This is a genomic window from Rhodocyclaceae bacterium, from assembly GCA_020248265.1.
Lineage (GTDB): Bacteria > Pseudomonadota > Gammaproteobacteria > Burkholderiales > CAIKXV01 > CAIKXV01.
Genome location: JADCHX010000011.1, coordinates 1 through 56,984, shown reverse-complemented (window position 1 = coordinate 56,984; position 56,984 = coordinate 1). Strand labels below are relative to the sequence as shown.

General features: G+C 67.8%; 53 protein-coding genes, 1 tRNA gene and 2 pseudogenes (1 of these 56 running past the window's edge). 24 read left to right on the top strand and 32 right to left on the bottom strand.

The window, feature by feature from the left end:
• Positions 1-1,408: the 5' portion of an amidohydrolase family protein gene (locus tag ING98_11175; GenBank protein ID MCA3102428.1), read on the bottom strand. Its footprint begins 26 nt before the window's first position; 1,408 of the gene's 1,434 nt are visible here — the first part of the coding sequence; its start codon is at positions 1,406-1,408; its stop codon lies off the left edge, out of view.
• Between the two features lie 179 nt (positions 1,409-1,587).
• On the opposite strand from ING98_11175, the gene ING98_11170 reads away from it, so the two are divergent.
• The 3 genes from ING98_11170 to ING98_11160 all read left to right on the top strand — a co-directional run bounded on the left by ING98_11170 (position 1,588) and on the right by ING98_11160 (position 5,301).
• Positions 1,588-2,586 (top strand): tripartite tricarboxylate transporter substrate binding protein, encoded by a 999-nt coding sequence (locus ING98_11170; GenBank protein MCA3102427.1) that lies wholly within the window; start codon positions 1,588-1,590, stop codon positions 2,584-2,586.
• Between the two features lie 5 nt (positions 2,587-2,591).
• A complete protein-coding gene (locus ING98_11165) occupies positions 2,592-4,115 on the top strand; it encodes a M81 family metallopeptidase (protein MCA3102426.1) in 1,524 nt (507 codons plus the stop codon).
• Positions 4,116-4,302: 187 nt separating this feature from the next.
• Positions 4,303-5,301 (top strand): tripartite tricarboxylate transporter substrate binding protein, encoded by a 999-nt coding sequence (locus ING98_11160; protein MCA3102425.1) that lies wholly within the window; start codon positions 4,303-4,305, stop codon positions 5,299-5,301.
• A gap of 60 nt (positions 5,302-5,361) precedes the next feature.
• Here ING98_11160 and ING98_11155 read toward each other — a convergent pair whose 3' ends face one another.
• The 3 genes from ING98_11155 to ING98_11145 all read right to left on the bottom strand — a co-directional run bounded on the left by ING98_11155 (position 5,362) and on the right by ING98_11145 (position 9,057).
• Positions 5,362-6,633: a M20/M25/M40 family metallo-hydrolase gene (locus ING98_11155; GenBank protein ID MCA3102424.1), complete on the bottom strand. Its 1,272-nt coding sequence runs from the start codon at positions 6,631-6,633 to the stop codon at positions 5,362-5,364.
• A gap of 10 nt (positions 6,634-6,643) precedes the next feature.
• The gene (locus ING98_11150) at positions 6,644-7,666 is read right to left on the bottom strand and encodes a tripartite tricarboxylate transporter substrate binding protein (GenBank protein ID MCA3102423.1); all 1,023 of its coding nucleotides are present in this window, start codon (positions 7,664-7,666) and stop codon (positions 6,644-6,646) included.
• 62 nt (positions 7,667-7,728) lie between these two features.
• Positions 7,729-9,057 carry a RidA family protein gene (locus ING98_11145; GenBank protein ID MCA3102422.1) on the bottom strand — a complete coding sequence of 443 codons (1,329 nt, stop codon included), beginning with the start codon at positions 9,055-9,057 and terminating at the stop codon, positions 7,729-7,731.
• 88 nt (positions 9,058-9,145) lie between these two features.
• On the opposite strand from ING98_11145, the gene ING98_11140 reads away from it, so the two are divergent.
• From ING98_11140 to ING98_11130, 3 genes are all read left to right on the top strand, one after another.
• Positions 9,146-9,637 carry a RidA family protein gene (locus ING98_11140; protein MCA3102421.1) on the top strand — a complete coding sequence of 164 codons (492 nt, stop codon included), beginning with the start codon at positions 9,146-9,148 and terminating at the stop codon, positions 9,635-9,637.
• 67 nt (positions 9,638-9,704) lie between these two features.
• Entirely contained in the window at positions 9,705-9,992 is a 288-nt protein-coding gene (locus tag ING98_11135) for a hypothetical protein (protein ID MCA3102420.1), read from the top strand.
• A complete protein-coding gene (locus ING98_11130; GenBank protein MCA3102419.1) occupies positions 9,989-10,399 on the top strand; it encodes a hypothetical protein in 411 nt (136 codons plus the stop codon). Before ING98_11135 ends, ING98_11130 begins: the two co-directional genes overlap by 4 nt.
• Here ING98_11130 and ING98_11125 read toward each other — a convergent pair.
• The 4 genes from ING98_11125 to trxA all read right to left on the bottom strand — a co-directional run bounded on the left by ING98_11125 (position 10,394) and on the right by trxA (position 13,750).
• Positions 10,394-11,929: an aldehyde dehydrogenase family protein gene (locus ING98_11125; GenBank protein ID MCA3102418.1), complete on the bottom strand. Its 1,536-nt coding sequence runs from the start codon at positions 11,927-11,929 to the stop codon at positions 10,394-10,396. The genes ING98_11130 and ING98_11125 overlap by 6 nt on opposite strands.
• A 187-nt stretch (positions 11,930-12,116) precedes the next feature.
• Entirely contained in the window at positions 12,117-12,569 is a 453-nt protein-coding gene (locus tag ING98_11120; protein ID MCA3102417.1) for a DoxX family protein, read from the bottom strand.
• 11 nt (positions 12,570-12,580) lie between these two features.
• Entirely contained in the window at positions 12,581-13,279 is a 699-nt protein-coding gene (locus ING98_11115) for a pirin family protein (protein MCA3102416.1), read from the bottom strand.
• A gap of 72 nt (positions 13,280-13,351) precedes the next feature.
• A complete protein-coding gene (trxA, locus tag ING98_11110) occupies positions 13,352-13,750 on the bottom strand; it encodes a thioredoxin (protein MCA3102415.1) in 399 nt (132 codons plus the stop codon).
• Positions 13,751-14,009: 259 nt separating this feature from the next.
• Between trxA and ING98_11105 the strand changes: the two genes are divergently transcribed.
• Positions 14,010-17,411 (top strand): EAL domain-containing protein, encoded by a 3,402-nt coding sequence (locus tag ING98_11105; protein ID MCA3102414.1) that lies wholly within the window; start codon positions 14,010-14,012, stop codon positions 17,409-17,411.
• A 51-nt stretch (positions 17,412-17,462) separates the two neighbouring features.
• Here ING98_11105 and pabB read toward each other — a convergent pair whose 3' ends face one another.
• Positions 17,463-18,869: an aminodeoxychorismate synthase component I gene (pabB, locus tag ING98_11100; protein ID MCA3102413.1), complete on the bottom strand. Its 1,407-nt coding sequence runs from the start codon at positions 18,867-18,869 to the stop codon at positions 17,463-17,465.
• A 181-nt stretch (positions 18,870-19,050) separates the two neighbouring features.
• Between pabB and gluQRS the strand changes: the two genes are divergently transcribed.
• On the top strand, positions 19,051-19,947 hold the full coding sequence (gene gluQRS / locus ING98_11095) for a tRNA glutamyl-Q(34) synthetase GluQRS (GenBank protein MCA3102412.1): 897 nt from the start codon (positions 19,051-19,053) through the stop codon (positions 19,945-19,947).
• A 9-nt stretch (positions 19,948-19,956) separates the two neighbouring features.
• On the opposite strand, the gene ING98_11090 is transcribed toward gluQRS, so the two are convergent.
• The 4 genes and pseudogenes from ING98_11090 to rph form a co-directional block, all read right to left on the bottom strand.
• Positions 19,957-21,225, bottom strand: coding sequence for a CoA transferase (locus tag ING98_11090; protein MCA3102411.1), 1,269 nt, complete (start codon positions 21,223-21,225; stop codon positions 19,957-19,959).
• 1,062 nt (positions 21,226-22,287) lie between these two features.
• Positions 22,288-22,764: pseudogene (locus tag ING98_11085) on the bottom strand (NYN domain-containing protein).
• A gap of 49 nt (positions 22,765-22,813) precedes the next feature.
• The gene (gene rdgB, locus ING98_11080; GenBank protein MCA3102410.1) at positions 22,814-23,443 is read right to left on the bottom strand and encodes an RdgB/HAM1 family non-canonical purine NTP pyrophosphatase; all 630 of its coding nucleotides are present in this window, start codon (positions 23,441-23,443) and stop codon (positions 22,814-22,816) included.
• Entirely contained in the window at positions 23,424-24,212 is a 789-nt protein-coding gene (gene rph / locus ING98_11075; protein ID MCA3102409.1) for a ribonuclease PH, read from the bottom strand. The genes rdgB and rph overlap by 20 nt, the downstream gene beginning before the upstream one ends.
• A gap of 102 nt (positions 24,213-24,314) precedes the next feature.
• Between rph and ING98_11070 the strand changes: the two genes are divergently transcribed.
• The 5 genes from ING98_11070 to ING98_11050 all read left to right on the top strand — a co-directional run bounded on the left by ING98_11070 (position 24,315) and on the right by ING98_11050 (position 29,114).
• On the top strand, positions 24,315-25,190 hold the full coding sequence (locus ING98_11070; protein MCA3102408.1) for a YicC family protein: 876 nt from the start codon (positions 24,315-24,317) through the stop codon (positions 25,188-25,190).
• Positions 25,191-25,799 carry a guanylate kinase gene (gmk, locus tag ING98_11065; protein MCA3102407.1) on the top strand — a complete coding sequence of 203 codons (609 nt, stop codon included), beginning with the start codon at positions 25,191-25,193 and terminating at the stop codon, positions 25,797-25,799.
• Positions 25,800-25,842: 43 nt separating this feature from the next.
• The gene (locus tag ING98_11060) at positions 25,843-26,052 is read left to right on the top strand and encodes a DNA-directed RNA polymerase subunit omega (protein ID MCA3102406.1); all 210 of its coding nucleotides are present in this window, start codon (positions 25,843-25,845) and stop codon (positions 26,050-26,052) included.
• A 181-nt stretch (positions 26,053-26,233) separates the two neighbouring features.
• Positions 26,234-28,369 (top strand): bifunctional (p)ppGpp synthetase/guanosine-3',5'-bis(diphosphate) 3'-pyrophosphohydrolase, encoded by a 2,136-nt coding sequence (locus ING98_11055; protein ID MCA3102405.1) that lies wholly within the window; start codon positions 26,234-26,236, stop codon positions 28,367-28,369.
• Positions 28,370-28,373: 4 nt separating this feature from the next.
• Positions 28,374-29,114, top strand: a complete 741-nt coding sequence (locus tag ING98_11050) for a sulfite exporter TauE/SafE family protein (GenBank protein MCA3102404.1) — start codon at positions 28,374-28,376, stop codon at positions 29,112-29,114.
• A gap of 25 nt (positions 29,115-29,139) precedes the next feature.
• Here the strand turns inward: ING98_11050 and ING98_11045 are convergent, their stop codons facing one another.
• Complete coding sequence (locus ING98_11045) at positions 29,140-29,844, bottom strand: outer membrane beta-barrel protein (protein MCA3102403.1); 705 nt, start codon at positions 29,842-29,844, stop codon at positions 29,140-29,142.
• Positions 29,845-30,034: 190 nt separating this feature from the next.
• Here ING98_11045 and ING98_11040 point away from each other — a divergent pair, with 190 nt between their 5' ends.
• Together ING98_11040 and ING98_11035 are read left to right on the top strand one after the other, a co-directional pair.
• Positions 30,035-31,525: a hypothetical protein gene (locus ING98_11040; protein MCA3102402.1), complete on the top strand. Its 1,491-nt coding sequence runs from the start codon at positions 30,035-30,037 to the stop codon at positions 31,523-31,525.
• Positions 31,526-31,704: 179 nt separating this feature from the next.
• The gene (locus tag ING98_11035) at positions 31,705-32,721 is read left to right on the top strand and encodes a tripartite tricarboxylate transporter substrate binding protein (GenBank protein MCA3102401.1); all 1,017 of its coding nucleotides are present in this window, start codon (positions 31,705-31,707) and stop codon (positions 32,719-32,721) included.
• Positions 32,722-32,757: 36 nt separating this feature from the next.
• On the opposite strand, the gene ING98_11030 is transcribed toward ING98_11035, so the two are convergent.
• On the bottom strand, positions 32,758-33,798 hold the full coding sequence (locus ING98_11030; protein ID MCA3102400.1) for a hypothetical protein: 1,041 nt from the start codon (positions 33,796-33,798) through the stop codon (positions 32,758-32,760).
• 247 nt (positions 33,799-34,045) lie between these two features.
• On the opposite strand from ING98_11030, the gene ING98_11025 reads away from it, so the two are divergent.
• A complete protein-coding gene (locus ING98_11025) occupies positions 34,046-34,702 on the top strand; it encodes a hypothetical protein (GenBank protein ID MCA3102399.1) in 657 nt (218 codons plus the stop codon).
• Between the two features lie 18 nt (positions 34,703-34,720).
• Here the strand turns inward: ING98_11025 and ING98_11020 are convergent.
• From ING98_11020 to ING98_10945, 16 genes are all read right to left on the bottom strand, one after another.
• A tRNA-Lys gene (locus tag ING98_11020) sits at positions 34,721-34,796 on the bottom strand.
• Positions 34,797-34,843: 47 nt separating this feature from the next.
• Entirely contained in the window at positions 34,844-35,965 is a 1,122-nt protein-coding gene (locus ING98_11015; GenBank protein MCA3102398.1) for a YeeE/YedE family protein, read from the bottom strand.
• 62 nt (positions 35,966-36,027) lie between these two features.
• A complete protein-coding gene (gene queC, locus ING98_11010; protein ID MCA3102397.1) occupies positions 36,028-36,756 on the bottom strand; it encodes a 7-cyano-7-deazaguanine synthase QueC in 729 nt (242 codons plus the stop codon).
• Entirely contained in the window at positions 36,753-37,442 is a 690-nt protein-coding gene (gene queE, locus ING98_11005; GenBank protein ID MCA3102396.1) for a 7-carboxy-7-deazaguanine synthase QueE, read from the bottom strand. The genes queC and queE overlap by 4 nt, the downstream gene beginning before the upstream one ends.
• A 4-nt stretch (positions 37,443-37,446) precedes the next feature.
• Positions 37,447-38,433 carry a tol-pal system protein YbgF gene (ybgF, locus tag ING98_11000; protein ID MCA3102395.1) on the bottom strand — a complete coding sequence of 329 codons (987 nt, stop codon included), beginning with the start codon at positions 38,431-38,433 and terminating at the stop codon, positions 37,447-37,449.
• The gene (pal, locus tag ING98_10995) at positions 38,430-39,098 is read right to left on the bottom strand and encodes a peptidoglycan-associated lipoprotein Pal (protein ID MCA3102394.1); all 669 of its coding nucleotides are present in this window, start codon (positions 39,096-39,098) and stop codon (positions 38,430-38,432) included. Before pal ends, ybgF begins: the two co-directional genes overlap by 4 nt.
• A gap of 26 nt (positions 39,099-39,124) precedes the next feature.
• Positions 39,125-40,474, bottom strand: coding sequence for a Tol-Pal system protein TolB (gene tolB / locus ING98_10990; GenBank protein ID MCA3102393.1), 1,350 nt, complete (start codon positions 40,472-40,474; stop codon positions 39,125-39,127).
• 98 nt (positions 40,475-40,572) lie between these two features.
• Positions 40,573-41,442 carry a cell envelope integrity protein TolA gene (gene tolA, locus ING98_10985; GenBank protein ID MCA3102392.1) on the bottom strand — a complete coding sequence of 290 codons (870 nt, stop codon included), beginning with the start codon at positions 41,440-41,442 and terminating at the stop codon, positions 40,573-40,575.
• 76 nt (positions 41,443-41,518) lie between these two features.
• Positions 41,519-41,950, bottom strand: a complete 432-nt coding sequence (locus ING98_10980; GenBank protein MCA3102391.1) for a biopolymer transporter ExbD — start codon at positions 41,948-41,950, stop codon at positions 41,519-41,521.
• Positions 41,951-41,978: 28 nt separating this feature from the next.
• A complete protein-coding gene (tolQ, locus tag ING98_10975) occupies positions 41,979-42,653 on the bottom strand; it encodes a protein TolQ (protein MCA3102390.1) in 675 nt (224 codons plus the stop codon).
• Entirely contained in the window at positions 42,650-43,090 is a 441-nt protein-coding gene (locus ING98_10970; protein MCA3102389.1) for a YbgC/FadM family acyl-CoA thioesterase, read from the bottom strand. Before ING98_10970 ends, tolQ begins: the two co-directional genes overlap by 4 nt.
• A 55-nt stretch (positions 43,091-43,145) precedes the next feature.
• Complete coding sequence (gene ruvB, locus ING98_10965) at positions 43,146-44,192, bottom strand: Holliday junction branch migration DNA helicase RuvB (protein MCA3102388.1); 1,047 nt, start codon at positions 44,190-44,192, stop codon at positions 43,146-43,148.
• A 102-nt stretch (positions 44,193-44,294) separates the two neighbouring features.
• Complete coding sequence (gene ruvA, locus ING98_10960; protein MCA3102387.1) at positions 44,295-44,882, bottom strand: Holliday junction branch migration protein RuvA; 588 nt, start codon at positions 44,880-44,882, stop codon at positions 44,295-44,297.
• Positions 44,879-45,472, bottom strand: a complete 594-nt coding sequence (ruvC, locus tag ING98_10955; GenBank protein ID MCA3102386.1) for a crossover junction endodeoxyribonuclease RuvC — start codon at positions 45,470-45,472, stop codon at positions 44,879-44,881. The genes ruvA and ruvC overlap by 4 nt, the downstream gene beginning before the upstream one ends.
• A gap of 8 nt (positions 45,473-45,480) precedes the next feature.
• Positions 45,481-46,296: a DMT family transporter gene (locus ING98_10950; GenBank protein MCA3102385.1), complete on the bottom strand. Its 816-nt coding sequence runs from the start codon at positions 46,294-46,296 to the stop codon at positions 45,481-45,483.
• Between the two features lie 68 nt (positions 46,297-46,364).
• Positions 46,365-47,090, bottom strand: coding sequence for a YebC/PmpR family DNA-binding transcriptional regulator (locus ING98_10945; GenBank protein MCA3102384.1), 726 nt, complete (start codon positions 47,088-47,090; stop codon positions 46,365-46,367).
• 156 nt (positions 47,091-47,246) lie between these two features.
• Between ING98_10945 and ING98_10940 the strand changes: the two genes are divergently transcribed.
• From ING98_10940 to ING98_10905, 8 genes and pseudogenes are all read left to right on the top strand, one after another.
• Positions 47,247-48,761: a DUF853 domain-containing protein gene (locus ING98_10940; protein MCA3102383.1), complete on the top strand. Its 1,515-nt coding sequence runs from the start codon at positions 47,247-47,249 to the stop codon at positions 48,759-48,761.
• The gene (locus ING98_10935) at positions 48,761-49,708 is read left to right on the top strand and encodes a DMT family transporter (GenBank protein MCA3102382.1); all 948 of its coding nucleotides are present in this window, start codon (positions 48,761-48,763) and stop codon (positions 49,706-49,708) included. Before ING98_10940 ends, ING98_10935 begins: the two co-directional genes overlap by 1 nt.
• A 352-nt stretch (positions 49,709-50,060) precedes the next feature.
• Entirely contained in the window at positions 50,061-51,950 is a 1,890-nt protein-coding gene (locus tag ING98_10930; protein MCA3102381.1) for an HD-GYP domain-containing protein, read from the top strand.
• A 137-nt stretch (positions 51,951-52,087) separates the two neighbouring features.
• A complete protein-coding gene (locus tag ING98_10925) occupies positions 52,088-53,263 on the top strand; it encodes an EAL domain-containing protein (protein MCA3102380.1) in 1,176 nt (391 codons plus the stop codon).
• A gap of 54 nt (positions 53,264-53,317) precedes the next feature.
• Positions 53,318-54,295, top strand: a complete 978-nt coding sequence (locus ING98_10920) for a tripartite tricarboxylate transporter substrate binding protein (protein MCA3102379.1) — start codon at positions 53,318-53,320, stop codon at positions 54,293-54,295.
• Positions 54,295-55,740, top strand: a complete 1,446-nt coding sequence (gene prpD, locus ING98_10915; GenBank protein MCA3102378.1) for a 2-methylcitrate dehydratase — start codon at positions 54,295-54,297, stop codon at positions 55,738-55,740. Before ING98_10920 ends, prpD begins: the two co-directional genes overlap by 1 nt.
• Positions 55,741-55,964: 224 nt before the next feature.
• A pseudogene (locus ING98_10910) lies at positions 55,965-56,141 on the top strand (BrnT family toxin).
• On the top strand, positions 56,125-56,394 hold the full coding sequence (locus tag ING98_10905; GenBank protein ID MCA3102377.1) for a BrnA antitoxin family protein: 270 nt from the start codon (positions 56,125-56,127) through the stop codon (positions 56,392-56,394). Before ING98_10910 ends, ING98_10905 begins: the two are co-directional and overlap by 17 nt.
• A gap of 210 nt (positions 56,395-56,604) precedes the next feature.
• Here ING98_10905 and ING98_10900 read toward each other — a convergent pair whose 3' ends face one another.
• Complete coding sequence (locus ING98_10900; GenBank protein MCA3102376.1) at positions 56,605-56,970, bottom strand: hypothetical protein; 366 nt, start codon at positions 56,968-56,970, stop codon at positions 56,605-56,607.
• Positions 56,971-56,984: the final 14 nt, after the last annotated feature.

The following is a 56,984-nucleotide window of genomic DNA, read 5'->3' as shown; positions in this document are numbered from 1 at the left end:
ACCCGGCAAGCGCAATCCGTGCCTCGTCCACCACCTGCCCCGCATCGACGCCGACCAGTCGGCCGCCGCGCTTGAGGATGCGCCCGTCGACCATCACCGTGTCGACGTTCGACGGCTGCGCCGCCTCGACCAGCAGGTGCGCCGGATCGGTGAATACACCCAGGTTGACTGCGCGCGTGTCGACCATGATCAGGTCAGCCCGCTTGCCTGGCACCAGCGAACCGATGCGATCGGCCATACCCATCGAGCGCGCACCCTCGATGGTCGCCAGTTCAAGCACACGGCGCGCTGGCAGCTGGAACTCGTTCTCGGTGCGCGCGTTCTCCGCGTTCTGCGTGACCTTCATGATGCCGAACATGTCGGCATTACCCGACAGGGCGGTGGTGTCCACCGAAAGACCCAGCGGGATGCCTGCCTCGAGGAATCGGCTGGTCGGCGGCACCCCGAACCCGATGCGCAGCTCGGTATACGGCGAGATGCTCACCGATGCCCCGGCCGCGGCCAGCGCCTTCACTTCATCCGGCGTCACCCAGACCGCGTGGATCGCCTGTACGTCGGCGCCGAGCAGACCGTCCTTCGCCAATTGCGCGATGCCGCCGGCGCGCGCACGCGAATTGTTCAGGTGCACCGACACCGGCAACCCGAGCCGGCGCGCGGCAGCGACATCCTCGCGCGTGGCCTCGGCCTTGATCAGGCCGGTGCCGCCGGTGGAAACCCCGCGCCAGGCGACACCCAGCGACAGAAGTCCGCCGTTCGATTGCTGCGACCAGTCGGCACGCAGCCGTTCGAGGTCGGCGATGTCCATCGGTGCATCCACCGGATGGCCCTGCATCGTCCCGTAAGAGAAGCGCCCGCGCAGGCCCGACTGCTGCAGCCCGCGCAGCGCCTCGCGCGCATGCTGCGGCGTGCGGATGTTGTGGCACCAGTCATGAACGAACGTGATGCCGGAGAACACGGCCTCGGTACTGGCGAGCCGCGCGCTGTGGTACATGTCGGAGGCTTCGTACACCCGACCGATACCGAGCGCGGTCGGAAAGTAGCCGTACTTCTTCTCGGAACCCGACATGCTGCGCAGGATGGTGTTCCAGATGTGCCAGTGGGTCTCGACCATGCCCGGCATTACGATCATGCCGCGCGCATCGATCACCTGCGCGCCGGGCGCCTGCAGGCCGTTGCCGACCGCGACGATCGCACCGTCGCGCACATGCACATCGGCACCAGGCAGGTCGCCCGCCTTTCGGTCCATGGTCATCACATGGCCGCCACGCACCAGCCACTCGCCGCGCGAAGGCAGGCCACCGCCGGTGGAGGTCGTTGCGCAGCCGGCCACCGACAGCGCGCCGAGCGCGGCCGTGCCGCCGAGCAGGCGGCGGCGCGAAACATCGGGCTGAAACTGAGTGCGGGTCATGCGGTCTCGTGTGGCGTCCATGCGGCTCCCCCCGGATGATTGGAATGGCCTTGCTGTCCCTGGCCGCGCGCGGAACAACTTGCGACCTTCGATAGCGTAGCCGATTGACCCAGCGTACGTCCTGCCACGAGTAGCGATATGCTGTCCTACATTCCACACGCCAGTCGATGGAGTCTCCGATGGGGTCGCAGCTGCATGCTCCGCGGCACACGCCGATGTACACCGCCGTGGCCGCCGCCCTCGCACTCGCGTACGCAGCGCCAGCCATCGCACAATCCTTCCCGGTCAAACCGCTGCGGCTGATCGTGCGCGCGCCGCCCGGTGGCGGCGACGACCTGCATGCGCGGCTGCTCGCCGGTCCGCTGGCGAAGGCGTTGAACCAGCCGGTGGTCGTCGAGTATCGTCCCGGCGCGGGCGGGCTGGTCGCCTGGGAGTTCACCGCCAAGGCGCCTCCCGACGGCTACACGCTGCTGCTCGCAGCCTCCGGCCTCGCCGGCATTCGGAGCCTGCGGCCCGAGATGCCGGTCGACCCCTGGAAAGACTTCGCCTGGGTATCGAAGGTCGGCACCTTCCCGCTGGTGTTCTACGTGAACAACGCCCTGCCGGTGAAGACCCTGAAGGAGCTGATCGCGCTCGCGCGCAAGCGGCCGGGCGAACTCAACTACGGCTCCTCGGGCGTGGGCGCGACGCCGCACCTCGCGGCCGAGTACTTCCGCGGCGCGGCGAAGATCGACATCAACCACGTGCCGTTCAAGGGCTCCAGCCAGCTCTACATCGACGTGATGGCCGGCCGCGTCGAGATGGGCACCTCGGTGCTCGGCGGCACGATCTCGTTCGTTCGCGCCGGCAAGCTGCGTGCGCTGGGCGTGACCTCGGCGACCCGCTCGCCGCAGTTGCCCGACGTACCCACCGTGGCCGAGGCCGCCGGCCTGCCTGGCTTCGAGTTCACGCCGTTCTACGCGATCGTCACCCAGGGCCAGACGCCAGGGCCGATCGTGCAGCAGCTCTCGGCGGCGATCGGCAAGGCACTGAACGTACCCGAACTCCGCAACGGCCTGCTGCAGGCAGGCACCGAGCCGGGCGCGAACACGCCCGAGCAGATGCTCGCGCTGGCGAAGCATGCCGCCGGACAGATCGATCGTATCGTCAAGGCATCGGGCATCAAGGGGGGAGACTGAATACCATGGCTCGCATCGCGATCGGCGGCTTCCAGCACGAGACCAACTGCTTCGTCCCCACCCGCACCGACTTCGCCTACTTCGCCGCGCACCGCGACCGGCCGCCGCTGGTGCGAGGCCAAGACGTACTCGAGTGGCTTTCGGATACCAGCTTCGCGCTTTCCGGTTTCCTGAAGGAGATGGGGCCTGCGCACGACTATGCGCCGCTCATCTGGACCAGCGGCGGCGCCGGCGGCTATGTCACGCGGGACGCGTTCGAACGCATCTCCGGCGAGATGGTCGGCATGCTGTCGCAGGCGATGCCAGTCGATGCGATCTACCTAGACCTGCACGGCGCGGCGGTTTGCGAGGACTTCGAGGATTGCGAGGGCGAACTGTTGCGGCGGATCCGCGCATCGGTGGGCGACACGGTACCGGTCGTCTACAGCCTCGACTACCATGCGAACGTCACGCCGGAGATGGTGGCGCATGCAGATGGCGTCGAGGCCTACCGTACCTATCCGCATGTCGACCGGGTCGATACCGGCGAGCGGGCCGCCCGAGTGCTGAAGCAGGTGCTCGAGCGCGGGCGCCCGGCAGGCCGCGCGCTGCGCAAGGCGGCGTTCCTGCTGCCGCTGAACTCGCAGTGCACCATGATCGACCCATCCAAGGCGATCATCGAGCACTCGGCGCGGCTGGAGCAGGGCGATGTTCTGAGCGTCGCCTACCTCGCCGGCTTCCCGCCGGCCGACCTGTACGACTGCGGACCATCGGTCGTGGTTTACGCATGGACCCAGGCCGCTGCCGATGCGGCGGCAGATGCGCTGCTGCACGACATCGAGGCGCGCGAGGCCGAGTTCGCGCAACCGCTGCTGCTGCCAGACGAAGCAGTGCAGCAGGCGATGCGCATCGCCGAGACGGCTACGCGGCCGGTGGTGATCGCCGATACGCAGGACAATCCGGGCGCCGGCGGCACCGGTGACACCACCGGGCTGCTCGCCGCGCTGGTGCGCAACCACGCGCGCAAGGCAGTGCTCGGGTTCTTCTTCGATCCACAGTCCGCCGCGGCAGCGCATGCGGCTGGCCAGGGCGCCGATGTGACACTCGCGCTGGGCGGACGATTCGGCCCGGAAGGCAGCGATCCCTACGAGGCAACCTTCCATGTCGAACGCCTGGGCGATGGCAGGTTCACCACCACAGGCCCCTCGGTCGGTGGCCGCCAGGTCGACCTCGGCCCGATGGCCTTGCTGCGCATCGGCGGGCCCGAGGGCGTCGGTATCGTGGTCACCACGAAGCGGATGCAGGCGCACGACCAGTCACCGTTCCGGCACCTGGGCATCGAACCGTCCGAGCAGAACATCCTCGCGCTCAAGAGCACCGTGCATTTCCGCGCCGACTTCCAGCCGATCGCCGAGACCGTGCTGGTCGCCCTCGCCCCCGGCGGACACATTGTCGATACGACGCAGTACGCCTTCCGCCGGCTGCGTGCCGGCGTGCGTCTGTTCCCGCTCGGGCCGGGCTTCGTACCGCGGCCGGTGAACTCCGCCTGACCCTGGGGTCTGACCCCGGGGTCTGACCCCGGGGTCAGACCCCAACGCGTCCTGGCGAGGTAGTTGCCGGCGGTCGGCGTGAAGATCAGCTTCAGCGCTCGGTCCTTCTCCAAGGCCACCCGCTCACCCGCTCGCGGTGCCACAATGTTGGCCCGATCCATCCTGCGCCGCGCCAGTACACATGACGATGATCACGTTCACCCCCGACACCCGTCTTTCGACCGCCGCTGCCGCCCTCGCTGCGGCACTGTGCGCGCTGGCCGCCCCGTCGGATGCCTTCGCCCAGAAGTTCCCGTCCAAGCCGCTGCGCATCCTGGTCACCATCGGACCCGGGTCGGTCGGCGACATCATCTCGCGCGTGATGGCCGACCCGCTGTCGCGCCAGATGGGCCAGCCGGTGGTGGTCGACAACCGGCCCGGTGCCGGCGGCAACGTCGCGGCGGAACTCGCCGCACGCTCACCAGCCGACGGCTACACCCTGTTCCTCACCACCATCAGCACCCACGGCATCAATCCGTCGCTCTACGCGAAGCTGAACTTCGACCCGATCAAGGACTTTGCGCCGATCATCCTGCTCGCGACCAATCCGAACATGCTGGTCGTGCATCCGTCGATGCCGGTGAAGAACGTGAAGGACCTGATCGCCCTCGCCCGCAAGCGTCCCGGCGAGATCACCTTCTCGTCGGCTGGCTCGGGCACCTCGCAGCATATGGCCGGCGAGCTGTTCGCGATGATGTCCGGCACGAAGCTGGTGCACGTGCCCTACAAGAGCACGCCGGCCTCCGCCACAGCGGTGCTATCGGGCGAGACGATGATCGCATTCGCCAGCGTGCCCGTGGTGCTCGAATCGGTGAAGGCCGGCCGGCTGCGTTCCCTCGGCGTCACCTCCGCCAAACGCATGGCCGCCGTGCCCGAGATGGCCACGCTGGCCGAGACCGGCCTGCCCGGCTTCGATGTCGGCGGCTGGTTCGGCTTCTCCGCCACCGGCGGTACGCCCGAGCCGATCGTTGCGCAGTTGAACGGCGAGTTCCGCAAGGCCATCGCCGAGGCTGGCGTACGCCAGAAGCTGATGGCGCAGGGCATGGACCTGACCGAATCGTCGCCGGCGGAGTTCTCGACCTTCATCCGCAGCGAGATCGAGCGCTGGCGCAAGGTAGTGCAGGCGACCGGCGCGAAGGTCGAATAGCGCGCACGGCAGGCGCCGACCGCGGTACGCCGCTTCTGGCGTACCGCCGCGTTCAACGCTTCAGCTGCGCACCTTCCCGCACACCTCGAACGCCGTCGCCAGATACACCTTCGCGGCGGTATAGAGGTCATCGATGTTCACATGCTCGCCGACCGCATGCATCTGGCTGCCCTTGACGTCCGGATGGCTGCGTCCGCCCGGCCCGTAGCACAGCGTCGGCACGCCGTAGCTGCTCAGGTGCACTGCATCCGCGCCCGGCCGCCGGATGATGAACTGAGAGTCGGTGCCAGTGACATGGCGATGCGCCGCCATCACCACCTGGCTGATCAGCGGCGACTCGCCGATGTCGGTCGGCGGGTCGCTGACATAGGCATCCATGATCGGCTCGGCGCAATTGCGCGCCTGCGCGAACGCACGCAGCACTGGCCGCAACGACCGCTTCAGGTCGTCGGTGGTGGTACCCGGGATCGTGCGCACGTCGAGGTACAGGCTGCACTCCCACGGGTTGCGTGACACCCGCCACGGCAGGCCGCCGCGGATCGCGGCGAAGGTGACGTTCGGCCGCTCGCCCTTGTACTCGTGGCTCGCGCTGTACTGCTTCGCCCAGTCGAACAGCATCGACTGCAGCACGTGCATCTCGTTGATCGCGTTGACCACCACCGGGCGGTTCGACCAGGCCGAATGGCTCATCGTTCCCGCCACCGTGATCCGGAACCAGGTGACGCCCATGTTGGCGGTCGATACCTGCAGCGTGGTCGGCTCGCACAGCAGCCCGTAGTCGGCGGTTACACCGTGGGTGACCATGAAGCGAGTGCCGATGCCGTAGCCGGACTGCGCCTCGGAGCGGAATTCCTCGACCTGGCACTTCTCGGTCTCGCCCACCACGCCGCCGTAGAGCACGTCGCCTTCGAGCTTCACGCCGGCCTTGGCCAGCGCCTCCATCGCCACCATCGCCGAGGCGAGGCCGCTCTTCATGTTGTTCGCGCCCAGGCCCCAGATCCAGCCGTCGCGCACGATCGCCTTCGGCTTGAAGCCTTCGGCTGGCAGGTAGTCCTCGTCGCCGTCGGACGAGGTGTCCATGTGCCCGGTGAACAGCAGGTTGTCGCCGCGGCCGGTACCGGAGAGCACACCGATCGCGTTCGGGCGGCCCGGGCTCACCTCCTGCAGGTACGACCGTATGCCGGACTTCTGCAGGCGGGCCACGATGTACTCGGCCAGCGCCGCCTCGCGCCCGGTCGGGCTGCAGATGTCGACCATCTCGACCAGGGTGTCGCGGACCGCTTCCGGGGTGATCAGCGCCAGTGCGCGCGCATGGTCGGGATGATCGAACATCGTGTCCTCCTCAGCCTTCCGGCTTCATGCCGATCTGCTCGGCGAGCTTGCGGGTGCGGATGATGTAGTCACGCACGAACGCGTCGAACACCTGCGGGCTCGACGATACCGGTTCGGCGCCGAACGCGCTGAACCGCTCGAGCACCTCGGGCAGCGCCAGGATGCGCGCCATCTCTTTCGACACCCGCTCGCGGATGACCAGCGGCGTACCGGCAGGCGCGAGCACGCCGAACCAGTCTTCGCTCTCGTAGCCGGGCACGCCTGCCTGCGCCAGCGACTGCAGGCCGGGCATGTACTTGGTACCCGCGAGCGAGCTGCTGACCAGGATCTGCAGCTTGCCTTCGCGCGCCAGCGGCAGTGCATTGGGCCCGGGCGCGAAGGCGTACAGCACGCGGCCGTTCATCGCATCGTTCACCGCTTCCGGCGTGCCCTTGTAGGCGACATGGTCTGCCTTGAAGCCCGCCAGATGCGCGGTCGCCGCGGCATGCAGGTGCGCGGTGCTGCCGACACCAGCCGATCCGTATACAACGCCCTGCGGCTGCGCCTTGGCGAAGGCGACCAGGTCCTTCAGCGTCTTGAAGCCGCGCGCCGGCGACACGACCATGAAGCTCGGCGAACGCGCCGTCTGTCCGACGCCGACGAACGCCTTCAGCGGATCGTAGGGCAGCTTCGGATCGATCGCGGAACGCACGCCGAACGCACTGGGAATGGCCAGAAACGTATAGCCATCGGGCTTCTGCGTGGCCACGTACTGCGCGGCGATCACGCCGCCGGCACCGGCCCGGTTCTCGACCAGCACCGGCGAATTCCAGGCCTCGGTCATGTACTTCGCGATCACCCGGGTGATCACGTCGGTGCCGCCGCCGGCGGTCGCCGGGATGATGAAGCGGATCGGCTGCGACGGGTAACCCGCGGCCGGGTCGGCCGGCTGTGCAAGCGCAAGGCCCGGACCGGCCAGCAGTGCAGAAGCCACGGCGGCGACCAACGTGCGGCGCGGCAGGTTCGACGGACGGGACGGTGAATGACGGTTCATGGCTATCCTCGACGTTGGAGTGTCCGGGTTCGAGCAAGAAGGGTGCCGGTCGTTGCCGTTTGTCACGGCACGTACACCCACAGGTCCAGCATCACCACCGCGCCCGGCACTGCCAGCGCCGGTATCTCGATCGCCGAGAACGGCAGGTAATGGCCGGGCAGGTGCTTCTGCCACGCCCGCCAGGCCGGGTGGAAGCCGGAGAGATCGGTGTGGAACTGCTGCGCGCGCACCGTGTTGGCGAGCGAGGTGCCCGCCTTGCGGCAGATCGCCTCGGCCTGCTCGAGGATGCGGTTCATCTGCAGCTCGGCCGGGGTGCCGAACCACGGCTGGCGCGGATCGATGCGCACGTCCGGCGCCAGTGCACCACGTGCATCCACCGCCATCAGCCCGGACAGGAACAGCAGGTCGCCGGCACGCATCGCCTGCGGATGGCCGGCGAACGCGACCGGCACGCCGGCATCGATCAGCTTCTTCTTCGTGCGCCCGCCATTCTTCAGGCTGATCGTGTTGATCTCGATACGCCCGGTCTCGCAGATGAAGCCCGGGTTCGAGGTCGTGATGATGGTCGTCGCCGGGATGTCACCGCCGAACTGCTCGGCCCACACCTCGTTGAACGCCGGCACGTCGTCGATGTCGCGCAGGTAGACCTGCGCCTTGACCACGTCGGCCAGCGTGTTGCCGACCACCGCCAGCGCGGGCTTCAGCTTGCGCTCGATGGCGAAGTTCGCCTCGAGCTTGATCGGCGTGCCCTTCCACAGGTGACCGGCCGGCATGCGCGCGGCCGGGTCGAGCGGGCCTTCCTCGGTCTTCAGCGCTTCCGAGGTCTGGCCGGCGATGAACACATGGTCGCCGCAGGTGAGCACCGGGCTGTAGCCCGAGGTCGCATGCACCGGCAGGTTGGCCGGGCGATGCTGGGTCGGCGCGAAGCCGCTGTCGGTGGCCACCGCCATCAGTTGCACTTCCATGTCCTGCCCGTCGAGCAGGAACTTCTGGTGCAGGTTCGACGTACTCGGCGGCACATGGCCCCGGAAGAACTCGCGCCGCACCTCATGGTAGGCATCGACCACATGACCGCCGGTGTAGTACTGGTCGACGCGCACCACATGCGAGCGGTCGCTGCCGCCGGCCTTGAGCACCTTGGCGAAGTTGGCGAACACCTGCCGCGCCTCTTTCTTGTACTTCGGCACGCCGTGGCGCGGCGCTTCGGCATCGACCACCTCGGGTGCCATGCCGGTGACGAAGTCGGCCGTGCCCTTGTGGCCGGTGGCGAACACCCAGCGGCCGGCGCGGATGCCGGGGGCATAGCGCACGTGGCCGGGCTGGATCTCGACCGGCAGCAGCGCGGTGACCGCGCCCTGCGGCAGGCTGGGGGGAGTCTTTCGCGTAGCCATGGAAGGTCCGTTGATGATCGATGTACGATTGTATCGGGCTCGAGCCCGATGCACCGCATGCCCACGCAACGAAGCGAGGACGAACGAGATGACCCCAGCCGCCGGTACCGCAAGCGTAGAGGCACGCCTCGCCGCGATGGGCTACACCCTGCCGCCGCCCTTCGTCTTCCCGAAGAACAACCGCACCGGCTGCACCCAGGCCGGCAACATCCTCTACCTGTCCGGCCACGGCCTCGACCTGCCGAAGCTGCCCGGCGTGCGGCAGACCGGCAAGTTCGGCGTCGACATCACGATCGACGAAGGCTATGCGACCGCCCGCGCGGTGGCCCTGACCATGCTCGCGACGATCAAGGCGCACTGCGGCTCGCTCGACCATGTGAAGCGCGTGCTGCGCCTGTTCGGCATGGTCAACTGCACGCCCGACTTCCACCAGCCGCCACAGGTGATCGACGGCGCCTCGGACCTGTTCTTCGAACTGTTCGGGGCGGAGGCGGGCTGCCATGCACGGTCGGCGGTCGGGCATGTGTCGCTGCCGCGCGGGATCGCGGTGGAGATCAACGGGGAGTTCGAGGTTCGCTGAGGCGCCACGCCTTGACGTGGCTTGGCGCATTTGATATCTTTTTGATATCCATTTCAACTACACGCCCATGACTTCGCGAACAGCCTCGGACCAGATCGCATTTCGTTACCGCACCGCCGACAGCACGGCGGGAGTGACTCGCCTCACGACCAGGCGCCTGGCCGAGCAACTGGGTGTCGGAGAGACACAAGTCATCCACCTCGCCTTGCGTGAAATGGCCGTGCGGATCCTGCCGCAGTACGAGGCGGACGAGGGCCCGCTGACGCTCTCGCAGGTACGCCAGATCAAGAAGCGCGTGCCGCAAGGCAGGGCGCGCTCGGTACGGTCGAGCCTCATGGATATCGAATCTGCATGACGGGTGCGTGGTGGCCGGAGCCTGCCGCCGGCGAGATCGTCTGGTGCCATTTTCCGGACGACATCCATCCGCGTCCAAAACCCAGGCCGGCGCTCATCCTGGTGGTCTTTGACGATACTGCGCCGCAGTTCACGGTGCGCGTCGTGTACGGCACCAGTCAGACAGTGACTTCCCTGCATTCCGGCGAGTTTGCTATCCAGCGTCACTGCAACCCTGCGGCTTTCCTCGCGGCGGGTCTGAGCTACGACACGAAGTTCGACCTCCGACAGACGCTCGACCTGCCGTTCTCCGCCGAATGGTTTTCGGTACCACCCGGAGCGCCTCACGGCCAGGTGCCCAGGCTGGGAATGCTTCATCCGTCCCTCGTCAAGGCAGTGCAGGCCGCGTTCCGGGCTGTCACCTCATGACGCCTGCCCGACCTCGAACCGTATCCCCTGCGCCAGCGGCAGTTCATCCGAGTAGTTGATCGTGTTGGTCGCGCGCCGCATGTAGGCCTTCCAGGCATCGCTGCCCGACTCGCGTCCGCCGCCGGTCTCCTTCTCGCCACCGAACGCGCCGCCGATCTCCGCGCCCGACGGGCCGATGTTCACGTTGGCGATGCCGCAGTCGCTGCCCGCGGCGGACAGGAAGCGTTCGGCTTCGCGCAGGTCGGTGGTGAAGATGCTCGAGGCCAGGCCCTGGGCGACCGCGTTGTTCAGCGCGATCGCCTCGTCCAGCGTTCGATAGCGCAGCACGTACAGGATCGGCGCGAAGGTTTCCTGCTGCACGATGGACGACTGGGCGGGCATCTCGACCAGCGCCGGTGCGCGATAGCAGGCCTGCGGATGCGTCGATTGCAGCCGCGCTTCGCCGCCGATGAGCGTGCCGCCCTCGGCCACCGCCGCATCCAGCGCACGCTGCATCGCCTCGCCGGCCGCCGCGTCGATCAACGGCCCGACCAGCGTACCGGGCTCGCGCGGATCGCCCACCGCCAGTGTCGGCCACAGCGCGCGCAGTCGCGGCAGCAACCGATCGACGATGGACTCGTGCACGATCAGTCGCCGCAGCGTGGTGCAACGTTGACCCGCCGTACCCACCGCGGAGAACACGATCGCGCGCAACGCGAGGTCGAGGTCGGCCGAGGGCGCGACCACCATCGCGTTGTTGCCGCCGAGTTCCAGCAGCACGCGGCCGAAGCGCGCCGCGACCACCGGTGCCACCGCGCGGCCCATGCGCGTGCTGCCGGTGGCGGACACCAGCGCGACCCGTGGATCGGCGGCCAGCGCCTGTCCGACCGAAGCATCTCCCTGCAGCACGGTCGACAGCGCCGGCGGCGCCGCGTCGAACCCCTCGCAGGCGGCTTCGAACAGCCGCTGGCAGGCCAACGCCGTGAGCGACGTCTTCTCCGACGGCTTCCACACCACCGCGTTGCCGCACACCCAGGCCAGCGCCGCATTCCATGCCCAGACCGCGACCGGGAAGTTGAACGCCGAGATCACGCCGACCACGCCGATCGGATGCCAGGTCTCCATCATCCGGTGGCCAGGCCGCTCGGAGGCAATGGTCAGTCCATGCAGTTGCCGGGACAGCCCGACCGCGAAATCGCAGATGTCGATCATCTCCTGCACTTCGCCCAGGCCTTCCTGCAGGATCTTGCCGTTCTCCAGCGTGACCAGCCGTCCGAGGTCGTCCTTCGCGGCGCGCAGTTTCAGGCCGAAGCGGCGCACGAGTTCACCGCGCAGCGGCGGGGGCACGCTGCGCCAGGTGTCAGCGGTCAGGCTGGCCCTTGCGATCGCCTCGTCCGCGCCGGCGATGTCGGCCGGAGGCACGCAGCCGATCGGAAGGCCATCGATCGGCGAATGCGAGAGAAGATCCCCGGCGCGGGGTGGGACAGCAAACGCCGATGCCGGCACTCCCAGCCGAGCGAGGACCGCCGCCACTTCCAGTGCCGGCGCCATCGCACCTGCCCTGACGCTGCTGTCTCCCATCGTGACTGCCTCCCGTGCGACGGATTCTAGCGGCTGGCGGGCACGGTCCGACCGATCGAGGCTGTCGCCCGCGAGCGGGCGCAGCGCCTCTTTCCCATCTGGTACTTCCCGGCACTGGCGACGCGGCTGCCGAAGATGCTCTACGGCTGAACTGCGCTCAGCGCGCGGGCACCCTGCGCCCGCGCCACGCATCCAGGCTGACCGGCCCGGCACCATGCACCGCGAGCATCACCAGCCCGCCAATGAACGCGAGGTTCTTCATGATCTGATCGACATAGGCCATGCCCATGCCGCCGGGTGCGCCGATCATCGGCAACATCAGCCCCGTCACGCCGGTGAACAGCACGATCAGGGCGGCAGCGGCGAGCCGGGTACGGTAGCCGAGCACCACCATGATCCCGCCCGCCAACTCGACCAGGATGGTGAGGTACAGCGCGATCTGCGCCACCGGGAACGATTGCAGGGCGTCTGCCTGGACGCTGCCCATCAATGCACGCACCTTCAACGCCGCATAGCCGAGCAGCAGCGGCGCGAACAGCAGGCGCCCGATCAGGGTGCCGTAGCGTGCGAGAAAGCCGTTGCGCGATTCCGGACCGTTGTCGGATTTCACCGTGTCTCCGTTCATGGAAGATCGAACAACAACACCTCGGCGCCGCGACCCCGCTCGAGCACCAGTTCGCGCTCGCCCTCGGCCTTCAGTGCATCGCCGGCCGATAACGGATGCCCATTCACGCTCACCTCGCCGAGAGCGAGATGCACGTAAACCCGGCGCCCTGCGGCGATCGGTTGCCTCAGCGCCTCGTCGCCGTCGAGCAGCGTCGCGTAAACCGCTGCAGCCTGGTGGATCTTCACCGAACCTTCGCGGCCGTCGTTCGAGGCGATCAGCCGCAGCTGGCCCTGCCGGGTTTCGGGCGGGAACCGCGCCTCTTCATAGCTGGGCTCGACACCGCGCCGGTCCGGCTCGATCCAGATCTGCAGCAGGTGCGTCGGTTCATCCTGCGAGGGGTTGAACTCGCTGTGCATCACGCCGCTTCCGGCACTCATCCGCTGTACGTCGCCCGGCCGGATGGTCGAGCCATTCCCCATGCTGTCGCGGTGCGCCAGCGCTCCGCCGAGGATCCAGGTGATGATTTCCATGTCGCGATGTCCATGGCTGCCGAAACCGCGTCCTGCCTGCACCCGGTCTTCGTTGATCACGCGAAGCGGACCGAAACCCATGTGCTGCGGATCATGGTAGCCGGCAAACGAGAACGAATGCCGGGCTTCCAGCCAGCCGTGATTCGCATATCCTCGATCGGCACTCTTCCGGATCGTGATCATGCCGGTCTCCCTTGTTGGGCAGGTTTGCCGCGCGGCCGGTGCGACGAGGGCGCAGGCGACGACGGAAGTCGCTCAGGCGGGACCGGTTCCGGATCCATCGCGCTCGGCGCGCTCGGCGCGCTCGGCGATTTCGCGGTGCACTTCCGCCATGTCGAGCGTACGCGCCTGCTCGAGCAACGCATCGAGCTGCGGCGCTGGCAACGCCCCAGCTTCGCTGAACAGTATTACCTGCTCGCGAAAAACCATCAGGGTGGGGATGGAGCGGATGCCGAACTGGCCGGCGAGCGCTTGTTCGTCGTCCGAGTTGACCTTTGCGAACACGAAATCGGGGTGCCTCCCGGACGCGGCCTCGAACACCGGCGCGAACTGCCGGCACGGGCCGCACCAGGGCGCCCAGAAGTCGATGATCACACTGGCATTTTCGGTGATGATCTGTTCGAAATTCGCTTCCGTCAGTACGACCGTGGCCATCGTCACCCTTTTCTCGTCGGCACCCGCCGACACGACGATCCAGCGGGCAATTCTTAGGATAGCATGGCATATCGGGGGTATCAGGGATGCATGCAAAACAGAGGCCCTGTGCCGCAGTACACTCCGAAACAGCTGCAAACTGTGTCTGAAGTCTTCAGATTTCGCTGCGCAGGCCGTTAAAGGCACGATCCCGGAAGTCTCCGAGCCCACACCGCCCGGCGCAGCCGCCGCAGATCCCTGCCCCACCCGTTTCCCGTCCATGCATCAGCAGCGACACAGCGAAAACGAACCGCCGCAACCGGCATTCGAGCGCGCGCGGTTTCGCGCAGGCTCTATTCGCACGCGCTTCCTCGGCGTGCTTCTGCTCGCGATGCTGCCGGCGCTGCTGTATACGTTCCACGTGCATTCGCAGCAGCGTCGGCAGGCAGTCGACGTACTGCAGCAAGAGGCGGCACGGGTACTGCTGCAGGCAATGCGCGACCGTGAAGCGCAGGCAGAGAACGCCCGCCCGCTGGCATCGGCAAACGGAGCGAGCGGCGCAGCGACCCGCTCGATCGCCGATCCGCGGCTGCTCGAGCGTCTGGCGCTGAGCAGCCGGCTGCCCGCGAATGCCACCATCGCTGTATTCGATGCCGAAGGCACGCTGGCAGGCATGCATCCGGAGGTCTCCCGTACGGGGACGCGCTGGCCGCTGGCGCAGCGACTGCGCACCGCGACCAGCGACAACAGTCCTTTCACGCTGAGGGCACGGGACACCGATGGCGTGGACCGGGCATACGCCAGCCTGCCGATGGAATCGACTGCGCGCGGCGTCTATCTGGCGGTCGGCCTGCCCACCGAGGCGGCGATGCGCGCCATTGACCGGAACCTGCGTGACGATCTGTACATGCTCGCGCTGCTGACCGTGCTGTCGATGCTGGCAGCATGGGCGAGCCTGAATGTGCTGCTCCTGCGGCCGCTCGACCGGCTGAGCGAAGTCGCGCGTCAGATCGGCAGAGGCAACCTGCAGGCCCGCAGCGCGGTTCGCTCGGGCGTGTCCGAACTGCGGCAGGCCTCGGACGCGCTCGACCAGATGGCGAGCGCGCTCGAACGCCGCGACATCGAGCGGCGCGAGATCGAAGCCGACCTGCGCGAGAACGGATCGAACCTGCTGCTCGCGCAGCGCGTCGGGCGCGTCGGCAGCTGGCGGCAGGATTTCTCGAGCGGCACCATGCAATGGTCGGACGAGCTGTACCGTATCTTCGGCCTTTCGCCGGACGCCTTCACGCCGACGGCCTCGGGCTCGCCGCACTTCGCGCATCCCGACGATCGCCAGTGCGTGATCGATGAACGCGCCCGCGTGCTGCAGGAGGGTGGCGAGTTCCAGGTCGACTACCGGGTCGTGCTGCCCGACGGCCGCGAGCGGATGATCTCTTCGCGCGCGCTGCTGCAGTACGACGATGAAGGCAGGCCGCGGGCAATGATCGGCACCGTGCAGGACATCACCGAGCGCAAGCGGGCGCAGGCGGACCTTGTGGAGAGCGAGCAGCGCGAGCGCGCGAAGGCTGTCGAACTGGCGGCGGTGCTCGATGCCGTACCCGTCGCGGTCTGGATCGCGCACGACCCGGATGGCACGCGCATCACCGGAAACCGCGCGTCTTACTTGCTGCTCGATGCGGCCGCCCCCACTACCGGCACCTTCGATGAGTCGGACCTGCTCCCGGGCGATGATGCGCGGTCCTTCAAGGACCACGTCGAGATCGCTCCTTACGAGTTGCCGATGCAGGTGGCTGCCGGCCTCGGCATCGAGGTCCGCGATTTCGAGCAGCAGCTGGTGTTCAAGGACGGCCGTGTGCGCAACGTGTACGGCAACGCGACACCACTGCTCGACAAGGAAGGCAAACCGCACGGTGCGGTAGCGGCCTTCATGGACATCACCGACCTGAAGCGCACGGAAGAGGCGCTGCGCCGCGAGAAACGGCGCGTCGATGTCACGCTCGCTTCGATCGGCGACGCGGTGATCACGGCCGATGCCGAGGGCTGCGTCGAGTACCTGAACCCGGTGGCCGAGACGCTGCTCGGCGTACTGTCGGCGCAGGCGATCGGCAGACCGTTCCGCGACCTGTGCCATATCTCGCACGAAGTCCAGCGCGCACGGCCGGTCGACCTGGTCGGAGAGTGTCTGCTGCGCAACGCGCTGGTGGAACTCAATGACCAGCACGTACTCGAGCGCGTCGACGGCGCAGAGCTGTTCGTCGATGCCTCGGCCGCCCCGCTGCGCAACAACGACAGCGGCATAACCGGGGTCGTGCTGGTGCTGCATGACGTGACCCAGCAGCGGCGGATCGCGCAACAGGTCTCCTACCAGGCCACGCACGATGCGCTGACCGGGCTGATCAACCGCTTCGAGTTCGAGCGCCGGCTCACGCGCATCCTGGAAACCCTGAACGAGGAACCCGGCCCGCATGCACTGGCCTACCTCGATCTCGATCAGTTCAAGGTCGTCAACGATACCTGCGGCCATGCCGCCGGCGACCAACTGCTGCGCGAGCTCGCCGCGCGCCTGCAGGAACGGATGCGCAAGCGCGACACGCTGGCACGCCTCGGTGGCGACGAGTTCGGCCTGCTGCTCGAGGACTGCCCCGCCGACCAGGCACGCAGGATCTCCAACGCGATCGTACAGGCGGTGCGCGACTACCGGTTCACGTGGGAGGGCAAGACCTTCACCATCGGCGTGAGCGTCGGCCTGGTCGCCGTCGACCAGACCTCGGGCAGTTCGGCCTCGGTGATGTCGGCCGCCGATACCGCCTGCTATGCGGCGAAGGAGCGCGGTCGCAACCGGGTGCATGTCTTCCACCCGGACGATACGGAACTCGCGCAGCGCCAGGGCGAGATGCATTGGGTCGCGCGCCTGAGCGCGGCGATCGAGCAGAACCGACTGCTCCTGCACTCCCAGCCGATCAGAGCGCTCCAGCCGGGTGTTGCCGACGCAGCGCCCCACCTCGAGATGCTGGTGCGGCTGTTCGACGAACAGGGCAATCTCACGCCGCCCGGCGCGTTCATCCCCGCAGCCGAACGCTACAACCTCATGCCGCAGGTCGATCGCTGGGTGATCCATCGTACGATCGAGTGGCTGGCCGACGAGATCGACGTGCCCGGCGTGGTGCTGCCGGTGTGCGGCATCAACCTGTCGGGCACCTCGCTCTCGGACGAGACGCTGGTGGCCTTCGTCCGCGAAGAGCTGCGAACGACCGGCGTACCGGCGTCGGCGCTGTGCTTCGAGATCACCGAAACCTCGGCGATCGCCAACCTGAAGCAGGCAACCCACTTCATGTCGGAACTGAAGGCCTTGGGGTGCAGCTTCGCGCTGGACGACTTCGGCAGCGGCATGGCGTCGTTCGCCTACCTGAAGAACCTGAAGGTCGATTACCTGAAGATAGATGGCAGCTTCGTGAAGGACATGGTCGAAGACCCCATCGACTGCGCGATGGTCGAGGCGATCAACCGAATCGGGCAGGTGATGGGCATCCGGACCATCGCCGAGTACGTGGAAAACGACCGCATCATCGAGAAACTGCGCGACATGGGGGTCGACTACGCCCAGGGCTACGGAGTGCAGATGCCACGTCCGCTGGTCGTCCGGCCGCGTCGTGAGGTATTCACGCTCGCCATCGATGGTTGAGCGGAGGAGCCGGACGCGCGGTTGATCGCCCCCCTGCCGGCGAACCCGCGTTCAGTCGTCCGCCAGGGCCAGGAAGGCAGCGGCCTTGGCCAGCGTCTCGGCGTACTCGAGGCCGGCATCCGAGTCGGAGACGATGCCGCCCCCTGCCCAGAAATCGACCCGGCCGTCACGCAGCATCGCGGTACGGATCGCGATGTTGAGGTCTGCCGCGCCATCGAAGCCGATGTAGCCGATCGCCCCGCAGTACACCCCTCGCCGGTGCGGCTCCAGTTCCTCGATGATCTGCATCGCGCGCAGCTTCGGCGCGCCAGTGATCGAACCGCCGGGGAACGCACTGCGCACCAGGTCGAGTACGTCGCGCGCTTCGTCGAGTTCGCCGATGACCGTGCTGACCAGGTGGTGCACCGAGGCGAAGCTCTCGACCGCGAACAGCTCCGGCACCGACACGCTGCCGGTACGGCAGCAGCGGCCGAGGTCGTTGCGCAGCAGGTCGACGATCATCACGTTCTCGGCGCGATCCTTGCCGCTCGCCGACAGTTCGTCGATCGCCGCTGCGTCGGCGGCAGGGTCGGCGTAGCGCGGCCGCGTGCCCTTGATCGGCCGTGTCTCGACCCGACCCTCGCGCACCTGAAGAAAGCGCTCCGGCGATACCGAAAGCACCTGGCCGAACGGCAGGTCCAGGAAGGCGCTGCACGGACCGGACGCGCGCTCGCGCAAGCGTCGGAACAACGCGAGCGGATCGCCCCCGTAGCTCGCGCTGAATCGCTGCGCAAGGTTCACCTGGTAGACATCGCCCTCGCGAATGTAGCGCGCCACGCGATCGAAACGCTCACGATAGTCGGCTTCGGTCAGATTCGACTCGACACCTTCGATACGAACAGGGTACTGCCCGGCCAGCGGGCCGCCGATCGGGTCCTGCGAGAACAACGCGCGCAACCGGTCGATCGCATCGGCGCCGAGCACCTCCGGATCGGCGACAGCGAGCACGCTGCGCCGTGCCGCGTGGTCGGTGAGTGCAGCCCAGCGGTAGATGCCTACCGCAAGTTCCGGCCAGTGCCGGTCGTCTTCCGCAATCGCGGGCAATCGCTCGATCCGGCGCGCGAGGTCGTAGCCGAGGTAACCCAGTGCTCCGCCGGCGAAAGGCAGGTCGGCGCAGGTCGCTGCGGCACCGGTGCCGGCACGACCGATTTCCCGCCGCAGCAGCGAGAACGGATCGCCCTGCGCGAGGTCAAGTGCGGGCGCACGGGACGGATCTCCATGCCGTTCGATCTCGGTGATACCGCCCCGGGTGACCATCGTGGTCACGGGATCGGCGACCACGATGTCGAAGCGCGCCAGCGGATGCGCACGGTCGGCATGGCTGTCGAGGAGCATCGCCCAGGGCTCCCCGGCCACCGGCAGGTATAGATCGAGCGCCGAGGCGCGGTAGGGGATATCGAACTGCAGCGGCAGGTTCATCGGCGATGGGACAGACCCCCGGCGGCCGCCAGTTCACGGCAACCGGGCAGGCGATCATTATCCGGCAATCGCGCCCCCGCGCCCGGATGCAGGCCGATGACCGGCCCAGCCGTCATCGCACGGGCGGCCCGTCGAAGCGGCCGCGCTGGCGCACACGCGCCTCTGGCGGCACAATCGTGGCGTGAATTACCGAGGGCGTTTTGCACCGTCTCCCACCGGCGCGCTCCACTTCGGCTCGCTGGTGGCGGCATTGGCAGGCTGGCTCGATGCCCGCGCGGTGGGTGGCCAGTGGCTGCTGCGCATCGACGACCTCGACACGCCGCGCAACCGGCCCGGCGCGGTCGATGCGATCCGCCGCACGCTCGAACGGCTCGGCCTGGCCTGGGACGGAGAAATCCGTATGCAGAGTCGGGAGATCGGCGCATACCGCGCGGCGCTCGATGCACTGATCGCCGCCGGCCAGGCGTACCCCTGCACCTGCACCCGCACTGAAGTCGCGGCTGCCTCGACGCACGCCGGTATCGAAGGCCCGGTCTATCCGGGCACCTGCCGCAGCGGCCTGCCACCCGGCCGAGGTACCCGCGCCTGGCGCGTGCGCGTGGACGACCGCGCGATCGCCTTCGACGACCGGGTTCGCGGACGCATCGAACAGCACCTGGAAAGCGATATCGGGGACTTCGTCGTCCACCGGGCGGACGGTATCTTCGCCTACCAGCTCGCCGTGGTCGTGGACGACGCCGCCCAGGGCATCACCGACGTGGTGCGCGGCGCCGACCTGCTCGACTCGACGCCGCGCCAGATCTGGCTGCAGCAATTGCTCGGCCTTCCAGTCCCGCGCTACGCCCACCTGCCGCTCGCACTCAATGCGCAGCGGCAGAAGCTGTCGAAGCAGACGTTTGCACCGGCCATCGATCTCCACCATGCCGACGCGGCGGTACCGTGGCTGCGCCGCGCGCTGGCCTTCCTGGGCCAGGCGCTACCGCCGAGCGGTGCTGGTCGCGACGGTGCCCTCGCGTTCGCGATCGACCACTGGTCGATCGCACGCGTGCCAGCCGCTGATTCGATCGTGGAAGGCTGACGCCGCCGCTCAGATCGTGCGGTCGGCGCGCAGTGCCGCCAGTTCCGCGGCGCCGACCCCCAGTTCGCCGAGCACTGCGTCGGTATCGGCTCCCACCGGACGAGGTGCCAGCCGGATCGATCCACGGTCACCGTCGACCGAAAACGGCGCGAGCGGCAACTGCATCTGCGCACTGGCACCGTTGGCCTCCAGGGACACCTGCTGGAACAGATTGCGCGCGGCGAACTGCGGATGAGCAGTCACCTCCGCCAGCGAGTTCACGCGCCCGCCCGGGGCACCGGCTTCGTTCAGCACCTGCTCCCAGTGCGCCGAGGTGTTGGTCTCGAATACCCGCTGCAGTTCGGCCCGCAACGCCGGGATGTTGCGGTTGCGGTCGGCGAGCGTCGCGAAGCGCGGGTCATCCAGCAGGTGCGCGAGCCCCATCGACTGGAACAGGTGCACATACTGGTGCTCCTCGTTGATCGCAATCGCGAACTGGCCGTCGGACACACGGTAGGTGGTCGACGCCGGGGCGCGGCTGGCGGCGTCGTTTCCAGGCCGCGCCGGCTGCCTGCCGGTGTTCACGAACAGAGTCAGCGCCGAGGTCATCAGCGCAAGGTTCGAGTCGAGCATCGCCAGGTCGATGCAGCGTCCGCGGCCTGTCTGCGTGCGTTCGAACAGCGCGCACACCACTGCCAGCGCGGCATTCATGCCGGTGACGTAGTCGATGACCGGCGGCCCCACCTTCAGCGGATCGCCATCGGGCTGACCGGTGAGGCTCATCAGGCCCGAGACCGCCTGGATCACGCTGTCGTAGGCGGGATGCGTGGCGCGCGGGCCATTGCCGCCGTAGGCGGTGATCGCGCAATAGATCAGTTTCGGATTGAGCGCGGACAACTGCGCATAGCCGATGCCGCGCTTCTCGGCCGAGCCGGTACGCAGGTTCTGCACCACCACGTCGGCCCCTGCCGCGAGTTCACGGAACAGTTCCTGCCCGCGCGGGCGGTCGAGGTCGAGCGTGATGCAGCGCTTGTTCGCCGACTGCGTGGACCACGCGACCGACACGCCGGCCTCGGCGAGCGCCGGGTCGCCGCCGGTGCGGCGACGTATCGTCTCGCCGCGGCCGGGCGGCTCGACCTTGATCACATCGGCGCCGAGCAGCCCGAGCAGGTAGGTGCAGTAAGGACCAGCAAGTACCCGGGTGAGGTCGATCACCCGCAGGCCGACGAACGGTCGGAACGCCGGCCCGTTCCCCTGCGCGTGGAATACGCCGGACGCAGCAGCCTTTGACTGGGCCATCCCTTCCCCCTTCATTCGTGATCGTGTACTGAGGACCGGGATGTTAAACGCAGTCGACGAAAGTCAGTCGTCGTGATGGGTCAGGCGCAGGATGAAGCCGCCCGACTTCTCGTCGCGGGTGAGTTCGAGCAGCCGGCGCGCCTGGGCCTCCTCGAGCAGTTCGCTGAACGTGCGAAAGCCGTAGTACGACTCGTTGAAGCCAGGATTGCGCCGCTTCAGTGTCTGCTTGACCATCGAGCCCCAGATGCGTTCCTCTTCGCCGCGTTCGGCCACCAGTGCCTCGACGGTGGCAAGGACCAGGTCGATCGCCTGCTGAGCCTTGTCGGAACCGTCGCTGACCGGATCGGCCGGATGGATGGCTGCAGGGTTGGTGCCCGCTTCGGCGACCTCGGCGCCTTTTCCGGCCGACGGCTGCGCCACCGGTTCCGCTGCGGCTTCCGCCTCGGCTTCGGCGAGCTTCGCAGCAGCCGCCAGTGCGGCCTTGCTGCCTGCCCGCGGGCGGCGGGCACGGCCCTTTGCTGCCGGCGCAGGTGCGTCCGCTGCCACGGTCTCGACGACCGGCACCGTGACCGGCTCAGGCAGCCCCACCTCGCCAGGTGCCGGCACGATATCGGTACCCTGCGGCGACCCGGCTTCGGCTGCATCGGCTGCGGCCGCGGTCGAACCGCGGCGCGATCCCGCCCGGGCCCGCGTGCTCTTCGCGCGCGCCCTGCCGCGCGGCGCCGGTACGGCCGCCACGTCGCCTTCCGCGGCAGGAACTGCGCCGTCGATTGCCGCGCCTTCCTCCGCAACCGGGGAAGCCTCGGCGGCCGGCTGCAACGGCGGATGCACGGTGGGCGTCAGCGTCTCTACGGCCGATTCGACCGCTGCTTCACGCGGACCGCCGTCCGCCTTGCGTTCGCGCGGCGCACCACGGGCGGGCCCGCGCAGCGATTCGTGCAGCGGAAGCGGCGGACCGACCATCGGCTGGATCGCATGACCGTTGCCGTCGGGCCGCGCGGAACCCGAGCGACGCGGCGAGCCGGGCCGGCCTCGCGGCATCCCGCCGCGGCCCGCCGGCTGCTCGCGCACGAGGTCGTCGTAATAGATGAACTCGTCGCAGATGTTGATCAGGAGGTCGGAGGTCGACTGCTTCACCCCGACGCCGATCACCGTCTTCGCGTTCTCGCGCAGCTTGGCCACCAGCGGCGAGAAGTCGGAATCGCCGGTGAGCAGCACGAAGGTATCCAGGTGGGCCTTCGTGTAGCAGAGGTCGAGCGCGTCGACGACCATCCGGATGTCGGCGGAGTTCTTGCCCGACTGACGCACGTGCGGGATCTCGATCAGTTCGAACGAGGCTTCATGCATCGAGCGCTTGAACTGCTTGTAGCGATCCCAGTCGCAGTACGCCTTGCGCACCACGATGTTGCCCTTCAGCAGCAGCCGCTCGAGTACCTTGTCGATGTCGAACTTGGCGTAGTTCGCATCACGCACGCCCAGGGCCACGTTCTCGAAATCGCAGAACACCGCCATGTTGGTGATTTCAGTCTGGCTCGCCATCGACATGTCCTAATGTGGGGCCCCGCGCGGACATTCGCGCGGCGGATCTTCAGAAATCCGAGCGCAGCTTCCCGGCGATGCTCGCCAGCGCCATCGCCCGGTGGCTGATCCGGTTTTTCTGCTCCGCCGGCATCTGTGCGGCGGTGAGCCCGACCGACGGGATCATGAACCACGGATCGTAGCCGAAGCCGCCCTCTCCGGCCGCTGCCCGGGCCACTTCGCCGGCCCAGAGGCCTTCGCCGATCAGCGGCTGCGGGTCGTCGGCGCAGCGCACCACCACGATCACGCAATAGTAGTGTGCGCGCCGGTCGGCAACGCCGTCGAGCGCGGCGACGAGTTTCTCGTTGTTGCGTGCATCCGACTTCGGCTCACCGGCATAACGCGCGGAATGCACGCCAGGCGCACCACCCAGGGCGGAGACGCAGATCCCGGAGTCGTCGGCAAGCGCCGGCAGGCCGGTCGATGCCGCCGCGTGTCGCGCCTTGGCCAGCGCATTCTCGATGAAGGTGCAGTATGGCTCCGGCGCCTCGGTGACGCCGAGCGCGCCCTGCGCGATCACCTCGAAGTTCAGCGGCGCGAGGATGTGGTCGATCTCGCGCAGCTTGCCGGCATTGCCGCTGGCGATCACCAGGCGCGTACGCGCCACCCCGGATGCCACCTCAGGCGCCGCCCCGGACATCGCCGCCGGCTGCCGGGGCGGACAACGCCTGCCTCTGCAGCAAGACCAGTTCCGCGATACCGGTCTGCGCCAGTGCCAGCAGCGCGTCCATCTCGTGGCGAGAGAAAGCTTCGCCCTCCGCCGTACCCTGCACCTCGATGAAGCGACCGCTGCCGTTCATCACCACGTTCATGTCGGTGTCGCAGTCGGAGTCTTCCGCGTAGTCGAGGTCGAGCACCGGCGTGCCACGCCAGACGCCGACCGACACCGCGGCGACATGGTCGAGGATCGGCAGCGACGGGAGCAGGCCCTGCCGGACCAGCCCGGACAACGCATCATGTACCGCAACGAAGGCGCCCGTGATGCTCGCGGTGCGCGTGCCACCATCGGCCTGGATCACGTCGCAGTCGATCTGCAGGGTGCGCTCGCCCAGAGCGGTGAGGTCGACGGCCGCGCGCAGCGAGCGCCCGATCAGGCGCTGGATCTCCTGGGTGCGGCCGGACTGCTTGCCGCGCGCCGCCTCGCGCGCCATCCGGGTGTGCGTCGAGCGCGGCAGCATGCCGTACTCGGCGGTCATCCAGCCCTGTCCCTTGCCGCGCAGGAACGACGGCACGCCCTCTTCGATGCTGGCAGTACAGATCACGCGGGTCTCACCGGCGGTGACCAGCACCGAACCCTCGGCATGGCGGGTGAAGCCGCGTTCGAGGGTCACTCGCCGCAGGGCGGAGGGCGCCCGGCCGCTGGGCCGGGCGATGGCGGACGCGGTGGCATTACTGGCTGGCTGGGTCATCGGGAGGGGCGCTGTGCTATCGTCGATTCGAGGCGCGGATTGTCTGCGCTGGCGTCCCCGGTTACAACCCCCGCAACATCCAGGCAGGTACCAGACAGACCCATGGCAGGCAAGATCAGCAGCATGACAGGCTACGCAGTGGCCACGCTCGAACTGCCGCAGGGCGTGTTCACGCTCGAACTGCGCGCAGTGAACAACCGGTTCCTCGACCTGCAGTTCCGGATGCCCGAGGAACTGCGGCCGTTCGAACAGCCGATGCGCGAGCGCGTGGCGGCGAAGGTCGGGCGCGGGAAGGTCGAGTGCCGCATTTCGATCAACGCTGCGGGCACCGGCGGCACCCAGGGGGCGCTCGATCCGGCAGCGCTGGCGAACCTGCTGCAACTGGCCACCGCCGTACGCACGGCCGCCCCGGGCGCGCCCGCACTGGGGGTCGCGGAGATCCTGCGCTGGCCCGGCGTACTGGTGACCCAGGCGCTCGCGGGCGATGCCTTGCGCGACATCGTGCTCGGACTGTGCGACGAGGCACTTTCGCAGTTCAACGCATCGCGCGAGCGCGAAGGCGACAAGCTGCGCACCTTCATCCTGGAGCGTGCCGACGGCGTCGCGGCGATCGTCACCGACGTGAAGCCGCGCATCCCGGCGCTGCTCGCGGCACAACGCGAAAAGCTGCTGGCGAGGCTGGCCGATGCCGGCATCACGGCCGAACCTGATCGTCTCGCCCAGGAACTCGTGCTGTACGCGTCGAAGATCGACGTCGAAGAAGAACTGTCCCGGCTCTCGGCGCACGTCGAAGAACTGCGGCGCACGCTGTCGCGCGGCGGCGCGGTCGGCAAGCGGCTCGATTTCCTGATGCAGGAATTCAACCGCGAGTCCAACACGCTGGGCTCCAAGTCGGTCGATACCGCCACCACCCAGGCCGCCATCGAGCTCAAGGTACTGATCGAGCAGATGCGCGAGCAGATACAGAATGTCGAATAGATGAGCGGCTGCCTGTTCGTCGTCAGCGCGCCGTCGGGCGCGGGCAAGACCTCACTGGTCAATGCACTGCTTGCGGCGGATCCTGCGGTCCGCAAGTCGGTGTCGTACACGACGCGCGAGCCTCGGCCCGGCGAATCGGACGGCCACGACTACCACTTCGTGGCGATGCCCGAATTCGAACGGATGATCGAGTCGAACGACCTGCTCGAGCACGCGCGGGTGCACGGCAACTGCTACGGCACCGGCCGCACCTGGGTGCTCGATGCGCTGACGGCGGGCGACGACATCGTGCTCGAGATCGACTGGCAGGGCGCGCAGCAGGTGCGCCGACTGTACCCGCAGGCGGTCAGCGTGTTCATCCTGCCGCCATCGATCGCAGCGCTCGAATCGAGGCTGCGCGGCCGGGGACAGGACAGCGAAGAAGTGATTGCCCGCCGCGTCAGGGCGGCGCGCACCGAGATCGGGCATGTCGACGAATTCGACTATGTTATAGTGAACGCGGTGTTCGCCACCGCTGCGCGTGAATTGCAGAGCATCGTGATCGCGCACCGCCTGATGCGTCCCGCGCAACTCGTACGCCACCAGGCGCTGATCGAAGCGCTCAGATGAACCCTCCCGGCGCGCAGCGCGCCAGGCAGCCGGAGATTTCCACATGGCCCGTATCACCGTAGACGACGCCCTCAAGCAGGTCACCAACCGGTTCGAGCTCACTCTCGCGGCCACCTATCGCGCGCGCCAGCTGACGATGGGCGCCACGCCGCTGGTCGAGGCGAACAAGGACAAGCCGACAGTGATCGCGCTGCGCGAGATCGCCATGGGCAAGATCGGCCTCGACATCATGCACCGCGCGCCGAACACCTGAGCCATGCAGGGCGCACACGCGCCCGCCGGACGCGTGCGGCGACACGGGCCGGACGCGGCCGACAACGCCGCCCCGAGGCGAACGACCGGGGCGGCGTTTTGCTTTCTGGTAGGCTGCGGTCGTTGAAGTATCGGTCGCGGAAGCGTGACCGGTCGAACCACCCACCCGGGCTGCAGCGCTGATGGTCGAAGCAGAACTGCTGTTCAAGGACCTCACGTCCTATCTCAAGGCAGACGACGTTTCCAGGCTGCAGCGCGCCTACGCGTTCAGCGAGGCCGCGCACCACGGGCAGTTCCGCAAGAGCGGCGAACCCTACATCTCGCACCCGCTGGCGGTCGCGAAGATCCTGGCCCAGTGGCACCTCGATCCGCAGGCGCTCACTGCGGCGCTGCTGCACGACGTGATGGAGGACACCGCCGTCACGAAGGAGGAGATCGCCGAGTCGTTCGGCAAGCCGGTCGCCGAACTGGTCGACGGCGTGTCGAAGATCGACGCGATCGAGTTCCAGAGCAAGGAAGACTTCCAGGCCGAGAACTTCCGCAAGATGCTGCTGGCAATGGCGCGCGACGTGCGCGTGATCCTGATCAAGCTCGCCGACCGCCTGCACAACATGCGCACGATGCAGGTGATGGACCCGGTGCGCAAGAAGCGCATCGCGCGCGAGACGCTCGACATCTACGCACCGATCGCGAACCGGCTGGGACTCAACAGCATCTACCAGGAACTGGACGACCTGTCGTTCCGATACCTCCACCCGACCCGCTACCGGGTACTTGCCAAGGCGCTGAAGACCTCCCGCGGAAACCGCCGCGAGGTGGTCGGCAAGGTGCTCGAAGCGATCCTCGCACGGCTCAAGGAAGGCGGCATCGACGCCTCGGTCACCGGGCGCGAAAAGCACCTGTACTCCATCTACAACAAGATGCTCGAGAAGCAGCTGTCGTTCGCACAGGTGCAGGACATCTATGGCTTTCGCGTGATCGTGAAGGACGTCCCGTCCTGCTACCTGACGCTGGGCGTGCTGCACGGGCTGTACAAGCCCTTCCCGGGGAAGTTCAAGGACTACATCGCGATCCCGAAGGCCAACGGCTACCAGTCGCTGCACACGACGCTGTTCGGCCCGTTCGGCATGCCACTGGAAGTGCAGATCCGCACCCACGAGATGCACAAGATCGCCGAGGCCGGCGTCGCTTCGCACTGGCTGTACAAGACCTCCGATGCCGACCTGAACGAACTGCACCGGAAGACCCACCAGTGGCTGCAGAGCCTGCTCGAACTGCAGACCACTTCGGGTACCGCAGTCGAGTTCCTGGAACACCTGAAGGTCGACCTGTTCCCGGACGAGGTCTACGTGTTCACGCCGAAGGGCAAGATCATGGCGCTGCCGCGCGGCGCGACTGCGGTCGACTTCGCGTACTTCGTCCACACGGACATCGGCAACCGCGCGATCGCGGTGAAGATCAACGATGAACTGATGCCGCTGCGCACCGAACTGAAGAACGGCGATCGCGTGGATATCATCATGGCGGTGCAGGCACGGCCGAACCCGGCCTGGCTCAACTTCGTTACCACCGCACGCGCGCGCTCACAGATCCGGCACTTCCTGAAGACCATGCAGCTCGAAGAGTCGGTGCTGCTCGGCGAGCGGCTGCTGAACCAGGCGCTGGCGACGCTCAAGGGCACGCCGGCAGAGATCGCCGCCGACAGCTGGGAGAAGTACCTGCGCGAGTCGGGCGCGAAGAGCAAGGCTGATCTGTACGCGGATATCGGACTGGGCAAGCGGCTGGCCGCCGTGGTCGCCGCCAGCCTGCTGCAGCGCTCGGGTATCGCTCCGTCCGAGCAGCAGATGCCGGGCACCATCCTGATCCGCGGCACCGAGGGCATGGCCGCGCAACTGGCGCGCTGCTGCAACCCGATCCCCGGCGACCCGGTGATCGGCCTGGTCAGCAAGGGGCAGGGTATCGTCATCCACACTCAGGACTGCCCGGTGATCCGCAAGAGTCGGCACGAATCCGACCGCTGGGTCGACGTACAGTGGGACGACAAGACGCGACGCACGTTCCTGGTGAACATACGCCTGTCGGTGGCGAACGAGCGCGGGGTGCTCGCGCGGGTGGCCGGCGGCATCGCCGAAGCCGGATCGAACATCGACAACGTCAGTGTCGAGCAGTCCGACTCCAGCGCCTACTCGACCATGAACTTCACGCTGCAGGTGACCAACCGCTTCCATCTTGCGCAGATCATGAAGCGGCTGCGGCTGATCCCCGAGGTCGTGCGCATCGTGCGCGTGAAGGGACCGCCCCGGGAGCGCGACCAGTGAGCCGATGGAAAGCCTGAGCACCTTCCAGCTGGCGTGGGCGGCACTGATCTTCACCGCCGGATTCGCGATACGCAACCTGGCCGGATTCGGCGCGATTCTGATCCCGGCGCTCGCGCTGTTCCTGCCGCTGACGACCGTGGTGCCGGTCGTCACGCTGATCGCGGTGCTGTCCTCGATCGGCATCGCGGTGCGCCATCGCGACCAGATCGCATGGAAGGACCTGAAGCCGCTGTTGCCATGGAGCCTGGTCGGCGTCGCGGTCGGACTGTACCTGTTCGACCGGCTCGGCGACGACACGCTGGTCACCGCGCTGGGGGTATTCGTCGCGGGTTTCGGCGTCTGGTCGCTGCTCAAGGGCGACCGGCCGCCAGGCGGTCCGCGCCTGCCGCGCTGGCTGGTGGTACCGCCACTGGCGACCTTCGCCGCGATCGTGGGCACGACCTTCGGCGGCCTGGCCGGGCCGGTCTACGGTGTGTACCTGGAGTGGCTGAAGATGGAAAAGGGCGCGTTCCGCGCGTCGATGTCCGCGGTGCTGGTGGTGCTCGGCACCCTGCGCGGACTGGGTTACCTCGGCCTGGGTCACTTCGACCGCGGCACGCTGATGCTCGCCGCGCTGGCACTGCCCTGCGCACTGCTCGGGTTGGGCATCGGTGCGCGCATGCATGCACGCGCGACGCCGACCGGCTTCCGCCGCATCGTCGCCGTCCTGCTCGTGGCCTCCGGTGGAGCGCTGCTGCTGCGCTGAACCGGCCGTGCGTCGCCGGACCGGGCTAGAAAAGGTATATCAGCGACAGCGACCACAGGCCGGCGCGTGCGCGTCCGGTGGGCAGCGGCGAGTCGCCGACTTCGTTGTACTGCTCGTACTCGGCGCGCAGCGCGAGACCGCGCGGCAACTGGTACTGCAGGCCTGCGCCGATAACGGGCGAGACCTTCCAGTCGCGATCGGACAGTTCGCCGCGACCCACCACGGCAGGGAAGTTGCTGCTGTCCGCACGCACCCGGGCGTAGCCGAACCCGACCTTGCCGAAGCCGGAAAAACCAGTCTTGCCGAAGGCGATCGAGCCGACACCAGTAAGCTTCACCGCGTCGACCTTGTAATCGAGCCGGGCACTGCCACCGCCGCTCGAATAGGTAACGGGATTGCGGCCGAGATTGTCATAGCCGCCTTCGACGGCCAGCCACGGCAGCAGGCGATAGCCGGCAAAGAACTTGAATGCCGTATTGCTGTCGTCGAACGCGGCGGCCGTGCCGCCGACGTTGAAATCGCCGGTCTTGAAGCCGAGGCGCGACTGGCCCATTCCGAAGCCGGTATACCAGCCGGTTGCCGACGGCGACTGCGCGAGCGCCGGACCGGCGCAGGCAAGGGTGCCCGCGACACAGACGGCAAGCGCCAGGGAGAACCCTGCGGCGGACAGGCTCGACCGTGCCCCGAGGGTCGTCTTGCTGCAGGTCTCTGCTCTGGTGCGCTGCGTCATGGCGGAAACTCCATTCGTTCAATACCGGATCGGATGATACCAATCGCCGTCCCGGAACCCAAGTAACCTGGCGCCGCGCAACACGGCGGTCCGCGCAGGCAAGGTCGCGCTGCGGGAAACGCAACCGCGACGCGCAGGCCGTATCCGGCAGCGCTCCCGATGGCATAGTAGCGGCAGGGATGGGAGCGACTTGAGGACGAACGCAGGGAAGCGGGACACACCGGCGGCGGCCACCGGATTCTGGCTGCTTGCGGGTGCGTGCATCGCGCTGGCACTGGCGACACGCCATTCGGACATCGCCCGCCTGCTCGCGCACTGGCTGCTGCATCCGTTCCGGTCGGGCATTCAGGGCGACACCCTGCTGCTGGTACCGGGCGCAGCAGCGGCGCTGCTCGCCGTGCTGGCGCTGTCGCGTCATTCGACGGCGGCGTGGTGGGACCGTGCGGATGCCGGGCAACTGCTGCTCACGCTGGTGGTGTTCGCCCATGCGGTCGCACTGTTCGCGCTGCTGGGCGTGCAGGAGCGCCTCGACCTGCCGTGGCAGCTGGAGGGCCGGCACTGGTCAGGCAACGCGTTCAGCACCGTCTCGCTGCTGCACAGCGACCTCGGCAGCTCCGCGCTGGCGACGCTGCCCACCCTCGTCCCGGCGATGGAACGCTGGGCGGTCGGACTGCCGCTGATGGGTGCCTTCGCAACTGCGCTCGCGGCCGCCCCCGGCATCGCACGACGCCATGACTGGCACCCGGTCGCGGTAGCGCTGTTCATGGCAGCGACACTTCATTGCCTGTGGGCAGTGCTCGACGGGGGCGTGCTGGCCCCCGGCGTGTCGGGGTCGCTGCTGATGCTCGCGCTGCTGGTCTGCGCGCGCGATACCGCCCACCTGCGGGCGCTGGTGCGCCGCCATGGACTGTCTGCGTTTGCAGCGCTGGTTGCGGTGGCCTGTGGCCGCGCTGCCATCGCCCGCGAGGGCTGGGGCAGCATGGCCTCCGACCTCGCAGTGCCTGCGCTGCTCTACGGCATGGCACTGGTCTGCTGGGCCTTCCGGGCAGCGGCTGGTGGCCTGGCAAGCATGGCCGCGCTCGTGGCCACCCTCTGCTTCCTCGGCATTTCGTACCTGGACGATGCCTTGTCCGGCACCGGCCTGCTGCTGCGTCCGCTGCCTGCACAGGCGCGTATCGTGGTCCTCGATGCGGCAGGCAACGAAGCGCGCGATGCGAGCACGGCACTGCGCGGTGCGACACCGCTCGCGGTATATCGTCGTTTCGGCGACGATCCGCTGGCTCCACGGCGGGTCTTGATCGATGCGAACCCGCCCCACCCGGAGGCGGCAGCCCCCTCCCGGCCGGGCCGCGAATTCGCCTTCGCACTGCGTTTCATCCGCGGGCAGCCAGCACCATCGACCGCATCCGGCGGGCCCTACTCGCTGCTGGCGGCGACACGGGTCCCCGACCGCGCGAACACGGCCATATTCCTGTTCCGCACCGCGTCGCCCCTGATACCCCCATTCTTCACGGTGTCATCGACCGCCCTGGACCGGAACAATTTCGAGGTGCACCTGCACCTGGTCGCCGCAGCCCTTCGCGCGCAGGGCCTGGACGAGTTCATGCTGATGCCGCTGCTGGATGCGCACGACCGGGCACGGTTCGCCCCGCCGCGCCGCGCGCCCGGCGACAGCGGCTGAACGCCGGGTACACCTTCACTGGCGTGCGCTGCAGGCAGCCGCGGGCGGCAACGCTGGATACGCGGCCGGATGTACGGTGGATACACGGTTGCGACACGCCCCGGCGCGAGGCACACTGCGCGGCCTCGAGACCGGTGGCCATCCAGGCGCCACCGGCGCGGCAACCGGAGGAGCAGCCAGTGACACATACACATCCAGCGGCAGCGCGACGCAAGCATGCATCCGCCCTCGCGCTGCTGGCAATAACCGGCACCTGCGGCAGCGCCAGCGCCGCCGAGGCCCCTTCGGCGGAGGTACAGTCGTATCCGGCACGGCCGGTGCGCCTGATTGCCGCAGCGGCCCCGGGCGGTGGCATCGACATTCTGGGACGTTTGCTCGCGCAGCGGCTGGCCGATACCTGGAAGCAGCAGGTGGTGGTCGACAACCGCGCCGGCAGTGGTGGCCTTATCGCGACCGAACTGGTCGTGCGTGCGAATCCCGATGGCCAGACCCTGCTGATGCAGAGCGTCGGCGTATCCTACGTCGGCACGCTCAACCGCAATGCCCCCTTCGACGTGCTGCGCGACCTGGCGCCGGTCGCGCTGGTCGCAAGCCAGCCGTCTCTGCTCGCCGCGCATCCGTCGACCCAGATCGCGAAGCTGGGCGAACTGCTCGCCCAGGCGAAGGCGAAGCCCGGGCAACTGACCTTCGGATCCGGCGGCGCAGGCGGTGCCTCGCACATGGGCACCGAACTGCTTGCCAATGCGACAGGCATCCGGATGGTGCACGTGCCATACAAGGGCACCGGGCCGTCGATGGCGGCGCTGCTGTCGGGCGAAGTGAACGTGGCACTGGTCGGCATCTCGACAGCGCTGCCCTTCGTGCGCAACGGCAAGGTCCGTGCACTCGGGGTCAGCAGCGCGGCACGGTCTTCGCTGGCGCAGGATATCCCCACGATCGCCGAGGCCGGCGTGCCGGGCTACGAGTTCTCCGGCTGGTACGGATTGCTCGCGCCGGCGAAGACGCCGCGGGCGATCCAGGAGCGGATCAACGTCGCGGCGAACGAGGCGATCCGGCATCCGGAGATGCTGCAGCAGTTCGCGGGCAACGGCTTCGAGCCACTGGGCGGCAGCATCGACGCGTTCCGCAAGTATTTCGCGGCCGAGGTCGCGAAGTGGAAGCGGGTGATTGCCGAGGCCGGGATCAGCAACCAGTAGCGCCTGCCGCCGCCTGCTGCGGGCGGCGTTGCAGGCTCAACCCTGCCCGTCGAAGTCGACCAGCCCCATGTTCTCGACCGACGGGCCGAGTTCGCCGCGTTCGATCCGGTGCACGATGTCGCACACCGCGCTGTTGCCCGGCGTCGGGATCCCTGCTTCGCGCCCGAGCGATACCACCAGCCCGTTGATGTAATCGGTCTCGCTGCGCCGCTTCTTCAGCAGATCCTGGAACGCGGTGTTGCGCGAGTTCCTGCCGATATGCCCGACCAGCGTGGTCACCAGCTTCTCGACGATCGCCTCCGGCGAGCTACCGAACTCCGCTTCGGTCAGGCCGAAGATGGGCTGCAGCCGGAAGCCATGCGCCTGGCCGACGGCGATGGTCTCGCAGCCGATGCGTCGGATCAGGTCGAAGATCTGCGGATCCTGGGTCGCCTCGTAGGACTGCACGCCGAGCATCGCGAAGGGCGAGAGCACCATCGAGTTGGTGACGAGCTTGGTCCATTTGGCGTCGCGGATGCTGGCGGTGGTGGTGACCTGGGCGGTGCACGAGAGCAGGTCGCGCAGCATCTCCAGCCGCGGCGTCATGCGCCCGTCGAGCTCGCCGAGCGCGAACCAGGTGCGTTCGCGCGGGGTCTTGCGCCGGGTCTCGCCCGGCACGAACAGTTCGGCCGCAAGTTCGATGCAGGCCCCGACCGTGCGTTCCCGCCCGACCACCGAGGCGATCGCCTCATCGTTCATGCCGTTCATCAGACCGACCACGACCGCATCGGGCGCCAGGTGCGGCCGCACGAACTCGGCCATCCAGCGCGCGTCCTGCGACTTCATCATGATCAGGGCGAGGTCGTAGGTCTCGTAGGTGCGCCGATGGCTGGCGAAGTCGCACAGGTGCACCGCTTCGATCGGCGGTGCATGCTCTTCGCCATCCGGCAGGGTGATCTTCAGTCCGTGCGTGCGCAGCGCCTCGACCTGCGACGGCCACGGGTCGACTACCAGCGGCGCATGGCCGGCGCGCGCGAGGTCGGTGGAGACATTGCAGCCTATGGCGCCTGCGCCGAGCACTACGATGTTGCGTGGCATTCGATCAAGCCGGATGGATTTGCGGTGGGCGCGAGTCTATAGCAATCCGCGTGGCAGGCGCAGTGACGGGCAAGGCAAGGGACAGGCACAGCTGCAGATGCACTGTCATGCATGGGCACTCAAGAAAGACGATGCCGTACCGATACCCGACCATGGATCCCGATCGATCCACGCGCGCCGCCTGCCGATGCGCCCACCTGCGGCCTGCACTGCGTATGCACGGCCGGCCCGAACTGAAGGAGAAGTCATGTTGGTCCAGCGTTCCCTCCTGCCCGGCCTGCTCTGCATGTCGCTGTCCGCCGCGGCGCTCGCTGCCGACTATCCGGCCACCATGCGCGGGCGCTACGCCTACGCCGGCGGCGACTGTGCAACACCGGCGCTGGTGATCGAGCAGTCGCGGCGGTTCAACGACGTGGATGCCACCTGCACGGCCCGCGCCGTTGCCCCGACCATCGGCACTCGCGTGGTGGTGGAGGAACGCTGCAACCGCGAAGGCCGCGAATGGTCGCAGAAGGCTGTCTTCGAACTCGACGCCGGTACGCTCAAGCTCACCGAAGGCCGTGACGCGGCGACTTTCCGCTCGTGCGCAGCGGCCACGGCGCCAGCGCCGAAGGCGGCAACAGCACCAGTGGCCACCCCCTCGCGCCCGTCGAGCGCCGCGCCGGGCGCACAGGTCGTCAGCTGCAAGGTGTCCCCGGGCCAGGCGGGCGTCACGACCTTCCTGGACAGTGGCCTGACGCGTTCGGGCAATGCGGTGCGCGACTTCGATGGCTACACCTTCCGCGCGACCAGCCGCATCCAGGTGAAGAAGTCGGAGGTACTGGTCGGCCAGTTGATCCGGGCAGACGGCACGGTATCCGAACCAAGGTCGTGGGCGATGGCCGACGAGTGGGATTGCCGCTGAATTTCGTGCTTCGCTCGGTGGTAGGCCGTGGCAGATTTGAACTGCCGACCAACGGATTAAAAGTCCGCTGCTCTACCGGCTGAGCTAACGGCCCCCTGAGCGAAGCCCGCGATTATAACGACTCTGCGCGAAGACGCAACATCATGCCTCGCGCATCATTCGCCAGTACTGGAACTTCATCGTCGCGGCACAGCCCGCGACGATCGAAGCGAACGTGATGAACGACCCGAGCGCCAGCGTCGACAGCCCGCTGATGCCCTGCCCGATCGTGCATCCCAGTGCAGTGACACCCCCGAACCCCATCAGGACGCCGCCCAGCATGTGGTTGCGCATGTCGGCCGGCGAGGTGAACGACTCCCAGCGGAAGGTGCGGGTGGCCATCGCCATCGCGAACGCACCCGCGATCATGCCTGCCACCGCCGCGATGCCGAAGGTGACGCGCAGCGAACGGTCGGTCCACATCGCGAGCAGTTCCAGCGTGTAGGCCACGGGGGCCACGAAACTGAACGATTCGGCTGCGCGCGAGTTGGTCGCGTAGAAGGTGAGTTCCAGCGTTTCGGGATTTTCCCGGTAGCCGAGGTTGGCCGTGACGAACCAGCCGGCCGCCACCAGCAGGCCGACCACGGTCCCGCCGACGATACCGTCGCGGTTGCCGCGGAAATCACGGCTGCCGAACACGAAGGCGAGGATCGCCGTTGCGATCGCGGCTGCGCAGCCCATCGCCATCGCAGCCGACGCACGGGCGCCGGCGAGAAGGGTCGGCAGATCCTGCCCGGGAATCGACCAGCGCTCGAGGTTCACCGCCACCGGCTGCAGCCAGTCGACCCGCCACTGCCCGAACAGCCCGCGCAGCGTCATCCAGGCCGACAGGCCCAGGAACACTGCAACCACGACCGACTTCAGGTTGCCGGCACCGATCCGGATCAGTGTCTTGCTGCCGCAGCCGGATCCGAGCGTCATGCCGATGCCGAACAGCAGGCCACCGACGATGTGCGACAGCCACATCAGATTGGGCGCGACATAGATCGACTTGCCAAGGTCGATCAGCCCGGCCGCCTGCAGGCCGTTGGCTGCCAGCATCGCCACCGCGATCGACAGCAGCCACATGCGCATGCGCGAAAGGTCGCCGATGTTGATCCAGTCGGACACCGCGCCGAGCGTACAGAAATGCGTGCGTTGGGCAGTCGCACCGAACACGAATGCCAGCACGAACGCCAACAAGGCGACCAGCGTGCCGGTATGGGGGGTGGCTTCCGGGATCATGGGTGAAGGATCGGTCCCCGCGTGGTGGAAATCAAGGCAGCAGCACCCGGCGCGCGCCGCGATCAGTCCCGGTAGCGCGTCGGGTCGGCGACGCCGGCGCGGGCAAAGCCGTCGCGGCGCAATCGGCAGGCGTCGCACCGCCTGCAGGCGCGACCGTCGTCGGTTGCCTGGTAGCACGATACGGTCTGCGCATAGTCGACCCCGAGCGATACGCCGAGGCGGATGATCTGCGACTTGTCGAGGTCGATGATCGGTGCCCGCACATGCAGCCGCTGCCCTTCGACACCGGCGCGCGTGGCGAGGTTGGCCATCGCTTCGAATGCTGCCACGAAGGCAGGGCGGCAGTCGGGATAGCCGGAGTAGTCGATCGCGTTCACGCCGATGAAGATCTCGGAGGCACCGAGCACCTCGGCCCAGCCGAGCGCGAGTGCGAGCATCAGCGTGTTGCGTGCCGGCACGTACGTGACCGGGATACCGGCCCCGATGCCATCGACCGGCACGTCGATCGACGCATCGGTCAGTGCGGAGCCGCCGAACTGCCCGGCGTCCACCCGCACCACCCGATGCGCGGCAACGCCGATCGATGCAGAGACACGGGCGGCGGCATCGAGTTCGGCGCGATGGCGCTGGCCATAGTCGATCGACAGTGCATGCGGCGCGAAGCCACCGGCCTTCACCACGGCCAGCACGGTAGCCGAATCGAGCCCACCGGACAACAGCACCACGGCCGGCTTCGCTGCGCCAGGCAGGTTCTGCGCCTCTGCCGCCACGGTTGTCGCCGCGTCGCTCATCTTCCCTGCGCCTCCCCCCAGAGCTGCTTGTGCAACTGCACCTGCATGCGTACCGGCAGGCGGTCGCGCAGGATCCATTCCGCAAGCCGGGTTGCCGGCAACTGGTGGAAGGACGGCGAGAACAGCACCGGGCACCGCGCCGCGATCGCGTGCGTCTCGAGCATCGCCTTCGCCCACTCGTAGTCAGCTTCGCTGCACAGCACGAACTTCACCTCGTCCTGGCGATCAAGGTGATCGAGGTTCTGCCAGAGGTTACGCCCGGCTTCGCCCGAGCCAGGAGTCTTGATGTCGAGGATCGTCGATACCCGCGGGTCGACGGCGGCGATGTCGATGGCGCCACTGGTTTCGAGCGATACCGACCGGCCTGCGTCGCACAGGGCGCGCAGCAGGTCGACGCAGCCGCGCTGCGCCAGTGGTTCGCCGCCGGTGACGGTCACCCAGTGCGCGCCAAAGGACGCCACTTCGGCCAGTACGGCATCGACATCCATCACGCGGCCGCCCTGGAACGCGTACGCGGTATCGCAGTAGCCGCAGCGCAGCGGGCATCCGGTCAGGCGCACGAAGGCGGTGGGCAGGCCGACGCGACTCGTCTCCCCCTGCAGGGAGAAGAAGATCTCGGTGATGCGCAGGCGAACCGCAGCGGCCGACGCGCCCGGGCCGACGGCCGCATCCGGACGTGCGCTCATCGGGTCATTTGCGCGGCGCGAGCCTGCGCTTTGCGCGCTCGGCAGCTTCGGACAGCGGATGACGCGCGATCAGGTCCTCAAGCGTCTTGCGCGACGCGGCCGTCTCGCCGAGTTCAGCCTGGCAGCTGGCGATGTTCAGCAGCGCGTCTGGAACCTTCTCGTGGTCGGGCCAGGTCGCGATCAGTTGCCGCTGGCTGGCAATCGCCACGCGGAACTCGCGCAGGTTGAAATGCGAATCGCCGATCCAGTACTGCGCGGCCGGGGTCAGCCGGCTCTTCGGCCAGGTCTTCACGAACGACTGGAACGCCGTGATCGCACCGGCGAAGTTGCCGATGCGGCGCAACTGGTGTGCGGCATCGTAGGCACGCTGCTCCGCGACGGGATCGGCCCCGGCCGGCGTGGCGGTGCCGCTGGCGGACGCAGCCGGCGGCGCGCTGGCACCGCCAGCCGCAACCGGCGCCTGGGCGGTGCCAGTGGCCGCAGGCGCAGGTGCGGTGACGGCGGGCGCAGGCGCTGCCGGCGCGCCGGGTGCCGCCGGCGCAGTGCCAGGCGGCGCAGCACTCGCAGCGCCGGCCGCTGGCGCCTCGAGCCGCTTCAGCCGCGAATCGATGTCGATGTACATGTCGCGCTGCCGGCGCGTGGCGGTGTCGATCGCGTTGGCGAGGACCTCCTGCTGGCCGCGCAGCGCGCGAATCTCGGCCTGCAGCGTCTCGACCTGGTTCAGCACTTCCAGAAGCGACTGCGCCTTGAGCGCGTTCTCGAGCTGGTTGATCCGCGTCGACAGTTCGCCCGACTGCCGGGTGAGGTCGGCGATCTGCTGCTGCTGAGCGGCGATCGTCTCGCGCTGTGCGGCGATCGCCTTGCGCGACTCGGTATCGGTGAACAGCTGCGCATGCGCCGCCGGCGCGATGCCGGCGACGACTACCGCACACGCCAGCCATGCCGTCGCGCGCCGCGCAGGCACGCGCACCACGGGTATGCCTGCGATCACTTGCCGGCCGGAAGCTTGTCTTCGCCGTCGTACAGGATGTCGGCGCGGCGATTCTCGGCATAGGCCGCTTCGGTGCTGCCGCTCGCACGCGGACGCTCTTCGCCGAGGCTGACCGGCTCCATCTGGCGTTCGGTCACGCCCAGCACGGACATCGCCTGGCGGACGGCGTCGGCCCGGCGCTGGCCGAGGGCGAGGTTGTACTCGCGGCTGCCGCGTTCGTCGGTGTTGCCCTGGATCGTCACCCGCAACTTCGGGTTGTCGAGCAGGAAACGGGCGTGCGCCTGGATCATCGGGCGGAACTCGTCGCGCACCACGTTGCTGTCGTACTCGAAGAAGACGCTGCGCCGCGACAGCAGGCTCTTCGGATCGCTCAGCACAGCGGGCAACTGGCCGGACGGCGTCTGGTCGATTGCGATCGGCGCGCTGCTGATCGGAGGCTGGCCGACCGGCGCCTTCGGCAATGCATCGGTCGCAGGCTTGCTCAACGCACCCTGTTCGCCGATCGTACGCGACTCGACCTCCGCGGACGACTGTTCGGACCCCGGCGTCGACGAGCATCCGCCCAGCACGGCCAGGCACAGCAGGCCGACCCAGGCGGCGCGAGGGCCGGTGCACGGCAGGCCCGGCACGCGACGGGTGGCGGACGGATCCGCGCTGGGTTGCATCGACAGTTCAGTCATCGTCTTCCCTTTCACTGTGCCTTCAACAGGGGACCCCATGCAGGCTCGCGCACGTCGCTCGAGCCTGCAGACAGCCGCTGCCGCACGCGTCCGTCACTGGACACTGCAGCCAAGATACCACGCCCCCTGACCTCGGTTGCGTAGAGGATGATGCGGCCATTAGGGGCAAAACTGGGCGACTCGTCGACAGCGGTATCCGTCAGGACCTGCACCTGGCGCGTGGCGAAATCCTGGATGGCGATGTTGAAGCGGCCGCCGGCGCGCTGCACGAACGTGAAGCTGCGTCCGTCGGGACTCACCCGCGGCGACACGTTATAGGTTCCTTCGAAGGTCAGCCGCTCCACCTCGCCGCCGCCAGCCGGGACGCGATAGATCTGCGGGCTGCCGCCACGGTCGGAGGTGAACAGGATCGAACGCCCGTCGGGGGTGAACGCCGGCTCGGTGTCGATCGCGTTGGACTTGGTGAGACGCTGGAGATTCGAGCCATCCGCATCGATCAGGTATACCTGCGACGGCCCGTCGCGGGTCAGCACTACCGCGAGCCGGTTACCGTCGGGCGACCAGGCTGGCGCGCTGTTGCTGCCGCGGAAGTTCGCCAGCACGATGCGCGAGCCGTTGATCAGAGACTGCACGTAGATGATCGGCTTCTTGCGCTCGAACGACACGTAGGCGATGCGGGTGCCGTCGGGCGACCACTTGGGCGAGATGATCGGCTCGCTCGATGCGAGCACCGTCTGCGCGTTGGACCCGTCGGCATCGGCGATCTTCAGTTCGAACCGGTTGGCCTGCCGCTCGACATAGGTGATCTTGGTGCTGAAAACGCCGACATCGCCGGTCAGCCGCTCGTAGATCGCGTCCGAGATACGGTGCGCGGTCAGGCGCAACTGCCCCGGGTTCACCGTGTAGCTGAAGCCGGCGAGTTGCGACTGCTTCGCGACATCCATCAGGCGGAAGCGCACCTCCACCCGCCCATCGGGCAGCGGGCTGGTCGAACCGATCACCACCGCATCGGCGCCCCGTGAACTGAAGTCGGGATACCGGAGATCGGAAGGCTGCACCGGAAGCGGCCGGATGTCCTGCGCGTCGATCAGCCGGAACAGGCCGCTGCGCTGCAGGTTGGCGATGATCACCGGCGTCAGCGCCTGCGCCAGCCGGTCCTCGCCCGCGAACGGCACGATGGCGATCGGCGACTGGCTGGCGCCGGCGCCGGTGATCTCGATCTTGAGCTGGGCGAATGCCGAAGGTGCCAGCACAGGCTGCAGCAGCACCAGCAGCGCCGCGAGCAGCGACAGGAAGGCCCGGACGATCGGCGACGGAAGGCGCAGCCGGGGCGCGGCGGGGTGCGCCTTTCTTGAAACCATCGGTATGTGCATGGGAGAGAAGTCTAGCGTGACTGCAGGCATTGAACGGCCGAAGGTGGCCTGCGGGGTCAGGAGCGGCGAAAAAAATCCACGACGGCTCACTCCTGGGGCCTGAACTGCAGCAGCAGTGTACGGAACTGCGGAAACAACTGGGGCTCGGGCGGAATCGGCAGCGGCTGCGCACGCATGATCGCGCGCTCCACGGCCTCGTCATACAGCGTATTGCCGCTGGAACGGCGCAGCTTCACCGACAGCACGTCGCCACCGGGGATCAGCACCACGTCGAACTCGGCCGTCGCGTTCGGAGGCACGCCGGGCGGTTCGACGATGAAGCGGCGCACCTTGCCCCGGATCTTGTCGATGTGCGATGCAAGCACCTTGGCCTGGGCACTCGCCGCAGCCTCGGCCGCACGCCGCGTGAGCTCGTCCTGTTCGCGCCGGATGCGATCAGCCTCTGCCTGCTTGGCAAGCGCCTCTTTCTGCGCCCTGGCGTCTGCCTGTGCCTGTGCCTTTGCCTTTGCGTCGGCCTGCGCCTTCGCCTTCTCAGCCTCGCGCTGCTTCGCCTCATCGAGCCTGCGCCGTTCGTCCTCGGCCTGCTTTGCCTTCGCCGCCTCCTTCGCCTTGAGCTCGATGTCGGCCCTGGCCTGGGCCTTGACCGGCGCTTCCTTCGGTTCGGGCGGCGGTTTCGGCACCGGCTTCGGCTCGGGTCGGGGCAACGGCTTCGGCGCCGCCAACGGCTCCGAAGCCGGCTCGGGTTCGGCCGGCGCAGGCACGGGCGGCGGCAGCGCCGACCACAACTCGGCGGAGACCGGTTCGTTGCGCCGGGTCTGGATGTGGAACCCGTAGGTCAGCGCGACCACGGCCACCAGGTGCACGAGCAGCGCCAGCACGCCCGCGAGCACTGCCCGCGGCTCTCCGCGAGCGGACGGCAGCGGATGCGCCACACCGGCGCGGATCAGCGGGGCCATGCCACCCCCGCTCGCCGGACCCGCGCGATATGCCATGCCTCACGCCAAGCCCGGCTACAGGTCATCGCCATCGGCCTCAGGGCGTGCGCGGCATGGCGAGCAGGCCCACCCGCTTCACCTGGTTCTGCTGCAGCAGATCCATCACCTCGAGCACCGCCTCGTAGCGCACGGCCTTGTCCGCCGCGATCACCACCGGCCGGTCGGGCGCGCTCGACTGCAGCCCCTGGATGAACTTCACCAGTTCGGCCTTCGACAGTTCACGCTCCGGCCCGCCCTGCGCCCGGTCGCGCACCGCGAGCGCGCGGTCGGCGTTGATCGTCACCTCGATCGGCAGCACCGGCGCCGTCAGCGACTGCCCGACGGAAGGCAGTTCGATCTGCCCGGGATTGGTCAGCGGCGCGGTCACCATGAAGATCACCAGCAGCACCAGCAGCACGTCGAGATAGGGCACGACGTTGATCTGGTTCATCATGCGACGCGGCCGCCGCTTGCGGATCGAAGTGCTCATCGCGCTGCACCCCGGAGGCAGGCCATGCTCAGCCCTGCCGCTGCATGATGTTGGTGAACTCTTCCATGAAGCTCTCGAAGCGTACCGCGAGCCGGTCGATATCGTAGCTGAAGCGGTTGTATGCGAGCACCGCCGGGATGGCCGCGAACAGGCCCATCGCAGTGGCGATCAGTGCCTCGGCGATGCCCGGGGCAACCAGCGACAGCGTCGCCTGCGCCACCGTCGAAAGACCCATGAACGCATGCATGATGCCCCAGACCGTGCCGAGCAGCCCGATATACGGCGCGACAGACCCGACCGAGGCGAGGAACGCGAGATGGTCTTCGAGCACGTCCATTTCGCGCTGGTAGGTCGCGCTCATCGCGCGCCGCGTGCCGTCGATGGCCGCGCTGCGATCGGCCCCCGGCGGGCGCTTCACCTTGCTGAATTCGCGGAAACCGGCTTCGAAGATGCGCTCGAGGCTGCCGGCACGATGCTTGGCCGCAGCGGCTGCCTGGTACAGGCTGTTCAGGTCGCCGCCGCTCCAGAAGTCGCGCTCGAACGCTTCGGTGTCCGCCTTGGCCTGGCGCAGCGCGAATGCCTTGCGGAAGATGTACCACCATGAAAGCAGCGATGCGAGCAGCAGCCCGAGCATCACCAGCTGCACGAAGAGGCTGGCGTGCGAGACCAGCCCCCATACCGACATGTCCTGGGTCACGTTCATCCTGTCGATTTCGCTCCGTCATTCGTTGCGGTGCCATCGCCGGTGGGGAGTGTCCATGATTCGAGCGCCACGCGCAGCGGTTCCGGAATGCCCATGGGCCGGAAGCGTGTCGCCGATACGCACACGAGGGACAGCGTGGCCTGCGTCGCGATCGCGCCATCGGCCAGCTCGACCGTCTGCACGAAGCGAGCGGACGTGCGTCCGAGTTGGCCGACCGCGGCCGTGACCACGAGCGCATCGTCGAGCCGCGCCGGCCTGAGGAACGCCATCTCGAGCCGGTGCAGCGCGAACAGCACGCCCTCGGCTGCGAGACGGCCGATATCGAAGCCGATCGAACGCAGGAGCTCGGTACGCGCCCGCTCGAGGAAGCTCAGGTACGAGGCATGGAACACGACGCCGCCGGCATCGGTATCCTGGTAGTAGACACGTACCGGCAGCCGGAAGCGGCGCGGGGTGTCGGCGATCGGAGCCGGCGCAGCCACCGGCAAGCCCTCAGGACGGTTCATCCCACAGATCCGGGGTGGACGAGCGGCGCGGCTGCGGCAGCCCGAAATGGCGATAGGCGGTCTGGGTGGCGATGCGCCCGCGCGGCGTGCGTTTCAGGTAACCCTGCTGGATCAGGAACGGCTCGATCACGTCCTCGATCGTGTCGCGCTCCTCGCCGATGGCTGCCGCGAGGTTGTCGACACCGACCGGGCCACCTTCGAATTTCTCGATCACCGCCAGCATCAGGGCGCGATCCATGATGTCGAGCCCGCTGGCATCCACGTCGAGCATGCGCAGCGCCGCATCGGCGACCTCGCGCGTGACCGAGCCGTCGGCGCGCACCTGCGCGTAGTCGCGCACCCGGCGCAGCAGGCGGTTGGCGATGCGTGGCGTACCGCGTGCCCTGCGCGCGATCTCCAGGGCACCATCGTCGACGATCGAGCACTCGAGAAGCTGCGCCGAACGGGTGACGATCCGCCGCAGTTCCTCGGCGGTGTAGAACTCCAGCCGCGCGACGATGCCGAACCGGTCGCGCAGCGGGTTGGTCAGCATGCCGGCGCGGGTGGTGGCACCGACCAGCGTGAACGGCTTGAGTTCGAGCTTCACCGAGCGCGCGGCCGGGCCCTCGCCGATCATGATGTCGATCTGGTAGTCCTCCAGCGCAGGGTAGAGGATCTCTTCGACGATCGGCGACAGCCGGTGGATCTCGTCGATGAACAGCACATCGTTGGGCTCGAGGTTGGTCAGCAGCGCGGCCAGGTCGCCGGGCCTCTCCAGGACCGGCCCGGAGGTCTGGCGCAGCCCGACGCCCATCTCGCGCGCGATGATGTGCGCGAGCGTCGTCTTGCCCAGCCCCGGCGGCCCGAACAACAGCGTATGGTCGAGGGGCTCGCTGCGCGAGCGCGCGGCTTCGATGAAGATCGACAACTGGCCGCGGATCTTCTCCTGGCCGACATACTCGTCGAGCAGTTTCGGGCGCAGCGCACGTTCGACGACCTCTTCCTGCGTGGACGCGGGTGCAGCGCTGATCAGTCGATCGGTCTCGATCGCCATCCGGAGCTTCGGTCAGAGTGGGGCCACGATTATCGCGCCAAAGCGCGCATCCGCGCGAGACGTCGCCAAAGGCGACGGTGGCACGCAGCCCATGCGCTGCCCTCACCCCTTCGAGAGCACCTTCAACGCAACCCGGATGCCATCGCCGACTGCGGTGCCCGGGGGCACCTGCTTCACCGCGAACATCGCCTCCTTGTCGCTGTAGCCCAGCGCAAGCAGGGCGTTGAGCACATCGTTCGCATCGCTGCGTTCGACCGGCGCCCCTGCCCCCGGCACCCCGGGCAGCGCGTCGCCCAGCTTGCCCTTGAGTTCCAGCAACAGGCGCTCGGCGGTCTTCTTGCCGATACCGGGAACCCGGGTCAGGCGCGCGGTCTCCTGCAGCACGACGGCCTCCGCCAGCCCGTCGACATCCATGCCCGAGAGCAGGGCAAGCGCGGTCTTCGCACCGACGCCGCTGATGCGGATCAGCGCGCGGAATGCATGGCGCTCCCGTTCGGTGGCAAACCCGTAGAGCAGGTGGGCATCCTCGCGGATCGCCAGGTGCGTGCACAGGGTGACCGTGTCGCCGATGCGAGGCAGCGAGTAGAACGTGCTCATCGGCACGTCGACCTCGTAGCCGACGCCGCCGACATCGAGCAGTACCTGCGGCGGGTTCTTCTCGCGCAGGATCCCTGTCAGCCGCCCGATCATTCGATCGCCCCGGCGATAACGCCACCGGCCTTCAGCAGGTCGGCGGCCGATACCAGCCTGCCGCGGCGCATCCGGAAGCCGGCGGTGGAAAGCCCCGCCATGCCCTGTCCGCCATGGGCATGGCAGATCGCACAGGCCAGCGCATCGGCCGCGTCCGGCGAAGGGTCCGCCGGCAGCGACAGCAGCCGGCGCACCATCTGCTGGACCTGCGACTTGTTCGCCTGGCCGTTGCCGGCGACCGCCTGCTTCACCTGCTGCGCGGTGTACTCGGACACCGGCAGGTCGTGCGCGACGGCCGCGCAGATCGCGGCACCGCGCGCCTGTCCGAGCAGCAGCGTCGACTGCGGATTCACGTTGACGAACACCTTCTCGATGGCCGCCTGCACCGGTGCATGGCTCACGATCACCTGCCCGAGGCAGTCGAGGATGGCCTTCAGCCGCTCGGGCAGGTCGCCCGGCGGCACGCGCACCAGACCGGAGGTGACATAGGTCAGCGACTGGCCGCGCACCTCGATGATGCCGAAGCCGGTGCGCCGCAGCCCGGGATCGATGCCCAGGATGCGCCGGGTCGGCTGGCTGCGCGCGCTGATCGGGGAAGTCACCGCGTTAGTGTAGCGCGCGGCGGTGCCGGGGCACCCGCATTCACCAGCGCGACGCCGACCGCGGCGACGACCAGCCCGGCGATCCCCGACCCAGCCAGCGTCTCGCCGAACACGGCCCAGGCAATGATCGCCGTCGTGCCGGGGGTCAGGTAGAACAGGCTGGCGACCCTGGACGCCGCACCGCGACGGATCAGCACGTTCAGCAGCGTGATCGCACCGAGCGACAGCACCACGGCCAGCCAGCCGAGCGCGAACACGAATTCGCCAGTCCAGTCGATGTCCATCGTCTCGGTCGCGAAGGCGATCGGCACCAGCAGCAGCGCGGCAGCGGCGAACTGCACCAGCGACCCGGTACGCAGGTCCATGCCAGACGCGAAGCGCTTCTGGTAGACGGTGCCGGCGGTGATCGACGCCAGCGCCACGCAGGCGAAACCGAGCGAGGCCGGCGTCGCACCCGTGGCGTTCGCTTTCGGTCCGAGCACCAGCACCGCGCCGGCGAGCCCGAGCGCAAAGCCCAGCCACTGCAGCCGGCCGATCCGCTCGCCGAGCACGGGGCCGGCGAGGCAGGCGGTGAGCAGTGGCTGCAGGCCGACGATCAGCGCGGCCGCCCCGGCGCTCAACCCGAGGTGGATGGCGGTGAACACGCCGCCGAGGTAGCCCGCCTGCACCAGCAGGCCGGCAACCGCGAGATGCCCGTACTCGTGCGCGCTGCGTGGCCACGGCGCACGCGCCAGGACGCAGATGCCGCCCAGCAGCACGCCGACGACCGCGAAGCGCAGGGCGAGGAAGGTCAGCGGCTCGGCATGGGGCATGCCCAGCTTCGCGCCGATGAATCCGGTGCTCCAGAGCAGGACGAAGACGGCCGGGACCAGCCCGGCGGTCAATCCTCCACCAGCGCCGTGGTGTAGACCTCCTGCACGTCGTCGAGCGCCTCGAGCGCGTCGAGCAGGCGCTGCATCTTCGCGCCCTCGTCGCCGGCAAGCACGGTCTCGGACAAAGGCTTCATCGTCACCTCGGCGAACTCGGCCTTCAGGCCCGCAGCGTCGAGGGCGGCCTTCACCGCGGCGAACTCCGCCGGCGGGCAGATCAGTTCGACGCTGCCGTCCTCGTTGGTGGTGACGTCCTCGGCGCCGGCATCGAGGCCGACTTCCATCACCGTGTCTTCGCTGGCGCCGGGTGCGAACACGAACTGGCCACAGTGCTTGAACTGGAACGCGACCGAGCCGTCGGTGCCCATGTTGCCGCCATTCTTTGCGAACGCATGGCGCACGTCGGCGACGGTGCGCACCTTGTTGTTGGTCACGCAATCGACCATCACAGCGGCGCCGCCGATCCCGTAGCCCTCGTAGCGGATCTCGTCGAGCGATTCGCCGGTCAGCGCACCGCTGCCGCGCTTGATCGCGTTCTCGATGGTGTCCTTGGGGGTGTTGACCTCGCGCGCCTTGCTGATCGCCAGCCGCAGCCGCGGATTTCCGTCCGGGTCACCGCCACCGGAACGCGCGGCGACGGTGATCTCGCGGATGCACCGGGTCATCGCCTTGCCTTTCTTGGCATCGGCGATCGCCTTCTTGTGCTTGATATTGGCCCATTTGCTGTGACCGGCCACGGTGTTCTCCTCGGTTTGCGCAGTGCACGCGGGCCGTCGATCGGCTCCGGTCGCATCCGATGCGGATTCTACTCCGGCACGGCATCCCGGCGGAATTCGCACCCGTACCCCTGTGCTACGCTCCGGAGCGTCTCCAGCATCCATCCCGAGGGTTTCATGGCCGAGCCGATGTCGATCGCAAGGACTGTCCAGGGCGACACCGATCTGTTCCTGCTGCCATCCCTGTCCAACCGCCACGGCCTGATCGCCGGAGCGACCGGCACCGGCAAGACGGTGACCCTGCAACGGCTGGCCGAGCAGTTCAGCCGCGCCGGCGTGCCCGTGTTCATGGCCGACGTGAAGGGCGACCTGTCGGGCATGTCTCAGACCGGTGCATGGAACCCGAAGCTGCGGGCGCGCGCCGAGCAGCTCGGCCTCGCCGACAGCCATGCATTCGAATCTTTCCCGGTGATGTTCTGGGACGTGTTTGGCGAGCAGGGTCACCCGGTGCGGGCAACGGTGTCCGAGATGGGGCCGGTGCTGATCGCGCGCATGTTGAACCTGAACGACACCCAGGAAGGCGTGCTCGCGCTGACCTTCAAGATCGCCGATGACAACGGGCTGCTGCTGATCGACCTGAAGGACCTGCGCGCGATGTTGCAGCATGTGGGCGACAACGCGGCGAAGTACAAGACCGAGTACGGCAACATCTCGCCGGCGAGCATCGGTGCGATCCAGCGCGGGTTGCTGTCGATCGGCGAACAGGGTGGCGACAGGTTCTTCGGCGAGCCGGCACTCGACATCGGCGACCTGATGCAGACCGACCCGAAGGGGCGCGGGGTGATCAGCATCATGGCCGCCGACAAGCTGATGAACGCGCCGAAGGTCTATGCGACGTTCCTGCTCTGGCTGCTGTCCGAGCTGTTCGAGGAACTGCCCGAAGTCGGCGATCCGGACAAGCCGAAGCTGGTGTTCTTCTTCGACGAGGCACACCTGCTGTTCACCGATGCGCCGCCCGCGCTGCTGCAGAAGATCGAACAGGTGGTGCGGCTGATCCGCTCCAAGGGCGTCGGCGTGTACTTCGTCACCCAGAACCCGCTCGACATCCCGGATACGGTGCTCGGCCAGCTGGGCAACCGCGTCCAGCACGCCCTTCGTGCATTCACGCCGCGCGACCAGAAGGCGGTCAAGACCGCCGCGACCACGATGCGCCCCAACCCGAAGCTGGACATCGCGTCGGCAATCACCGAACTGGGGGTCGGCGAGGCGCTGGTGTCGTTCCTCGACGCCAAAGGCAGCCCGACGATCACCGAGCGCGCGTTCGTCCTGCCGCCCTCCTCCCGACTGGGTCCGGCCACGCCCGACGATCGCCGCAAGGTGATCGCCGACTCGCCGGTCGCCGGCCACTACGAGAAGGCCGTGGACCGCGAATCGGCGTACGAAAAGCTCCAGCAAGGCAATGCCGCCGCACCGGCGACGGGCAGCACGGCCGGGCAGGTAGCGCAGGCGGACGGCGGGCTGCTCGGCTCGCTCGGCGATCTGCTCGGGGGCCGCGGGGCCGGCGGCCGCTCGCGCGAAGGCGTGGTCGAGACCGCCATGAAGAGCGTCGTACGGCAGGTGGGGTCGGAGATCGGCAGGCAACTCGTTCGCGGCGTACTCGGCTCGCTGATGGGCGGCGGCCGCCGCCGCTGATGCCCGGCCGGACGGCCGACGCAGATCCGACTGCCGCGGCGGCCCGCTCGCTGAGCATCGGCCTCGCCTGCGCGCTCGGCGCGGCCGTGTTCTTCTCGGCCAAGGCGATCTTCATCAAGCTGATCTACGCGCACGGAGTCGATGCAACCACCACGTTCGCGCTGCGCATGATGGTCGCGCTGCCGTTCTTCCTCGCCATGGGCTGGTGGTGCGGGACCGCAGGACTCAAGTCGATCGGCCGCCGGGACTGGTGGGGCATGGGCGCCTGCGGGCTGCTCGGCTTCTACCTGTCGAGCTACCTCGACTTCATCGGCCTGTCGTACATCCCCGCCAGCCTGGAGCGGCTGATCCTGTTCCTCTATCCGACGTTCGTGGTGCTGCTGTCCTGGGCGCTGTTCCGCACCCGGCTGACCACCGCGCAGGCTCTGTCGTTGTTGCTGTCCTATTCCGGCGTGCTGCTGTGCGTCTGGGACAACCTGCGCATCGAGGGCGATCCGTCATCGCTGGCCCTGGGCGTGGCATTCACGCTCACCAGCGCATTCACCTATGCCTGCTACGTGGTGGCCAGCGCCCGGATCGTGCCGCGGGTCGGTTCGATGCGCTTCACGAGTTATGCATCGTCAGTGGCCTGCGGCTTCAGCATCGCCCACTTCTTCGCCACCCACGGCGCCGGATCGCTGGTGGTGCCGGATGTCGTGTATGCCTATGCATTCGGCATGGGCACGATATCCACGGTACTACCCATCCTGCTGGTCGCCGAGGCCCTGCGGCGGTTGGGTGCGAATCAGGTCGCGTTGATCAGCACCTCCGGCCCGATCGCCACGCTGGCGATGGCTGCACTGATACTTGGGGAACGGATCAGCGTGCTGCAGATGGCCGGCGCTGCCCTGGTGATCGCCGGCGTCATGCTGGTCAGCCTGCGCAGACAGACGCCGGCGCGACAATGAGTCATTCGAACGACTTTTCGGCAGTCCTGGCACGAAAAAACCCTGATCGACGCAGGTTCCGGCGGCTGACAAATGCACACAATGCCCGGGCAACCGCCCGCCATTGCATGACACGCGAGTACGATCACCTCTCAATATCACCTCTCAATAAGTGGTATTTTCTCACGTATACGCTAAATATCGGCTCGCAAGTGTCGATAACCGGGTGCTGATGGGGGAGTCAGGCGGCGCGGCCTGCCTCGCGCTTGCCTGACGCACGTTCTGGCAGATTCCCGGTTACAGGCGCAAATCGTCAGGTGTCAGTCCAATGCAAGATCAGGCGGCCTCAGCAATCGGGCACGGGCAGGTACGAATGCGGGTCGAGCAACTCTCGATCGGCATGTTCGTGGCCGAACTCGATTGTCCGTGGTCACAGTCGCCGTTCCTGATCGAAGGATTCCGGATCGACACTGCGGACGAACTGGAACTCATCAGGCGACTGTGTCGCGACGTCATCGTCGACACATTCCGATCGGTCGGCATGGACGGCGATGCTGCCGATGACGGTGGCGGAACGCGGAATGCCGGCGCCAGCGGAATACACGCGTCCTCGGACACTCTTGCCCAGGCAGCCCTCGACCGGAACGCCAGGCTCATCAATCGCGCCGGCGCCGGGGCGACAAGCGGGGACGACCCGGTCCGCGATGGCAGCCTGCATGATCGCCGGCTGGGCTGGCGATGGATCGGCGACGTCGTGTCCGAAGTTCTGCAGTCCTACCTGCGTCCCCGCCGACCGTCAGTGCACGATCTTCCGGCGCCGGACATCCAGCCGGCAGCGCGGCGCATGACCACCGATGTCGAACCTGCGGCTGACCCGGCATTCTGGTCGAGGATGACCCGCGAGGTCCTGGCCCGGCCGAGCCCCCCCGCCTCCGCCCCCGCGCCGCAACAACCGGCCCAGCCCCGGCAGGATGTACCGATGATCGCCGACACCCGAGCGGCCCCGACGGACCTATGGACGCGTTTAACGACGACGCTCGCGGAACTGACGGCAAAGAAGCGCACCACTTCGGCCGACCGGGTGGATGCGCGCACGTTCGCAGCTACGCAGGAGCCCCGGTTCAAGGTCGGCACCTCGGATGACACCCCTCGCGGCGGGCCGCCGATCAGCAGTCTGTTGAAGCGAGCCCTGCGCAAGCTGTTCGGTACCGCGCCGCCGGATCCGGTCGCCAATGTCGTGCAGTCGCGGCAGTCCGTGAACGACCTCAGCGAGGAGGAGCGGCAGACGTCGGTCGTCGCGACCGCCCGCTTCGCGCAGGAGATCCCGAAGGCCGCGCAGGTGCTGAAACAAAGCATGGATGCGCTGCATCTCAATTATGCGCGCGCGGAATGCGACGTGTCGCTCGCGCTGGAGTTGCTGCGCCCCTGGGTCACCGAGATCGTGGACAGCGTGCTGCGCAGCGAGAACGCGATCGTCTGGCTTGCGCGGCTGGAGTCGCACGACGTGGCAGCCCACAAACGTGGCCTGCAGGCTGCGGTCTACATGGCGCAGTTCGGCGCCCACCTGGGCATGCCGCACGAGGAGATCGAGAAACTCGCACTCGGCGGCGCGCTGCTCGATATCGGCAAGATGCGGGTATCGAACGACATTCTGAAGAAGCCCGGCCCACTCGATTTCTCGGAACGACAGCAGGCGCGGGCGCATGTCGAGATCGCGGTGCGCATGCTTGACGATTCAGGCATCAACGACATGCGGGTCCGCGAGACCGTCGAGCGCCACCATGAGCGCGAGGACGGAAGCGGCTATCCGCAAGGGCTTTCGGGAGACGCCATCGGCGTGTACGGACGTATCGCAGGCATCGTCGACACCTTCCTCGCCGTCAGCGGAGAACGACCCTACGCCCCCCGCGCACCGATCGACACCTGCCTGCGGCTCCTGCTCCAGGGTCGGGGTACGCTCTTCCACGCGCCGCTGGTCGAGCACTTCATCCAGATGATCGGCGTCTACCCGGTCGGCAGCCTGGTGGAACTATCCACCGGGGAGGTTGCCGCGGTACTGTCCCACAATCGTGTTCGACGCCTCAGGCCCCGGGTGCTGGTCATCGCGGGCTCCGACGGAAAGCCGCTGACGCAGCCAACCACGCTCGACCTGCTGTATTTCCCGCGCGATAGTGCCGGCGACGTGGTCAGCATCGTCAAGGGCCTGCCGTTCGGCCATCACGGGATCAACACCGAACAACTGTTTGCGGCCACGGTGCAGTGATCAACGATTCAGGCACCGCGGCGCTCGCAGTCGCCCCCTTCATGCTTGACGGCGAGCAGTTGCACGAACACATCCAGCGCACGCACGATGCGAGCGCGGTATGGCCTGGCTCCTATGCGGTACTTGCGGTCCGCCTGATGGCGAGCGGCGCATTGCCTCTGGAATACCAGCCGGAGGCAGACGCCCGGAGAGTGCAGGAAGCCTTGCGGGTCCTCGGCGGCCTGCTGCGAAACGACGATCGGGTCGCGGTGATCCGCCCGAACGAGCTGATCGTGGTGCTGCGAGGCCTGCCCAGTCCGGAGTACGCGGAACTCGGCGCCACCAGCATACTGAGCCGGCTCAACGGCTGGAATCCGGGAGAATTGCTGCACGGAAAGCTGCGGGCAACCGTCGGCATCGCCACCAGCGTGTCGGCATCGGATCGGCCAGTCGATCTCGTGCGGCACGCGCGAACCGCAGCTCGCCTGGCGGCGACCACCGCGACGGGCTACCAGATCCACCGGCCGGCCGACACGCAGCGTACGCCTCACGATCTGGAACCTGCGCTGCGCGCGGCGCTCGTCGCCAACGAACTGTATCTCGTGTTCCAGCCCCAGATCTCGCTGATGGGCGGCGGGGCAGTCGCAGTCGAGGCGCTGGCGCGCTGGAACCAGACCGGCGCCGGCCCGGTGCCGCCAGACAGATTCATTCCCCTCGCCGAACAGTGCGGTCTGCTGCCGCGGCTCACGCGCCTGATACTGAACACCGCGCTGCGCCAGCATAGGCGCTTCCTGGACGCCGGCCTGCATGTCACCATGGCTATCAACGTATCCCCAATGGACCTGCGCGAGCGCGATTTCTGCGAACTGGTCGAACAGACCCTGCAGACCTGGTCGGTCAGCCCCGGAGACATCACCCTCGAGATCACCGAGACCGCTCCGGTACATGATCCGGAAGAGGTGGTGCCGCTGCTGAAACAGCTCAAGGATATCGGCGTGCAACTGTCGATCGACGATTTCGGTACCGGCTATTCCTCGCTGTCGCTGCTGCGCCAACTGCCGGTCGATGAAATCAAGATCGATCAACAGTTCGTGCGGGGCCTGCTGGCATCGCGGCAGAACCTCGATATCGTGCGCACGACGCTTGCGCTCGCCAGCAACTTCGGGCTGCGCGTCGTCGCGGAGGGGATCGAGGACGGCGCCACGCTGGACGCGCTGCGCGACATGGGGTGCGAATTCGGCCAGGGCTTCGGCATTGCCCGCCCGCTCGCCGCCGTGGACGCGGCCGAATGGCTGCGCGAGCGCGCGAGATCGCGGTTCGGTCAGGTATTCTAGGCCAGCCCGGTCGCGCGGAAGCCCGGGCGCAGTGAAACCGCAGGAGGACACCAGATGGACATCGGCAACCGCCGTCTCGCGCGGGCAGCGCTTGCCGTGCTGCTTTCCGGCGCTGGCGCGACCGCACACGCGCAGGCACCGTGGCCAGCCAAGTCGATACGCATGCTGATCGCGCTCGCCCCCGGTGGCGGCGTGGATACCACCGGCCGCATCCTCGCCCAGAAGCTGTCCGAGCGCTGGGGACAACCGGTCGTGGTCGAAAACCGGCCGGGCGCCGGTGGCGCGCTGGCTACCGAGACCCTCGCCCGTGCCACGCCAGACGGCTACACGATGCTCACCAACTCCTCGGGTGTGGCGATCACGCCCAGCCTGATGAAGCTGTCTTACGACCCGCGCAAGGACATCATCCCGGTATCGCTGGCGGTCATCTCGCCGGGCGTGATGGTGGTACACCCCTCGGTGCCGGTGAAGACGGTCAAGGAGTTCATCGCGTTCGCCAAGGCCCGCCCAGGCGACCTGCTCTACTCGTCCTCGGGCAATGGCACCGGCCAGCACCTCGCCGCCGAACTGTTCGGCCAGATGGCGGGCGTGAAGATGGCGCACGTACCCTACAAGGGCACCGCACCGAGCATCACCGACCTCATCGGTGGACGGGTGTCACTGTCGATGGCGAGCGTCGTGTCGACGCGCCAGTACTTTGAGGGGGGCAAGCTGCGCGCGCTCGCCGTACTGGGCGCGAAGCGCACGCCGGCACTGCCGAATCTCCCGACCATCGCCGAAGCGGGCGTGCCGGGCTATGCCTACGAGAACTGGTACGGCGTGTTCATGCCAGGGCGCACACCGATGGAAATCGTGCTCAAGACCCAGCAGGAGATCACGCGTATCGTGAACGATCCGGAGACCGGGAAGAAGCTGATCTCCCAGGGGCTCGATCCGGTCGGCAGCACCCACGCAGAGTTCGTCCGCTTCTACGAAGAAGAGATCGCGAAGAATGCGAAGCTGATCGCTTCGGTCGGCATGGAGGTGCGCTGATGACGAAGCCGTCCGACCTGCAGGCAGCGCCGGTGGTGCCCGACGCGCTGCTCGGCGAGATCGCCGACTACGTGCACGGCTACCGCATGCGCGACCGGGCTTCGATCGACGCGGCCCGCCTGTGCCTGTTCGACACGCTGGCCTGCGCACTGGAAGCGCTCGACCATCCGGAATGCGTGCGGCTGCTCGGACCACTGGTGCCGGACACGATCGTGCCGCAGGGCGCGCGCCTGCCCGGCACGGCCTTCGTGCTCGACCCGGCCAAGGCCACCTTCGACCTCGGCGCAATGATCCGCTGGCTCGACTACAACGACGCCTGTAACGGCATGCTCACGATGCATCCGTCCGACGGGCTGGCCGGCGTACTGATGCTCGGCGACCACCTGGCGCGACGTGCAGCCTCGAGCGGAGCGGCGCCATTGACGATGGCCGACCTTCTCGATGCGGCGGTGCGCGTGTACGAAATCCAGGGCGCGCTGTGCGCGGCCAATGACTGGCGCGCGCATGGCATGGACCAGCCGATGCTCGTGCAGGCAGCGGTCACCCCGGTGCTGACGAAGCTGCTGGGCGGCACGCGCGAACAGGTGTTCAATGCCGTCTCGCATGCCTTCGTCGAGTCGACGCTGTCGGCGATCCGCCATGCGCCGAACATCGGTTCGCGCAAGAACTGGGCTTGCGCGCGGGCAAGCGAAGGGGCGGTACGCATCGCCATGATGGTGATGGCCGGCGAGGACGGCTACCCGTGGGTCCTGTCGGCGCCGGAACTGGGCTTCCATGCAGCACGCTTCGACGGCACGCCGCTGCGTTTCGACGCACCTCTGGGCGAGGCGGTGATCAGCCGCTGCATGTTCAAGCTGCTGCCGGCCGGCATGCACGGCCAGACCGCGGGCGAGTGCGCGTTCCTGCTGCATCCAGAGGTCGCATCCAGGCTCGACGAGGTCGAACGCATCGAGTTGCGCTGCCATCGGTCGCTCGCCCGCATCATGGACAAGCCGGGCGTGCTGCGAAACGCGGCCGATCGCGACCACTGCGTGCAGTACATCGTCGCGCTGGGGCTGATGCACGGACGGCTCGGCCCCTCGGATTACGGCGACGCGTTCGCCACCGACCCGCGCATCGATGCCTTGCGCGCGAAGATGGTGCTGGCCGAAGAGCCGCGCTACACCGAAGGCTTCTTCGATCCGGCGCGTCGCACCAGCGCGAACTCGGTGCGGGTGTTCTTCCGCGACGGTACGTCGACCGCACGCGTGGAGCGGGAGTATCCGCTCGGGCATCCGGAGCGGCGATCCGAAGCCGTACCGGCGCTGCGCGCGAAGTTCGAGCATGCGCTGCGCCGGCTGCCCCCGGCGGCGCGCGAGCGACTGCTCGCGCTTTACGACGATCCACGGGCGATCGATGCGATGCCGGTGCATGCGTTCATCGACCTGCTGGTCGAGGTGCGTTGAGACGCCGGGGTCCGGGGCTTCGCCAGACCATCGGTCTGCGCCGCCTCAGACGTCAGACGTTGAACGGTGAGTGGCTCTGCAAGGTCTTGATCTGACGGTCGTTTTACGAACCTTGATAGATCGTACCCGCTGACCGTACCCGCTGAACATCGGGCTGCGTGTGATGGACTTCCCACAACGCAGGGAGCACCCGGCGGACGGCGGATTCACAGATGCGTGTATAGCTGGAAGACCTGTGGCACCGCGACCAGGAGGCGCGCTTCCACGCCCTCGGCAAGACGCTCGATGGGCGGGCGCTGCACATCACCTTCACGCTGCGCGGTGATGGCACCCTGATCCGGGTGATCTCGGCGCGCGACATGCACCGAAAGGAAAGGAGCGTCCATGACCAAGCCCGCCAAGCCGCTGCCCAGGTTCAGGACCGAGGCGCAGGAGCGCGCGTTCTGGGAGACCGAAGGTCGCGACTCCACCCAGCATCTCGACTGGGCGAAGGCGCAGCGTGTAGTGCTGTCCAACCTGAAGCCGTCGACGAAAACCATCTCGCTGCGCCTGCCGCAGCACCTGCTCGATGCCATCAAGGCGGCGGCCAACGCGCGCGATGTGCCCTACCAGTCGCTGATCAAGGTGTGGCTGCAGGAGAAGGTCGAGGGTTGATGGCTGGCGTTTGCATCGGAGCACGCACGGCGAAGGCTCTGGACCGGACCGGATCATGCAGTCATCCGGACGCCTGTGCACTGGTCGGTTGCACCATTTGCTGTTCATGCTGTTCCTGCTGTTGATCGCGCGTGACAGCGCCGGGGGATGAGCCGAGAACAGCATGAACAGCAAGGCCCCCGGGGGCGCGCGACAGAGCTGTACCCAGGGTCATGCCTCAGCGGGCACGCCAGCGAGCAGCGCCGGGTTCACTGCCACGAACCAGTGTCGGCCCTCCTGCTCCACCCGCGCAAGGCCGCGTTCGTCCAGCAGGGCGAGCGCGGCCTTGAGGGCCTTGCTGTCGCGCACGCATCCCAGGCCGTCCCGGTAGATGCGGGCCGAGGGAATGCACGACTCGCCAGTGCGCAAGGCCTCGTCGCGCAGCCAGGCGTCGAAGCGGATAGCGGCGGACAGCTTGGGCGGAGCGTCGAGTTTGCTCAGCGAAAGGCGGTGGCTGGGTGTGGTGCAACGTTTCTCTGTGGGTACGGCGCGCGGGTAGCTACCTGCCTGTTGGCAATCGTGTTTCGCTGCCGGCACTCTCTCTCGCTTCG

Excerpts from the sequence above, each read along its gene's own strand:
- ING98_11170 (MCA3102427.1), top strand. The coding sequence starts at position 1,588 with ATGGGGTCGCAGCTGCATGCTCCGCGGCACACGCCGATGTACACCGCC.
- ING98_11165 (MCA3102426.1), top strand. The coding sequence starts at position 2,592 with ATGGCTCGCATCGCGATCGGCGGCTTCCAGCACGAGACCAACTGCTTC.
- ING98_11160 (MCA3102425.1), top strand. The coding sequence starts at position 4,303 with ATGATCACGTTCACCCCCGACACCCGTCTTTCGACCGCCGCTGCCGCC.
- ING98_11155 (MCA3102424.1), bottom strand. The coding sequence starts at position 6,633 with ATGTTCGATCATCCCGACCATGCGCGCGCACTGGCGCTGATCACCCCG.
- ING98_11150 (MCA3102423.1), bottom strand. The coding sequence starts at position 7,666 with ATGAACCGTCATTCACCGTCCCGTCCGTCGAACCTGCCGCGCCGCACG.
- ING98_11145 (MCA3102422.1), bottom strand. The coding sequence starts at position 9,057 with ATGGCTACGCGAAAGACTCCCCCCAGCCTGCCGCAGGGCGCGGTCACC.
- ING98_11140 (MCA3102421.1), top strand. The coding sequence starts at position 9,146 with ATGACCCCAGCCGCCGGTACCGCAAGCGTAGAGGCACGCCTCGCCGCG.
- ING98_11135 (MCA3102420.1), top strand. The coding sequence starts at position 9,705 with ATGACTTCGCGAACAGCCTCGGACCAGATCGCATTTCGTTACCGCACC.
- ING98_11130 (MCA3102419.1), top strand. The coding sequence starts at position 9,989 with ATGACGGGTGCGTGGTGGCCGGAGCCTGCCGCCGGCGAGATCGTCTGG.
- ING98_11125 (MCA3102418.1), bottom strand. The coding sequence starts at position 11,929 with ATGGCGCCGGCACTGGAAGTGGCGGCGGTCCTCGCTCGGCTGGGAGTG.
- ING98_11115 (MCA3102416.1), bottom strand. The coding sequence starts at position 13,279 with ATGATCACGATCCGGAAGAGTGCCGATCGAGGATATGCGAATCACGGC.
- trxA (MCA3102415.1), bottom strand. The coding sequence starts at position 13,750 with ATGGCCACGGTCGTACTGACGGAAGCGAATTTCGAACAGATCATCACC.
- ING98_11105 (MCA3102414.1), top strand. The coding sequence starts at position 14,010 with ATGCATCAGCAGCGACACAGCGAAAACGAACCGCCGCAACCGGCATTC.
- pabB (MCA3102413.1), bottom strand. The coding sequence starts at position 18,869 with ATGAACCTGCCGCTGCAGTTCGATATCCCCTACCGCGCCTCGGCGCTC.
- ING98_11090 (MCA3102411.1), bottom strand. The coding sequence starts at position 21,225 with ATGGCCCAGTCAAAGGCTGCTGCGTCCGGCGTATTCCACGCGCAGGGG.
- rdgB (MCA3102410.1), bottom strand. The coding sequence starts at position 23,443 with ATGTCCGGGGCGGCGCCTGAGGTGGCATCCGGGGTGGCGCGTACGCGC.
- rph (MCA3102409.1), bottom strand. The coding sequence starts at position 24,212 with ATGACCCAGCCAGCCAGTAATGCCACCGCGTCCGCCATCGCCCGGCCC.
- ING98_11070 (MCA3102408.1), top strand. The coding sequence starts at position 24,315 with ATGGCAGGCAAGATCAGCAGCATGACAGGCTACGCAGTGGCCACGCTC.
- gmk (MCA3102407.1), top strand. The coding sequence starts at position 25,191 with ATGAGCGGCTGCCTGTTCGTCGTCAGCGCGCCGTCGGGCGCGGGCAAG.
- ING98_11060 (MCA3102406.1), top strand. The coding sequence starts at position 25,843 with ATGGCCCGTATCACCGTAGACGACGCCCTCAAGCAGGTCACCAACCGG.
- ING98_11055 (MCA3102405.1), top strand. The coding sequence starts at position 26,234 with ATGGTCGAAGCAGAACTGCTGTTCAAGGACCTCACGTCCTATCTCAAG.
- ING98_11050 (MCA3102404.1), top strand. The coding sequence starts at position 28,374 with ATGGAAAGCCTGAGCACCTTCCAGCTGGCGTGGGCGGCACTGATCTTC.
- ING98_11045 (MCA3102403.1), bottom strand. The coding sequence starts at position 29,844 with ATGACGCAGCGCACCAGAGCAGAGACCTGCAGCAAGACGACCCTCGGG.
- ING98_11030 (MCA3102400.1), bottom strand. The coding sequence starts at position 33,798 with ATGCCACGCAACATCGTAGTGCTCGGCGCAGGCGCCATAGGCTGCAAT.
- ING98_11025 (MCA3102399.1), top strand. The coding sequence starts at position 34,046 with ATGTTGGTCCAGCGTTCCCTCCTGCCCGGCCTGCTCTGCATGTCGCTG.
- ING98_11015 (MCA3102398.1), bottom strand. The coding sequence starts at position 35,965 with ATGATCCCGGAAGCCACCCCCCATACCGGCACGCTGGTCGCCTTGTTG.
- queC (MCA3102397.1), bottom strand. The coding sequence starts at position 36,756 with ATGAGCGACGCGGCGACAACCGTGGCGGCAGAGGCGCAGAACCTGCCT.
- queE (MCA3102396.1), bottom strand. The coding sequence starts at position 37,442 with ATGAGCGCACGTCCGGATGCGGCCGTCGGCCCGGGCGCGTCGGCCGCT.
- pal (MCA3102394.1), bottom strand. The coding sequence starts at position 39,098 with ATGCAACCCAGCGCGGATCCGTCCGCCACCCGTCGCGTGCCGGGCCTG.
- tolB (MCA3102393.1), bottom strand. The coding sequence starts at position 40,474 with ATGGTTTCAAGAAAGGCGCACCCCGCCGCGCCCCGGCTGCGCCTTCCG.
- tolA (MCA3102392.1), bottom strand. The coding sequence starts at position 41,442 with ATGGCCCCGCTGATCCGCGCCGGTGTGGCGCATCCGCTGCCGTCCGCT.
- ING98_10980 (MCA3102391.1), bottom strand. The coding sequence starts at position 41,950 with ATGAGCACTTCGATCCGCAAGCGGCGGCCGCGTCGCATGATGAACCAG.
- tolQ (MCA3102390.1), bottom strand. The coding sequence starts at position 42,653 with ATGAACGTGACCCAGGACATGTCGGTATGGGGGCTGGTCTCGCACGCC.
- ruvB (MCA3102388.1), bottom strand. The coding sequence starts at position 44,192 with ATGGCGATCGAGACCGATCGACTGATCAGCGCTGCACCCGCGTCCACG.
- ruvA (MCA3102387.1), bottom strand. The coding sequence starts at position 44,882 with ATGATCGGGCGGCTGACAGGGATCCTGCGCGAGAAGAACCCGCCGCAG.
- ING98_10950 (MCA3102385.1), bottom strand. The coding sequence starts at position 46,296 with ATGCCCCATGCCGAGCCGCTGACCTTCCTCGCCCTGCGCTTCGCGGTC.
- ING98_10940 (MCA3102383.1), top strand. The coding sequence starts at position 47,247 with ATGGCCGAGCCGATGTCGATCGCAAGGACTGTCCAGGGCGACACCGAT.
- ING98_10935 (MCA3102382.1), top strand. The coding sequence starts at position 48,761 with ATGCCCGGCCGGACGGCCGACGCAGATCCGACTGCCGCGGCGGCCCGC.
- ING98_10930 (MCA3102381.1), top strand. The coding sequence starts at position 50,061 with ATGCGGGTCGAGCAACTCTCGATCGGCATGTTCGTGGCCGAACTCGAT.
- ING98_10925 (MCA3102380.1), top strand. The coding sequence starts at position 52,088 with ATGGCGAGCGGCGCATTGCCTCTGGAATACCAGCCGGAGGCAGACGCC.
- ING98_10920 (MCA3102379.1), top strand. The coding sequence starts at position 53,318 with ATGGACATCGGCAACCGCCGTCTCGCGCGGGCAGCGCTTGCCGTGCTG.
- prpD (MCA3102378.1), top strand. The coding sequence starts at position 54,295 with ATGACGAAGCCGTCCGACCTGCAGGCAGCGCCGGTGGTGCCCGACGCG.
- ING98_10905 (MCA3102377.1), top strand. The coding sequence starts at position 56,125 with ATGACCAAGCCCGCCAAGCCGCTGCCCAGGTTCAGGACCGAGGCGCAG.